Source organism: Pseudomonas sp. GD03903, assembly GCF_029840045.1.
Taxonomy (GTDB): Bacteria; Pseudomonadota; Gammaproteobacteria; order Pseudomonadales; family Pseudomonadaceae; genus Pseudomonas; species Pseudomonas pseudonitroreducens.
On record NZ_JAOCBT010000002.1, the window covers coordinates 221,498 to 275,741 of the forward strand.

Sequence of the window (54,244 nt, forward strand, 5' to 3'; positions counted from 1 at the left end):
GGGCATCGAGCATCATGACCACCCCGCATACACGAGGATTGAAGGCATGGGAGTGCGGCTCCGTATTGTAATGGGCTTGATGGCTGGCCTGATCCTGGCCGGCTGCTCGGCGGACTATGGCACCGATCAGCACGGACGGAAAGTACCCGCTGCGAGTGTGGATGGCCAGTGGCTAGTTATTAACTACTGGGCGGAGTGGTGTGCGCCGTGCCGCAAGGAAATTCCCGAGCTGAATCATCTGGCGCAGCAAGGCGAGGCGAACGGGTATCGGGTGCTGGGGGTGAACTTCGATGGGCTGCGCGACGCGGACCTGGCGAAGGCCTCGCAGGCCCTGGGCGTGCAGTACACCGTGCTGGCCGACGACCCTGCGCCGCGCTACAGCCTGCCCCGCAGCGAAGCGCTGCCTGTAACCTACATCATCGATCCTGAGGGCAAGATGCGCGAGCAACTGCTCGGCGAGCAGACCGCCGCCGGCCTGCAGGCGCGCCTGAGCGCATTGCGCGGGGAGAAGCAGTGATGGCGAGGATATGTCTGCACGGCTATATCAGCGGCAAGGTGCAGGGCGTCTATTTCCGGCAGAGCACCCAGGAGCAGGCTGAGCGTCTGGATATCGACGGTTGGGTGCGCAATCTCGAAGACGGCCGTGTGGAGCTGTTGATCGAGGGCGAGGAAGATGCGCTGCGCGAGCTGGAAAAGTGGCTGGCGCGTGGCCCGGTAAAGGCCAAGGTGGCGGCGGTGGAGCTGCAGCCGATGACGCCCCAGGGCATCACCGGCTTCATCGTTCGCCGCTAGACGTCAGTTGCTGGCGCCGGGGTCCGCAGCCAGGCGACCGGCGTCGGTCATCAGACTGTGGAGGAATTCCTTCTGCAGTTCCGGATCGTTGCGGGTCAGCTCGATCAGGCTCTGTTCCAGTTCGCTGGCTTCCTCTTCCAGACCGAGGTCGGAGAGGCGCTTGACCCGGTGTACCCAATGGTGCACGTCGTCACCTTCCAGGTCGTCATAGATCAGCGCATGGGCTTCCTGCAGCTTGCCGCGCAGCGAGCGGCTGACCAGCAGGCTGGCGTCGGCGCGGGTGTCGTCCGAAGGGTCCTGGACGCTGAACTGCAGGCGGCCAATACGGCTGACTTCGTCGTCGCTGAATGGACCTTCCAGCAGATTCAGGCGCAGCACGCCGTGACGGTCGGTCAGCAGTTCCTGGGAGTTCTTGCCCGCGGTGACGGTAACCGGGCGCTCTGACCAGGGCAGGCTGGAGTACTCGGTACGCTTGTCGCGCTGACGCTCGTCGATCGCAGCCAGGTTCTGCTCGGCGCGGCCGTTGGACTGGACGTTCATGAACGGATTCATGCCGTCGACGCCGTAGCGGATCCAGCCGCGGGTGACGCTCTCGGGCAGGTTGCCCAGGGCGAACACGTTGACCACGTTGGCGCCGATACCGCCGACGAAGGCGACGATGCCCAGCGGCATTTCGTACACCTTGCGCCAGCCCTGGTACGGCGTGTAGCGATCATAGCGGCGGGTGACCTCGAACTCGGTGACTTCGAAGGTCTTCTGCTCCTGCACGCGGATGCGACGCTGCGGCAGTTCCAGGGTGCCCGGCGTGCCTACGTCGATCTGCAGGCTGTGGTCGAGCAGTTTGCGCTCGACACGCTCTTCATGCTCGCTGCGTTGCGGCAGCTGGTTCGCGCAGCCGCTCAGCAGGAGGCTGCCGCACAGGGCGGCAGCCGCGAGGCTGGAGGTACTTCGGGTGGACATCGCTCTGCTCAGTTGCGGATCTTGGCCGTGATGAAGGCTTGCAGGTCGGACAGGGCGACCGGCTGCGACTCGGCGTCACGGCGACCCTTGTACTCCAGGGTGCCTTCGTCCAGGCCGCGTTCGCTGACCACGATGCGGTGCGGGATGCCGATCAGCTCCATGTCGGCGAACTTCACGCCGGGGCTGGTCTTCTTGTCGCGGTCATCCAGCAGCACTTCGAAGCCGGCGGCGGTGAGGTCCGCATAGAGCTTGTCGGTGGCGGCGCGCACGGCTTCGTTCTCGTACTTCATCGGTACGATGGCGATCTGGAACGGCGCCAGGGCGGCCGGCCACAGGATGCCGCGGTCGTCGTAGTTCTGCTCGATGGCGGCGGCCACCACGCGGGATACGCCGATGCCGTAGCAACCCATGATCAGGGTGACCGGCTTGCCGCTCTCGCCCAGCACGGAGAGCTTCATTGCGTCACTGTACTTGGTGCCGAGCTGGAAGATATGGCCGACTTCGATGCCGCGACGGATGATCAGGGTGCCTTTGCCATCGGGGCTCGGGTCGCCTTCGACGACATTGCGCAGGTCGGCGACTTCCGGTACCGGCAGGTCGCGTTCCCAGTTCACGCCGAAGTAGTGCTTGTCGTCGACGTTGGCGCCGGCGGCGAAGTCGCTCATCAGGGCAACGGAGCGGTCGATGATGCACGGCAGCGGCAGGTTCAGCGGGCCGAGGGAGCCGGGGGCGGCGCCAATGGCGGCCTTGATGTCCGCTTCGCTGGCCATCTGCAACGGTGCGGCTACCAGCGGATGGTTGCCGGCCTTGATCTCGTTGAGTTCGTGGTCGCCACGGACGATCAGGGCGACCAGTTTGCCTTCCTCGGCAGCGTGCACCACCAGGGTCTTGATGGTCTTCTCGATCGGCAGGCCGAACTTTTCCACCAGGGCGGCGATGGTCTTGGTCTCGGGTGTGTCGACCAGGCGCAGTTCTTCAGTGGCGGCGCCGCGAACGGTTTCGCGGGGCAGGGCCTCGGCCTTCTCGATGTTGGCGGCGTAGTCGGTGGACTCGCCGAAGACGATGTCGTCCTCACCGGAGCCGGCCAGTACGTGGAACTCGTGGGAGCCGCTGCCGCCGATGGAGCCGTTGTCGGCCTGCACAGCGCGGAAATCCAGGCCCAGGCGGGTGAAGATCTTGCTGTACGCGCCGTACATGACGTCGTAGGTCGCCTGCAGCGAGTCCTGGCTGGTGTGGAAGGAGTAGGCATCCTTCATGATGAACTCGCGGCCACGCATCAGGCCGAAGCGCGGACGGATCTCGTCACGGAACTTGGTCTGGATCTGGTACATGTTGATCGGCAGCTGCTTGTAGCTGTTCAGCTCGTTGCGCGCGAGGTCGGTGATGACCTCCTCGTGGGTCGGGCCGACGCAGAAGTCGCGGTCATGGCGGTCCTTCAGGCGCAGCAGCTCGGGGCCATACTGCTGCCAGCGACCGGACTCCTGCCACAGCTCGGCGGGCTGGATGGCTGGCATCAGCACTTCCAGGGCGCCGGCGGCGTTCATCTCTTCGCGAACGATGGTCTCCACCTTGCGCAGCACCCGCAGACCCATTGGCAGCCAGGTGTACAGACCGGACGCCAGCTTGCGGATCATGCCGGCGCGCAGCATCAGCTGATGGCTGATCACGACCGCATCGGAAGGGGTTTCTTTCAGGGTGGACAGCAGGTACTGACTGGTACGCATCTTTGGCCGTTTTGTCGGTTGCGAAGGGGAATATAGGCTGGGCATTGTACGGTGCAGGTCTGGCTGCGTACAGGGCGCGGCGGACGGAGAGGGAGGAGTGGCGTGAGTCGTTTAACTGCGGCGCAGGTACAGGCGTTCATTCGCGCGGGATTGCCCATGGCGGACGACATGGATCTGCGCATCGATGCACTGGAAGGGCGCAGCGCCTTCGTGCGGGTTCCGTTCCACGGGCGGATGGTTCGTCCGGGGGGCACGGTGTCCGGGCCGACCATCATGTCGCTGGCGGATGCGGCAATGTACGCGGTGATCCTGGCGCAGCTGGATAACGTCGAGATGGCCGTTACTTCGAATCTCAATATCAACTTTCTCAGCAAGCCGAAGCCGGAGGACTTGTTGGCGGAAGCGAAGATATTGAAGCTGGGGCGCCGGCAGGTGGTTTGCGAAGTAGCTGTCTACTCGGTCAGTAACCCCGAGGAGTTGGTCGCTCATGTGACCGGGACTTATGTATTGCCGATGTAACGAATACGTTCGAAGTTGTAGTTAAGTTGCAATAAAAAAGCCCGGCGGATGCCGGGCTTTTTCTCGCTTGAGCGCGCGGGTCGATTACATGATCGACAGCGGGTACTCGGCGATCAGGCGGAACTCGTTCTGGCGGCCGCCAGTGGAATCGTCGCCATAGTGGAACGCCTGGCGTACGCGCAGGGACAGGTCCTTGGCAGGGCCTTCCTGGATGACGTACTTGGCTTCGATGTTGGTTTCGTGCTCGCTGTCGTCTTTGCCGTACTTGCCAGCATAGGCGCCGGTCGCGTCAGCCTTGGTGCCGTCGATGTCGTCACCGTGGATGTAGCGAGTCATGAAGCTCAGGCCGGGTACGCCGTATTCGGCCATGTTCAGGTCGTAGCGAGCTTGCCAGGACTTCTCGCCCGGGCCGTTGAAGTCAGACCACTGCACGGAGTTGGCGAGGAAGATCGAGTCACCACCGTCACCGGCACCGTTGTCACCGAAGCCAGCGTAGTCGAACGGCTCGTCGCCGTGGACTTTCTGGTAGGAGAGGGTGAAGGTGTGGGCGCTGAGGGTGTAGGCAGCGGCCAGCGAGTAGGTGGTGTTGCTGATGTTGCCCGCTTCGGCGCGACCTTCGTCGTTGGTGCGATAGATGTTGAAGTCGAAGCCCAGGGACTGGCTGTCAGCCAGCGGCAGGGTGTAGTTGGCGTTCATGTAGTACTGGCGCCACAGGTCTTCGAACTCGGAACCGTACAGGGAAACGCTGGCGTTATCGGTAATGGCGTATTTGCCGCCGATGAAGCTGGCTGCGTTGGTTTGGCGGTTGGCGTAGGTTGCCCAGATTTCACCGTCGCGGTTGGTGCTGGTCACGCCGCTGGAGCTGGTGAAGCGACCGGCTTCCAGGTCGAGGCCGGCGATCTCGCTGCTCAGCAGGTTGAAGCCAGTGGCTACTTGCGGAACCAGGCGAGTACCACCTGCGGCAAACACCGGAGCGGTGGGCTGCATGTCGCCATACTTCAGCTCGGTCTTGGAGATGCGGACCTTGACGGCGCCACCGGCTTTGCCGAAGTCGTCCTGCATGTCGCCTTTGTTGTCGACCTGGGTGTAACCGCTGCCGATGTGGCCGTTACCGCCGTCCAGTTTCAGCGACAGATAACCAAAGGCATCAACACCGAAGCCTACTGTGCCCTGGGTGAAGCCGGACGAGTAGTTGGTCAGGATGGCCCAGGTGGTGTCGCGCGGATCGCGGGCGTTGTTCGCTTCGGCGTTGTGGCCGTCACCGCCAGTCATGCGGTTGAAGTAGGCCATCTTGTTAGTGATGGTCAGGTGGCTATCTTCGAGGAATCCTTTGGATTCCGCTTGATCGCTGACGAAGGCTTCGGCCATGGCCAGTTGCGATGTTGTTGCAGAAACCGCCAGGGCGATGGCGCTCCACTTCATCACTTTCATTGTGATTGCTCCTTTGGTTTTGAAATTATCTGCCATCACAGTGCAACGGTGACGGCTCATTCTTTTTGTCGGCGCTAACTTATAGCACGCGTGTTCAGTTGGCGATAGTTGCCCAAATAAACGCGCAAAAACTTTACGGGACTGTCGCGAAGCTGCATGACGCATGTCGCATTCAAGCAGTTCTCATGTTGCAAAAAGAGATGGCCCCCTGATTGCTTCATTGATGCTTCAGCCATTGTGGTTCTCTATTCCATTGACCACTTTTTAAGTTCTCCCGCCTCCGCGTCCACTTCTTCGAATAGGGTGGCCGTCGGTGCGATGTCCTTGCCTCTAGCAACAACCGTGCACAAATGCCCGGAGCTGCTTTCACAGTGTTCGTCTTGCGACGCGTTGACGCATTTCACGGCTTCTGTTGGCGATTTGCAACATGGGCGCGCATGGATGTCGTTTTCCGGCATCCCACAGATATGGCTGTTTAAACGATTTTTCGCTGCTGATGGCCGTGGTTGCCGTGCAGATTCCTGCACGCGCCTATTGTAGGTATATGCCAATCCGCGCCATGCCCCACGCTGGGGCGGCGGGCAAAATGGCGTGCGCCGGGACGGGGCGCCGGCTGGGCGTGTTCGTTTGCAGGGCGCTCTAGTATTCTTCGCGGCCTTCGGCTCCTTCGTGGGGCTAGGCTTAAACATGGCTCGTCGAACAGGAGAGGTCTTATGTTCGCCCTGGATTCCCGCCTCCAGCAGGACACCGTCGCGGTGGGTGATTTCCCGCTCAGCAGCCTGCTATTGATGAACGACTCGCAATTTCCGTGGTTCATCCTCGTTCCGCGTCGCGAAGACGTCAGTGAGATCTTCCAGCTGGACTCCGCCGATCAGCAGCAACTCTGGCGTGAGGCTACCCAATTGGCAGAGGTGCTCAAGGACACCTTCGATGCGGACAAGATGAACGTGGCCAATCTCGGCAACGTCGTCAGTCAGTTGCATGTGCATGTGATCGTGCGCAAGCAGGATGATGTCGCCTGGCCGGGCCCGGTCTGGGGCAAGCATCCGGCCGTTCCCTATAAAGATGAAGAATTGGCGCGGGTGCGCGAGAAACTGCGCATGGCGCTGGGCGATGGCTTTCGCTTCAGCCAGGAGTGAATGATGGAACTGGATAACCGGGTGACCGACCTGGAGAGCCGGCTGGCCTTCCAGGATGACACGCTGCAGACCCTGAGCGATGTGGTCTATGAGCAGGAGCGCGTGATCGAGCGTCTGCGCCTGCAGATGCAGGCGTTGCTCAAGCGTCTGGAGGATCTGCAAGGGCAGGTCGGCATCGCCGAAGATGACGCGCCACCGCCGCACTATTGATGCCGGAGTGAGTGATGCGCCCATGAAAAAGCCCGCCAATTGGCGGGCTTTTTCATGGTGCTGGCGATCAGCGGCGGTTGGGCAGGGCGGCGATCACGTCCTCGGCCTGCAGGCCCTTGTCGCGCTGGACCACCGAGAACTCCACGCGCTGTCCTTCGATCAGGATGCGGTGGCCTTCGCCGCGGATGGCGCGGAAGTGGACGAAGATGTCCTCGCCCGAGTCGCGGGAGATGAAGCCGAAACCCTTGGAGGTGTTGAACCACTTCACGGTGCCGGTTTCGCGGTCGACGCCGGCGAAGGTTTCGATGGCAGCGCTGGTGCTTGGTTTGTTGAGGCTGGCTATCCACTGCAGGACGACGGCGCCGGCCAGGCTCAGCAGCGGCAGCACGATGGCCGGTTGATCGCCGATAAAGGGCAGCGGGGCGAGCAGGATCAGAATCTGCAGAACAACGGCCAGTACCACCAGGGCGGTGGCCAGGCCTTGCAGGGCTGAAGGGTGTTTCAGCTGGCTGCTCGGGGCGAGCAGGAGGCTGGTCAGGCCGAGCAGGGCCAGATAGACAGCATCGCTTTGTTGCAGGTAGGGCAGGGCATCATTGCGCAGACTCGGGATAAGGGACAGCACGAGTGCAGCGACGCCCGTCACGAGATGGACGATCTTCAACATGGCTACGGATTCACCTTGAGCGGGTAACGAAAAAAGAAGTAGCCGTCCCTGGGTGCGACGCCGGAAAAGAAAATGAAAGCGTGCCGGACGGCCTATGCGCGAAGCGCACGGCAGTTATTTAACAGCAAACCACTTGCCTTCTCAAATCAACCGCTTAGCTCATTCGTAGGGGGGAGGCCTGCCGGAAGGCGGGCCTCCTATATAAAGGAAGGATTACTCGGCGAGCAGGCTGCGCAGCATCCAGGCGGTCTTCTCGTGGACTTGCATGCGCTGGGTGAGCAAGTCGGCAGTGGGCTCGTCCGCCACCTTGTCGGCCAGCGGGAAGATGCTGCGTGCGGTGCGAACCACGGCTTCTTGCCCCTGAACCAACAGCCTGATCATTTCCTGTGCATCCGGCACGCCTTCCTCTTCCTTGATGGAGGACAGGCGAGCGTAGGCGGCATAGGTGCCCGGCGCCGGGAAGCCCAGGGCGCGGATGCGCTCGGCAATGCTGTCCACGGCCAGCGCCAGTTCGGTGTACTGCCCTTCGAACATCAGGTGCAGGGTATTGAACATCGGCCCGGTGACGTTCCAGTGGAAGTTATGGGTCTTCAGGTACAGGGTGTAGGTGTCGGCCAGCAGGCGGGACAGGCCGTCGGCGATGGCGGCGCGATCTTCTTTGGCGATTCCGATATCGATGTCCATGGCGATCTCCTCATCGTGCATGAATGATTTAAAACGCTGGATTCGAGGCTACCACCGGGGCAGGTGTGAAGCTCTTGGTCTATATCAAGGCAATCGATTGAGTTTTTCTATTGAAGGGCTGTGCGCCCGGCAGGCTTTTCCGCCACTGGAGCCCGGCTGCAACCTGCGGATTTTTCAGGCTATAATCGGCCTCTTTGCCGCGGGACGCGGACCCGTGGCGTTACACAGCCAAGGTGTTCCATGCCGATTTACGAGTACCAGTGCCAGTCCTGCGCGCATCAGCTGGAATCGCTGCAGAAGATCAGCGATGCGCCGTTGGTCGATTGTCCGGCCTGCAAGGCTCCCGAATTGAAGAAGATGTTGTCGGCTCCGGGCTTCCGCCTGGGCGGCAGCGGTTGGTACGAGACCGACTTCAAGACCGGAGCGAAGAAGAACCTGGCCTCCGGCGATGCCCCAGCGGCCTGTCCGGCCACCGGTTGCGGTGCCGGCGCCTGCTCCGCCAGCGAATGAGCGGTTCCCTAGAATTCAAGACTTTCGAGAAGCGAAACACACCATGATGCGCAGCCACTATTGCGGCCAGTTGAACGAGAGCCTGGACGGCCAGGTAGTCACTCTTTGCGGTTGGGTACACCGTCGCCGCGACCACGGCGGGGTGATCTTCCTCGACGTGCGTGATCGTGAGGGTCTGGCCCAGGTGGTGTTCGACCCGGATCGCGTCGAGACCTTCGCCAAGGCCGACCGCGTGCGCAGTGAGTACGTGGTGAAGATCACCGGCAAGGTGCGCCTGCGCCCCGAAGGTGCGCGCAACTCGAACATGGCTTCGGGCGCCATCGAAGTGCTGGGTCACGAACTGGAAGTGCTGAACCAGGCGGAAACCCCGCCGTTCCCGCTGGACGAATACTCCGACGTGGGCGAGGAAACCCGCCTGCGCTACCGCTTCATCGACCTGCGTCGCCCGGAAATGGCTGCCAAGCTGAAGCTGCGCGCGCGCATCACCAGCAGCATCCGCCGCTACCTGGACGACAACGGTTTCCTCGACGTGGAAACCCCGATCCTCGGTCGCCCGACGCCGGAAGGCGCGCGTGACTACCTGGTGCCGAGCCGCACCTACCCGGGCCACTTCTTCGCCCTGCCGCAGTCGCCCCAGCTGTTCAAGCAACTGCTGATGGTGGCCGGCTTCGACCGTTACTACCAGATCGCCAAGTGCTTCCGCGATGAAGACCTGCGTGCCGACCGCCAGCCGGAATTCACCCAGATCGACATCGAGACCAGCTTCCTCGAAGAAAGCGACATCATCGAGATCACCGAGAAGATGGTGCGCCAGCTGTTCAAGGAAGTACTGAACGTCGAGTTCGACGAATTCCCGCACATGCCCTTCGAAGAGGCCATGCGCCGCTACGGTTCGGACAAGCCTGACCTGCGTATCCCGCTGGAACTGGTCGACGTCGCCGATCAGCTGAAGGACGTCGAGTTCAAGGTCTTCTCCGGTCCGGCCAATGATCCGAAGGGCCGCGTTGCCGCCCTGCGTGTTCCGGGCGGTGCGAGCATGCCGCGCAAGCAGATCGACGACTACACCAAGTTCGTCGGCATCTACGGCGCCAAGGGCCTGGCCTACATCAAGGTCAACGAACGCGCCAAGGGCGTGGAAGGTCTGCAGTCGCCGATCGTGAAGAACATCGCCGAGCCGAACCTGAACGAGATCCTCGATCGCGTCGGTGCAGTCGATGGCGACATCGTGTTCTTCGGCGCCGACAAGGCCAAGATCGTCTGCGACGCCCTGGGCGCGCTGCGTATCAAGGTCGGCCATGACCTCAACCTGCTCACCAAGGAGTGGGCGCCGATGTGGGTCGTGGACTTCCCGATGTTCGAAGAGAACGACGACGGCAGCCTGACTTCGCTGCACCACCCGTTCACCGCACCCAAGTGCACCCCGGAAGAGCTGGAGGCCAACCCGGCCGGCAAGCTGTCCCGTGCCTACGACATGGTGCTCAACGGCACCGAGCTGGGCGGCGGTTCCATCCGTATCCACGACAAGGCCATGCAGCAGGCGGTGTTCCGCGTGCTGGGCATCGACGATGCGGAGCAGGAAGAGAAGTTCGGCTTCCTGCTGGATGCCCTGAAGTACGGCGCACCGCCGCACGGTGGCCTGGCCTTCGGCCTGGACCGTCTGGTGATGCTGATGACCGGCGCGGCCTCGATCCGCGAAGTCATCGCCTTCCCGAAAACCCAGAGCGCCGGCGACGTCATGACCCAGGCGCCGGGCACTGTGGATGCCAAGGCTCTGCGCGAGCTGAATATCCGCCTGCGCGAGCAGCAGAAGGCCGCCGAGTAAGTCGATTCGGATTGCAGCGGCGCCCGCAAACCGGGCGCCGCGTGCGAAGCAAACAAGTGATACGGAGTGAGTTATGGCTGGTCATTCCAAATGGGCCAACATCAAGCACCGCAAGGAACGTCAGGACGCCAAGAAGGGCAAGATCTTCACCAAGCTCATTCGTGAGCTGACCGTTGCTGCCAAGCAGGGTGGCGGGATTCCGGCGGACAACCCGCGCCTGCGCCTGGCCGTGGACAAGGCGCTGACCGCCAACATGACTCGCGACACCATCGACCGCGCCATCCAGCGCGGCGTGGGCTCCAGCGAAGCCGACAACATGGCCGAGCTGACCTACGAAGGCTACGCGCCCAGCGGCGTGGCGATCATCGTCGAGGCCATGACCGACAACCGCAACCGCACCGCGGCCGAAGTGCGCCATGCCTTCAGCAAGTGCGGCGGCAACCTCGGGACCGATGGTTCGGTGGCCTACATGTTCGAGCGCAAGGGGCAGATCAGCTATGCGCCGGGCGTGAACGAAGAGGCCCTGATGGATGCCGCGCTGGAAGCCGGCGCCGACGATGTAGTGGTCAATGACGATGGCTCCATCGACGTCTTCACCACCTTCGCCGACTTCATCTCGGTCAACGAAGCACTGACCGAAGCGGGCTTCAAGGGCGAGGACGCGGAGATCACCATGATCCCGTCGACTGTGGCGACCCTGGACCTGGACACCGCGCAGAAGGTCCTCAAGCTGATCGACATGCTGGAAGACCTGGATGACGTACAGAACGTCTACTCCAATGCGGACATCCCGGACGAGGTGATGGCCCAGCTGGGCTGATCCTACCACCGGCGATGTGCTGAAGCCGGAAGCGGGAGTGGTCGTCAGCGGCGCCTCCCGCTTCCGGTTTTTGTTATCTGAAATGCGCGTTGCAGACTAGGTGTGATCGAACGGACATGACCCTGATTCTCGGTATCGACCCAGGCTCACGGATTACCGGCTTCGGCGTGGTGCGCGACACCGGCCGTGGTTGTGAATACGTGGCTTCGGGCTGCATCCGCACCGGCAATGGCGAGCTGTTCGAACGCCTGCAGATCGTCTTTCGTGGTGTGCGTGAGGTCATCCAGACCTACCAGCCGACCATGATGGGCATCGAGCAGGTGTTCATGGCGCGCAACGCCGACTCGGCGCTGAAGCTGGGGCAGGCGCGTGGCGCGGCCATAGTCGCGGCGGCGGAAGAGGGGCTGCAGATCGCCGAGTACACCGCCAGCCAGGTCAAGCAGGCGATTGCCGGCACCGGCGGCGCGGACAAGCAGCAGGTGCAGATGATGGTCATGCATCTGCTCAAGCTGACGCAGAAGCCGCAGATCGATGCCTCCGATGCCCTGGCCATCGCCCTGTGCCACGCGCATACCCGGCAGAGCCTGGTGCCACATGGCCTGATGGGCGCCCGCCGTCGCGGCGGTCGCCTGCGCCTGTGATATCCAGACAAACTTTCTTCAAGGACTTTGACTCGTGATTGGACGCTTGCGTGGCACCCTGGCGGAAAAGCAGCCGCCGCACCTCATCGTCGATGTGAATGGCGTGGGCTACGAGCTGGAAGTGCCGATGACCACCCTGTATCGCCTGCCGAGCCTGGGCGAGCCGGTGACCCTGCACACCCATTTGGTGGTGCGCGAGGATGCCCACCTGCTCTATGGCTTTGCCGAGAAGCGTGAGCGTGAGCTGTTTCGCGAGCTGATCCGCCTCAATGGCGTGGGGCCGAAGCTGGCGCTGGCGTTGATGTCCGGGCTGGAAGTCGATGAGTTGGTGCGTTGCGTGCAGGCCCAGGATACTTCCACCCTGGTGAAGATTCCCGGTGTCGGCAAGAAAACCGCCGAGCGCCTGCTGGTAGAGCTCAAGGATCGCTTCAAGGCGTGGGAGAATATTCCTTCCATCGCACCATTGGTGGTGGAACCCCTGCGGGTAGCCGCAGTCTCAAGCGCCGAGTCCGATGCGGTCAGCGCGCTGATCGCCCTGGGCTTCAAACCCCAGGAGGCGAGCCGCGCCGTGGCCGCCGTGCAGGAGGAAGGCTTGTCCAGCGAAGAACTCATCCGCCGTTCCCTCAAGGGCATGGTCTAGGTAGACACTGATGATCGAAGCCGATCGCCTGATTTCCTCCGTTTCCAATCGCGACCGCGAAGAGCAGTTCGACCGCGCCATCCGCCCGCTCAAGCTGGCGGACTACGTCGGTCAGCCGGTGGTGCGCGAGCAGATGGAGTTGTTCATCCAGGCGGCCCGTGGGCGTCAGGAAGCGCTGGATCACACGCTGATCTTCGGCCCGCCCGGATTGGGCAAGACCACCCTGGCGAACATCATCGCCCAGGAGATGGGCGTTTCGATCAAGAGCACCTCCGGCCCGGTGCTGGAGCGCCCCGGCGACCTGGCGGCAATCCTGACCAACCTCGAGCCCAACGACGTGCTGTTCGTGGATGAGATCCATCGCCTGTCGCCCATCGTCGAGGAAGTGTTGTACCCGGCCATGGAAGACTTCCAGCTGGATATCATGATTGGCGAAGGCCCGGCTGCACGCTCGATCAAGCTCGACTTGCCACCCTTCACCCTGGTTGGCGCGACGACTCGTGCCGGCATGCTGACCAATCCGCTGCGTGACCGCTTCGGTATCGTCCAGCGTCTCGAGTTCTATGGTGTGGACGATCTTTCCAGTATCGTCGCGCGCTCGGCGAGCATCCTCGGGCTGGAAATCGAGCCTGCGGGCGCCTACGAAATCGCCCGGCGTGCACGTGGCACGCCGCGGATCGCCAACCGGCTGTTGCGCCGTGTGCGGGATTTCGCCGAGGTGCGCGGCACCGGACATATCAGCAGTGACATCGCCGACAAGGCGCTGAACCTGCTGGACGTGGACGAAAGGGGCTTCGATCACCAGGATCGCCGCCTGCTGCTGACCATGATCGACAAGTTCGATGGCGGCCCGGTGGGGATCGACAACCTGGCGGCGGCCATCAGCGAAGAAAGACACACGATTGAAGATGTGCTGGAGCCCTATCTGATCCAGCAAGGCTATATCATGCGCACACCGCGCGGCCGTGTCGTGACCCGGCACGCGTACCTGCATTTCGGCCTGAACGTGCCGAAGCGGATGGGGGAGGGGGCGACGCCGGATCTGTTCGCCCCTGAAGATGGTAATTAATTGCATTTGTAGACGATTGCCGATTGGCAAAGTCTCTACTTGGTTCTAGAGTATGCGCGCGCAACACGGGGGTCAGCCGTTCCAGCAGCGGTATCGGGTCTATTACGAGGACACCGATGCCGGCGGCATCGTCTACTACGTCAATTACCTCAAGTTCATGGAGCGGGCTCGTACCGAGCGGCTGCGTGATCTGGGCTTCGCCCAGTCACAGCTGGCGGGGGAGAACCTGCTTTTCGTCGTTCATTCGGCCGAGGCGCGTTATCACGCACCGGCCCGCCTGGACGATGAGCTGCTCGTCAGCGCCGAAGTCGAGGAATTGAACCGCGCGAGCCTGAAGTTTCGTCAACAGGTTCGGCGGGCGTCGGATTCGACCTTGCTCTGCGAGGGGCGATTCCTGGTGGCGTGCGTGCGGGCGGACAACCTGAAACCCCGCGCTATCCCAGATGTGTTGCGTGCGGCATTTGCCGGCAGTCCGGACACCCTTTCAGCAGGAGATTAACGTGGAACCGAACGTCGTCGACCATACTTCCATGTGGAGCTTGATCAGTAACGCCAGCGTCGTGGTACAGCTGGTGATGCTGACCCTGGTGGCCGCATCGGTCACTTCCTGGATCATGATTTTCCAGCGCAGCAACATGATGCGCTCGGCGAAGAAGGCCCTGGAAACTTTCGAAGAGCGCTTCTGGTCGGGTATCGACCTGTCCAAGCTCTATCGTCAGGCGGGCAGCAACCCCGATCCGGATTCGGGGGTCGAGCAGATCTTCCGTGCCGGCTTCAAGGAATTCTCGCGTCTGCGCCAGCAGGCCGGCGTCGATCCGGATGCAGTGATGGAAGGCGTTTCCCGCGCCATGCGCGTTGCCATTTCCCGTGAGGAAGAGAAGCTGGAAACCAGCCTGCCGTTCCTCGCCACCGTCGGTTCCACCAGCCCGTACATCGGTCTGTTCGGCACCGTGTGGGGCATCATGAACTCCTTCCGTGGCCTGGCCACCGTGCAGCAGGCCACCCTCGCCACCGTGGCGCCGGGTATCGCCGAAGCGCTGATCGCCACTGCAATCGGCCTGTTCGCGGCCATCCCCGCGGTCATCGCCTACAACCGTTTCGCCGCTCGCTCGGAAATGCTCATCGGCCGCTACTACACCTTCGCCGACGAGTTCCAGGCCATCCTGCACCGCAAAGTGCACACCAGCGACGATTGAAGACGACCAAGAGGTAAGCCGTCATGGCAAGAGTTCGTCACAAGCGCAAGCCGGTCGCGGAAATGAACGTGGTGCCCTACATCGACGTGATGTTGGTACTGCTGGTCATTTTCATGGTGACCGCGCCCATGCTCAACCAGGGGGTCAAGGTCGACCTGCCCAAGGTTTCCAGCGAAGCGCTGCCGCAGGATAACGATTCCCGCGTGCTCACCATCTCCATCAAGGCCGACAAGACCTACTACTGGAACATGGGCTCGGAAGTGGACCCGGATCAGGGCAAGGGCAGCCAGACTGCCGTGGACCTCGATCAACTGGTCAACGCTGCCACTGGGATCATGGCCGAGAACAGCCGCCAGGGTAAGAAAGTCCAGGTCTTCGTCCGTGGGGACAAGGCAGTCGACTATGGCTCGGTCATGGCCGTCATGGGCGGTCTGCAGAAAGCCGGAGTCGGCAACGTCGGTCTGATTACCGAGGCACCAGGTAGTTGATGCACCAGCTCGAGCGCTCTCAATCGGAAGGCTACTTCTGGCCAACGGTCCTGGCCGTGGCCCTGCATGTGTTGATTTTCGCCATGCTGTTCGTCAGCTGGGCCAGTACGCCTGAACTGCCGCCTTCGCGGCCGATCGTCCAGGCTACCCTGTACCAGCTGAAGTCCAAGAGCCAGGCAACCCAGCAGACCAACCAGAAGATAGCCGGCGAGGCGAAGAAGACTTCGGCCAAGCAATACGAGCAGGAGCAGCTCGAGCAGAAGAAGGCTGAGCAGCAGGCATTGGCTGCTGCGAAAGCCGAGGAACAAAAGAAGGCTGATGCGGCTCAAAAGGCTGCAGATGCCGCTGAGAAAGCGGCTGAAGCGAAGAAGGCAGATGACGCCAAGAAGGCCGCCGATGCCGCCGCAGCCGCCAAGAAGGCGGCCGAGGCCAAGGCTGCCGAGCAGAAACAGCAGGCTGACATAGCCAAGAAGAAAGCCGAGGAAGAGGCCAAGAAAGAGGCCGCTGACGAGGCGAAGAAGAAAGCTGCCGAGGAGGCCAAGAAGAAGGCCGCCGAGGACGCGAAGAAAAAAGCCGCCGCGGATGAAGCCAAGAAGAAGGCTGCCGCGGTCGAGGCTGCGAAGAAGAAGGCTGCCGCGGCAGCCGCTGCCGCAGCGCGCAAGGCGACGGAAGACAAGAAGGCCCAGGCCCTGGCCGATCTGCTGTCCAACGACACGCAACGGCAGCAGGCCCTGGCTGACGAGCAAGGTGACGAGGTGGCGGGTAACTTTGACGATCTGATCGTCAGCCTGGTAAGCCAGCAGTGGAGCCGTCCTCCTTCAGCTCGTAACGGAATGAGCGTAGAAGTGCTGATTCAGATGCTGCCGAGCGGCGCCATCACCAATGTGAGTGTGACCCGCTCCAGCGGTGACAAGCCGTTCGACGATTCGGCGGTGGCTGCGGTCCGAAATGTGGGCCGTATTCCCGAACTGCAAAAACTGGATCGCGCCACGTTCGATAGCCTGTATCGTCAGCGCCGAATGGTCTTCAAACCGGAGGATTTAGATCTGTGAGTACCCTGATTCGCTTCGCGCTCTTCGCCCTGGCCCTGGTGGCCGGCGCAGCGCAGGCCGCCGACCCGCTGGTGATCTCCAGTGGTCGTGACTCGGCCGTCCCGATTGCCGTGGTTCCGTTCGGCTGGCAGGGCGGTAACGTCCTGCCGGAAGACATGTCGAACATCATCGGCAATGACCTGCGCAACTCCGGTTACTTCGAACCGATTCCGCGCCAGAACATGATCAGCCAGCCGGCCCAGGCCAGTGAGGTGATCTACCGCGACTGGCAGGCCCTCGGAGCGCAGTACGTGCTGGTCGGCAGCATCGTGCCCAATGGTGGCCGCCTGCAGATCCAGTACGCCCTGCTCAACGTGGCGACCCAGGAGCAAGTCCTGACCGGGAGCGTGGGTGGCACCACCGACCAGCTTCGCGACATGTCGCACTACATCGCCGACCAGTCGTTCGAGAAGCTCACTGGCATCAAGGGGGCGTTCTCCACCAAGCTGCTCTACGTGACCGCGGAGCGCTTCTCGGTAGACAACACCCGCTACACCCTGCAGCGCTCCGACTATGACGGTGCCCGCCCGGTGACCCTGCTGCAGTCGCGCGAGCCGATCCTCTCGCCGCGCTTCTCGCCTGATGGCCGTCGCATTGCCTATGTGTCCTTCGAGCAGAAGCGTCCGCGCATCTTCATGCAGTACGTCGACACTGGCCGCCGCGAGCAGATCTCCAACTTCGAAGGCCTCAATGGCGCCCCGGCCTTCTCGCCGGATGGCAACCGCCTGGCTTTCGTGCTGTCGCGCGATGGCAACCCGGAGATCTACGTGATGGACCTGGGCAGCCGCCAACTGCGTCGCCTGACCAACAACTCGGCGATCGACACCGAACCCTTCTGGGGTGCGGATGGCTCGACCCTGTACTTCACCTCGGATCGTGGCGGCAAGCCGCAGATCTACAAGATGAATGTGAACTCGGGCGCTACCGACCGCGTTACCTTCATCGGCAACTACAACGCGAATCCGAAACTGTCGGCGGATGAGAAGACCCTGGTCATGGTTCACCGCCAGGACGGTTTCACCAACTTCCAGATCGCAGCGCAGGACCTTCAGCGCGGTAATCTCCGGGTACTTTCCAATACCAACCTGGATGACTCGCCCACTGTTGCGCCAAATGGCACGATGCTAATATACGCCACCCGCCAGCAGGACCGGGGCGTGTTGATGCTCGTGAGCATCAACGGACGTGTTCGGTTACCGCTACCCACCGCTCAAGGCGACGTGCGAGAGCCTTCCTGGTCCCCTTACCTGAACTGACGGTTGCCAACTGTTTCAAACTTATACACTGGGGTTCATTAGGAGTTACATGATGGAAATGCTGAAATTCGGCAAATTTGCCGTTATCGCCCTCGCCATGGCTGTTGCCGTAGGCTGCTCGTCCAAGAAAGGCGATGCTACTGGTGAAGGCGCCAATGGCGGCGTTGATCCGAACGCTGGCTACGGCGCCAACAGCGGTGCCGTTGACGGCTCCCTGAGCGACGAAGCCGCTCTGCGCGCTATCACCACCTTCTACTTCGAGTACGACAGCTCCGACCTGAAGCCGGAAGCCATGCGTGCCCTGGACGTACACGCCAAGGACCTGAAAGGTTCCGGCCAGCGCGTAGTCCTGGAAGGTCACACTGACGAGCGCGGCACCCGCGAGTACAACATGGCTCTGGGCGAGCGTCGTGCCAAGGCCGTTCAGCGCTACCTGGTGCTGCAGGGCGTGTCCCCGGCTCAGCTGGAACTGGTTTCCTACGGCAAAGAGCGTCCGGTTGCCACTGGCCATGACGAGCAGTCCTGGGCCCAGAACCGTCGCGTTGAGCTGAAGAAGTAAGACGTGATGCCGATGCGCCTGCGTTTTCTGACCTTGATCGCATGCGGACTGCCGCTCATGGCGGCAGCCGCTGTTCCGGTACAGGACGGTAATGGTGGCTATGCCAGCACACCGCCCTCAGGTTATGGCACCGCAGGCGCGGATGGCGCCTACGCCGGAGGCGGGGTCGTTACCCCCGTCTCCGGTCAGGCTCAGCTGTTCATGCAGCTGCAGCAGATGCAGGACGAGCTGTCCCGTCTGCGCGGCATGCTCGAAGAGCAGCAGAACCAGATCCAGCAAATGAAGCAGGAAAACCAGGAACGCTTCCAGGACATCGACAGCCGCCTTTCCAGCGGTGCAGGTGCAGGAGCGGCCGGTGCTGCTGTTCAACCCAATTCCCCCGCTGCCGGCGCCAGTGCCGGAGCTGCCGCAGGAGCAGGCGTTGCCGCCGCCCAGCAACAGCAGCCCGCCGCCAGCAACGAGCCGGGTGACCCGGCAAAAGAGAAGCTGTACTACGACGCGTCCTTCGACCTAGTCAAGGCCAAGGACTTCGACAAGGCCAGCCAGGCCTTCGGTGCCTTCCTGCGCAAGTACCCGAACAGCCAGTACGCAGGCAATGCACAGTATTGGCTGGGTGAAGTGAACCTCGCCAAGGGTGACCTGCAGGGCGCCGGGCAGGCTTTCGCCCGCGTCAGCCAGGCTTATCCGAGCAGTACCAAGGTTCCGGACTCGCTGTACAAGCTCGCTGATGTCGAGCGCCGCCTTGGTAATACCGACAAGGCCCGTGGCATCCTGCAACAGGTCGTGGCCCAGTATCCGGGCTCTTCCGCTGCCCAGCTGTCCCAGCGTGACCTGAAGAATCTGAAGTAAGCTTCCTGTCCCGCAGTCTGAAACCCGCGCTCGTCGCGGGTTTTTTCGTTAGAATTGCCGCCCCCGGAAACCGCCAGTGGTTTCAGCTCGGCTGATGTCTGCAGCGTTCCGGGCTTGCCGGGCACCCGAGTGTGCCCACGACTTCAACGCAACGGAGGCGGATGGCCTGTATAGCCGTCACGCCCGTGGCTGATATGCAACAGACCCTGCGCATTACCGAGATTTTCTACTCGTTGCAGGGGGAGACGCGCACCGCCGGCTTGCCGACCGTGTTCGTACGCCTGACCGGCTGTCCCCTGCGCTGCAATTACTGCGATACCGCCTATGCATTCAGTGGTGGCGAGATTCATAGCCTCGACGCCATCCTCGACCAGGTAGCCCGCTATCGCCCGCGTCATGTCTGCGTAACCGGTGGCGAGCCGCTGGCTCAGCCCAACTGCATTCCGCTGCTCGAGCGACTGTGCGATGCCGGCTATGACGTGTCGCTGGAAACCAGTGGCGCGCTCGACATCTCTACCAGCGACCGCCGCGTCAGTCGGGTGCTTGATCTGAAGACTCCGGGCTCCGGGGAAGTGGCGCGCAATCGTTACGAGAACATCGGCGAGCTGACGGCCAACGATCAGGTGAAGTTCGTCATCTGCTCCCGCGAGGACTATGACTGGGCGGTCTCCAAGCTGATCGAGTATCGCCTCGAGCAGCGCGCCGGCGAAGTGCTGTTCTCGCCCAGTCACCGCCAGGTGGATGCGCGTGCGCTGGCCGACTGGATCGTCAGCGACAACCTGCCGGTGCGTCTGCAGCTGCAATTGCACAAGATTCTCTGGAACGATGAGCCGGGCCACTGAGCGCGGAGGAGACCCTGTTTATGTCCGATAAGACAGTCGTGAATGACAAGAAAGCCGTGATCCTGCTCTCTGGTGGCCTGGATTCTGCCACCGTGGTCGCCCTGGCCAAGGCCGAAGGCTATGCCTGCTACACCATGAGCTTCGACTATGGCCAGCGCCATCGCGCCGAGCTGCAGGCAGCTGCGCGCGTCGCTCGCCAGCAGGGCGTGATCGAGCACAAGGTGATCGGCCTGAACCTGAACGGTATCGGCGGCTCGGCCCTGACCGACAGCAGCATCGCTGTACCCGAGGGGCCCAGCGAGGGTATCCCGGTCACCTATGTGCCCGCGCGTAACACCGTGTTCCTGTCACTTGCCTTGGGTTGGGCGGAAGTGCTGGGCGCACGGGACATCTTCATTGGTGTGAACGCTGTGGATTACTCTGGCTACCCGGACTGTCGCCCGGAGTTCGTCGAGGCCTTCGAGCGTATGGCCAACCTGGCGACCAAGGCTGGTGTTGAGGGCGACGGCTTCCGTATCCAGGCGCCACTGCAGTTCCTTTCCAAGGCGCAGATCATCGAAGCGGGTATCGCGCAGGGGGTGGACTATAGCCTGACCGTTTCCTGCTATCAGGCCGATGATGACGGGCGTGCCTGCGGTAAATGTGACAGCTGTCGACTGCGTTCCGAGGGCTTTTCTGCCGCCGGAATTTCCGACCCGACGCGATATTTCTGAAAAAAGTTTTCGCGGGGTGTTGTTTTTGCGTTAGAAATCAGTATTATACGCACCACGTCGGGTCGTTAGCTCAGTCGGTAGAGCAGTTGGCTTTTAACCAATTGGTCGTAGGTTCGAATCCTACACGACCCACCATCAAATCCTGTGAAAGCCCCGTGATCGAAAGATCACGGGGCTTTTGCCATGTGCCGGAAAAAGTCTGCGTACTGCCCTCTTCGGCGCATCGCGTCCTCCGGCGGTGGTGATAAAATCGCCGGCATAATCAGACCGTGCCTGTTGAGGTTTTCACACGATGTCCCAGATTTCCGAACGCCTGCTGGTCCAGGCCCATCTGGCGGCGAAACAGCCGCGGGTGCTGAGCGCGCAGGAAGAGGCCGACTACCGGGCGGCCATCGCCGCTGAGTTGAAGGCGCAGAATGCAGTACTGGTCGCGCATTACTACTGCGATCCGGTGATTCAGGCGCTTGCCGAAGAGACTGGCGGCTGTGTTTCCGATTCGTTGGAAATGGCCCGCTTCGGCAACCAGCATCCGGCGCAGACCGTAGTGGTTGCCGGTGTTCGTTTCATGGGCGAGACCGCGAAGATCCTCAATCCGGAAAAACGCGTGCTGATGCCGACCCTGGAGGCGACCTGCTCGCTGGACCTGGGTTGCCCGGTGGATGAGTTCTCTGCCTTCTGTGATCAGCATCCGGAGCGCACCGTGGTCGTCTATGCGAACACGTCGGCGGCGGTGAAGGCGCGGGCAGACTGGGTGGTGACTTCCAGCTGCGCCGTGGAAATCGTCGAGCACCTGATGGACAACGGTGAGCCCATCCTCTGGGCACCGGACCAGCATCTGGGCCGTTATATCCAGCGCGAGACCGGCGCGGACATGTTGCTCTGGGACGGTGCCTGCATCGTTCACGAGGAGTTCAGGGCCAAGCAGCTGGAAGATCTCAAGGCGGTCTATCCGGACGCCGCGATCCTGGTTCACCCGGAGTCGCCGGAAGCGGTGGTGGAGCTGGCCGACGCCGTGGGCTCCACCAGCCAGTTGATCAAGGCAGCACAGACGCTGCCGAACAAGCGCTTTATCGTCGCCACCGATCGCGGCATCTTCTACAAGATGCAGCAGCTGTGCCCGGACAAGGAGTTCATCGAGGCGCCCACCGCCGGTAATGGTGCGGCTTGCCGCAGCTGTGCGCACTGCCCGTGGATGGCCATGAACACCCTGGAGCGTACCCTGGCGTGCCTGAAGGAAGGCTCGGGCGAAATCTTCGTCGATCCGGCGCTGATTCCCAAGGCGATCAAGCCGCTCAAGCGCATGCTCGACTTTACCCAGGCGGCGAAGCTGAAGCTGGCGGGCAATGCCTGACGCACTCGGCACCATGAAAAAGCCCGGCCAATGCCGGGCTTTTTCTTCAAGGCTTTTGTAGGAGCGAGCTCGCTCGCGAACCCACCACGGGAATCAGTGGCATCAAGCTGTTCGCGAGCAAGCTCGCTCCTGCAGGAAAGGGCTGCGTGATTACTCAGCGGCCCATCATTTCCTTGAGAATGCGCTCCTGGTCGCGGAACTCCTGTTGGCGGGCATCCAGGCGTGCGGCCAGGGTGAAGTTGCCGCCGGCGCGACGTTTGGCGAAGTCCAGCTGCTCGATCGCCTGTTTGTAGTCGCCGGTGAGCGCGTAATACTCGGCCCGCGCCTGGTACACGCCGATGGCGTTGCCGCTCAGGGTGCAGGCGTCGGCCAGGCGGTTCCACACGTCCGGGTCCAGCGGGCGGCGCTGAGACAGTTTGAACAGCGTCTTCTCGGCGTCGGCGGCGCGATTGGTCTTCATCATCAGGTCGGCCTGGGCCTGGATCAGCGGGTAGCTTTCCGGGTACTGGCCGAGCATCTTCTGTACCCGCGCCTGGGCGTCGGGCAACTTGTTGGCGGTGATGTCCAGATCGGACATGGCCAGGTTGTAGCTGATGTCGTTGGGGGCCTTGGCCAGCAATTGCTGGAGGTTGCTGCGAGCGTCGTTGAGCTGGCCGATCTTGGTCTGCGACAGCGCCAGACCATAGCGCGCGGCGTCGTTCTTCGGGTCCTCATCGAGCTGTGCGCGGAACTGTTTGCTGGCCATGCCCGGAGTATCCTCGAACATCTGCTGGACGCGGGCGCGCATCAGTTCGTAGCGCAGCGAGTCCTCCTTGCCGCCCTTGGGATATTGCTCGGCGCGGTTGCGGGTGTCGGCGATACGCGATTCGGTCACCGGGTGAGTCAGCAGGAATTCTGGCGGCTTGCCCTCGTAGCGGTACTGCCGGGCGAGGCGCTCGAACATGTTGGGCATGGAGCGCGGGTCGTATCCGGCGCGGACCATGGTAGCGACGCCGACGCGGTCAGCCTCCTGCTCGTTCTGCCGGGAGAAGCGCAGCTGGTTCTGGATCGCCGCGGCCTGGGTGCCGGCGATGGCGGCGATACCGGCGTCACCGGCCCCCGCTGCGGCGGCAATGATGCCGGCCAGCATGGCGGCCATCACCGGTACCTGCATGCGCTGTTGCGCCTCGATGCCGCGGGCGAAGTGGCGTTGGCTCAGGTGGCCGAGTTCGTGCGCCAGTACTGCGATGTATTCGCCTTCGGTCTGGGCATAGATGAACAGGCCTCCGTTGACGCCGACCACGCCACCAGGGGCGGCGAAGGCGTTGATCTGCTTGTCGCGGATCAGGATGAACGCCAAGCGGTGGTCCTGCAGTTCGCTGGACTCCGCCAGGCGGTAGACGCTGGATTCGACGTAGTCCTTGAGTTGCGGATCGTTGAGCGTGTCGACCTGGTTGCGCAGCATGCTCAGCCAGGCACGGCCGAGCTGGAATTCCTGCTCCGGGGAGACGATGGACGAGCTGGCATCGCCCAGAGACGGCAAGTCGTCCGCCAGGGCCGGCGTGGCGAGGGCGACAGCGAGCGACAGCAGGGCAGGGCGGAGTACTTTCATGTACACGAGGCTCGTTCCGAGAAAGGCTCTACTTTAGCCGCACGCTAACGCCTATGCCTAGTTTGCAGGGCGGAAGTACGGCGCAATTCGAAATGGGTATTTTCGCTTCGTCTTCCTTTTAGGCCCTGATGCTGACGGCTTGATTAATGAACACTGTCCTGCCTGGGCCTGGTTACTTTTCCAAGGCTTTCGGTATTCTTGGGCGCCCTGACCGGAGTTCGTTTCGATGCCCGATTCCACGCCGTCCGTCCCCGCCTGTGACGCGGAGCTGGACGCCAGCGGTCTCAATTGTCCGTTGCCGCTGCTCAAGGCCAAGCTCGAGCTGAACAAGTTGCCCAGCGGGGCGGTGCTCAAGGTGATTGCCACCGACGCAGGCTCCCAGCGCGACTTCCGTGTTTTCGCCGATCTTGCCGGGCACTCATTGCTGCATGAAGAGGTCGAAGCCGGCGTCTATCGCTACTGGCTGCGCAAGAAGTAGCCCCCGATCGCGGGTAACCGCGACGTTACCCCTTTCGTTTCGCAGGTTCCGTTGATGCTCAAGGTTTTGCAGGACTGGATGCAGCGCTATTTCTCCGATGAGGAGGCGATAGTGCTGGCGGTCATTCTCGCGCTGGGGTTCACCGTCATCCTGGCCTTTGGCGGGATGCTCGCGCCGGTGCTGGCGGCGGTGGTCATTGCTTTCCTGATCCAGGGCATGGTGGGCGTGCTGGAGCGCCTGCGGGTGCCGCACCTGTTCGCGGTGTGGCTGGTGTATTCGCTGTTCCTCGGTTTGCTCGCGGTGTTCCTGCTGGTGTTGGTGCCGCTGCTGTGGAAGCAGCTGTTCACGCTGTTCAACGAGCTGCCCGGCATGCTTGGCGAGTGGCAGGCGACGCTGCTGATGCTGCCTGAGCGCTATCCGGACATGGTCACCGAAGAGCAGGTGCTGCGCACCGTCGAGGCGGCACGCAACGAACTGGGCCAGCTTGGCCAGTGGGCCCTGACGTTCTCCCTGTCGGGCCTGCCGGTAGTGGTCAACATCATGATCTACCTGGTGCTGGTGCCGATCCTGGTGTTCTTCTTCCTCAAGGATCGCCGCCGCTTCTACCACTGGTTCCGTCGTTACCTGCCGCGCGAGCGCGGATTGATGAAGCAGGTGTGGAACGAGATGAACCAGCAGATCGCCAACTACATCCGTGGCAAGGTCATCGAGATCTTCATCACCGGCGTGGCGACCTACATCGCCTTTGCCGTGCTGGGGTTGAACTACGCGGCGTTGCTCGCGCTGCTGGTCGGCCTGTCGGTGGTCGTGCCGTATATCGGTGCTGTGGTGGTCACCGTGCCGGTGGCGATGATTGCGCTGTTCCAGTGGGGCTGGAGTGATCAGTTCATCTACCTGATGGCGGCCCATGCAATCATCCAGGCGCTGGATGGCAACGTGCTGGTGCCACTGCTGTTCTCCGAGGCGGTGAATCTGCATCCGGTGGCAATCATCTGCGCGGTGCTGCTGTTTGGCGGGCTGTGGGGCTTCTGGGGGGTGTTCTTCGCCATTCCGCTGGCGACCCTGGTGAAGGCTGTCCTGGATGCCTGGCCACGCCAGCCGGCGGTAGAGCCGCAGGTCAGCCCGATGATGTAAAAGAAAAAGGCCGCTGATCAGCGGCCTTTTTCATCTGTGCAGCGCAACTGGCCCTGGTTCAGCAGCTCACTTGTTCAGCGCCTGGGCGGCGGCAAGTACGGCATCCACGTGGCCGGGCACTTTCACGCCGCGCCATTCCTGGCGCAGCACGCCCTTGGCGTCGATCAGGAAGGTACTGCGGTCCACGCCCATGTACTCCTTGCCGTAGAGCTTCTTCAGCTTGATCACGTCGAACAGCTGGCAGACGGCTTCGTCCTTGTCGCTGATCAGCTCGAAGGGGAAGCACTGCTTGGCCTTGAAGTTCTCGTGGGACTTGATGCCGTCGCGGGAGACGCCGAACACCAGGGTGTTGGCCTTGGCGAAGTCCTCGATCCTGTCGCGGAAGCCCTGGCCCTCGGTGGTGCAGCCAGGCGTGCTGTCCTTGGGATAGAAATACAGGACGACCTGCTTGCCCTTGAGTTCGGACAAGCGGAATTCGACGCCGCTGGTGGCCGGGGCCTGGAAATCGGCGATGGGCTTGTTCAGTTCGACTGCCATGCGGTTTTCTCCTTGAAATCTGCCTTACGGATGTTGCGGGCGCCAGGGCTCGATCAACGCGTCCAGGTTCAGTGCGTCGGCGAAGTCGAGGAACTGATCGCGCAGCCAGCTGATCTGGGTGCCGGCCGGCAGGGTCACGGTAAGGGTGGCATTGAGCATGCTGGTGTTGGTGTGCGGCGCCTGGTAGGTGTCGCAGGTGAGGTTCTCCAGCTCGATGTTGTGATCGATGAAGAACTGGCACAGCTCGTTGAGGATGTCCGGACGATAGACGGCGCTGACATAGGCCACGTAGGGCAGGGCCTGGGCGCGAGTGACGTGGACGTTGCTGCGGGTGACGCTGAGGGTGAAGCCATGGCGCTTGGCCAGGGGCGATAGGCCGCCTTCCAGGCGGGCCAGGGCATCCCAGCTGCCGGAGACCTGCAGGACCAGTGCGCTGAACTCGCCGTGACGGGTCAGGCGACTGCTGACCACCGAGCAACGGTTGTCGATGCAGGTGCGGCACAGCACGCTGGTCAACTCCATCGGGTTCGGACCCAGAGCACTGATCAGAAGAAATTGTTCACGGGGGTGGGAGGCGGACATTCAGCTTTCCTGGGAGTGGCGGCCAGGCGGGCCGCATCGACAAAGGAGAAAGGGTAGCGAAAAGCGCCGATGAGGGGAATGACTGACCGCTCGCACGTCGCTGCGCTCACCTTGTGCGGGGCCGGTGGCGACAGTACCATTACGGCTTTCTTTTTCCGGCAGGAGCGGTTGCATGATTGCGGGCAGTATGGTGGCGCTGGTCACCCCCTTCGATGCTCAGGGTCGACTGGATTGGGACAGCCTCGCTAAGCTGGTGGACTTCCACCTGCAGGAAGGCACCAACGCCATCGTAGCGGTCGGCACCACGGGTGAGTCGGCCACTCTGGACGTGAACGAACACCTGGAAGTGATCCGTCGCGTAGTCGACCAGGTCAACGGCCGCATCCCGGTCATCGCCGGTACCGGCGCCAACTCCACCCGCGAAGCCGTCGAGCTGACCGAGGCTGCCAAGTCCGGCGGCGCCGATGCCTGCCTGCTGGTGACGCCGTACTACAACAAGCCGACCCAGGAAGGCCTGTACCAGCACTTCCGCCATATCGCCGAAGCCGTGGCCATCCCGCAGATCCTCTACAACGTGCCGGGCCGCACTGCCTGCGACATGCTGCCCGAGACCGTCGAGCGCCTGTCCAAGGTGCCGAACATCATCGGTATTAAGGAAGCCACTGGCGACCTGCAGCGCGCCAGGGAAGTACTGGACCGCGTCGGCAAGGAATTCCTCGTCTACTCCGGTGACGACGCCACGGCTGTCGAGCTGATGCTGATGGGCGGCAAGGGCAACATCTCGGTGACCGCCAACGTCGCCCCGCGCGCCATGAGCGACCTGTGTGCCGCCGCCATGCGCGGCGATGCCGCCGCTGCCCGCGCCATTAACGATCGCCTGATGCCGCTGCACAAGTCGCTGTTCATCGAATCCAACCCCATCCCGGTCAAGTTTGCCCTGCACGAAATGGGGCTGATTCCAGAGGGCATCCGCCTGCCTCTGACCTGGCTCAGCCCGCGCTGCCACGAACCGCTGCGTCAGGCCATGCGCCAGACCGGCGTCCTGGCTTAAGGAGCTCCCTCGCATGAAGCGACTGGCAGGACTGACTGCGCTCGCCCTGGTTATCGGCAACACCTCCGGCTGCGGCTGGCTGTGGGGCCCGGAAGGCTACTTCCGTGACCGTGGTGACGATTACCTTAACGCCCGCGAAACCGCACCGATGAAGGTGCCCGAGGGCATGCAGAGCAAACAGCTCGACCCGCTGCTGCCGATCCCGATGAACGTTGCCACCAGCACCGAGAAGGAAGGCGAGTTCGAAGTGCCGCGTCCGCAACCGCTGTCCGGCGCTGGCGAAGCCAGCGACTTCAGCCTGCAGAAGAGCGGCGATTCGCGCTGGCTGGTCGCCCAGCGTCCGCCGGCTGAAGTCTGGCCGGTCGCCCACCAGTTCTTCCAGGACAACGGCTTCTCCATCGCCAACGAGCGTCCGCAGACTGGTGAGTTCAGCACCAACTGGCAGCCGCTGTCGCAGCTCTCCGCGCCCCTGGCGCGCCGCCTGAGCAGCCGTGTGTCGGGTGTCGAGCCTGACAGCGAAGCGCGCGTTCGCGTACGCATCGAGCCGGGTGTGCAAACCAATACCAGTGAAGTCTACGTGCTGAGCGAAACCCGCCCGGCCGGCAGCACCGCCAGCGCTGACTGGCCGACCAAACCGGTCGTGCCGAGCCTGGACGCCGCGCTGCTCGACGAAATGATCGCCAGCATGGCCACCAGTGCCGAGAAGGGCGGCTCCGTCTCCCTGCTCGCTGCGCACTCGGACTACGACACCCCCGGTGCCGTGCAACTGAACAAGGACGGCAGCGGCAACCCGGTGCTGACCGTGGATTCCGACTTCGACCGCGCCTGGGTCAGCGTCGGCCGTGCACTGGATCGTGCCGACATCCGCGTAGACGACCTCAATCGCAGCCTGGGCGTGTACTACGTCAACATCGCCGAAGGCGCGAAGAAGAAGGACGAAGACAAGCCCGGCTTCTTCAGCCGTCTGTTCGGCGGTGGCGAGAAGACCAAGGAAGAAGAGGACGCCAAGGCCCAGCGCTACCAGGTTCGCCTGACCAGCGTGAGCAATACCGTCCAGATCACCGTCGACAAAGACATCAACACCTCCGCACCGGCTGACGTGGCGCAGGGCGTGTTGGAAAAACTCCAGGAGAGTATGCGGAATGCACTTCGCGGTCCTGGGGAGCGGAAGCCGGGGCAATTCGGCCTTGGTGAGCAGTTCTGACACCCGGATACTGATCGATTGCGGCTTCCCGCTGCGTGAAACCATCCGCCGTCTGGCGCGCCTGGGCGTAGAGCTCGGGCAGCTCGACGCGGTGCTGGTCACGCATGAGCACTCCGATCACATCAACGGCGTCGAACTGCTGGCCCGGCACCATCGAATACCCGTGTACCTCAGCGCCGGCACCCTGCAGGGAATGCGCAAGCCGGTGACACCAGCGGGGCTGCTCAAATGCGGCGACCGCCTGGTACTGAAAGACCTGGAAGTCACTGCAGTGAGCGTCTCCCACGATGCGCGGGAGCCCCTGCAGTACGTGTTTTCCGATGGCCGGAAGCGCTTTGGCCAGCTCACCGATCTGGGAGCCGCCACGGCGCAGGTGCTGGAATGCTATCGTGGCCTCGATGCGTTGATCATCGAGGCGAATCACGATACCGACATGCTGGCCCGCGGTCCGTATCCCTACCCACTGAAGGTCCGTGTAGGCGGCCAGTGGGGACATTTGAACAACCGGCAGGCCGCCGAACTGGTGGCCCAGCTGGGCTGGGAAAGCTTGCAGCACCTGGTGCTGGCGCATCTCAGCGAAAAGAACAACTCGCCGCAGCTGGCCCGGCAAAGCTTCGTCGACACCCTCGGGTGCGACCCGGACTGGCTGCAGGTAGCCGATCAGCATTCGGGGCTCGACTGGCGCACCATCGCCTGAGCCCACCCCCTAAGCAAGCGGAGCCCATCATGGAAAAACGCGAAGAACTCTATCGCGGCAAGGCCAAGTCGGTTTACACCACCGATGACGCCGACCGCCTCGTCCTGCTGTTCCGCAACGACACCTCGGCGTTCGACGGCAAGCGCATCGAACAGCTTGATCGCAAAGGCATGGTGAACAACAAGTTCAACGCCTTCATCATGCAGAAGCTCGAAGCAGCCGGTATCCCGACCCAGTTCGACGCCCTGCTGTCGGACAACGAAGTTCTGGTCAAGAAGCTCGCCATGATCCCGGTCGAGTGCGTGGTGCGTAACTACGCCGCCGGCAGCCTGGTGCGCCGCCTGGGCGTGGAGGAGGGCCTGCAGCTCACTCCGCCGACTTTCGAGCTGTTCCTGAAGAACGACGCCCTGGGTGATCCGTTCATCAACGAATCCCACGTCCAGGCCTTCGGCTGGGCGACCCTGGAGCAACTGGCCGAAATGAAGGCCTACTCCTTCAAGGTCAACGAAGTGCTGAATAAGCTGTTCGACGACGCCGGCCTGCTTCTGGTGGACTTCAAGCTCGAGTTCGGCCTGTTCCACGGCAAGATCGTCCTGGGCGACGAATTCAGCCCGGACGGCTGCCGCCTGTGGGACAAGGAAACCCGCAAGAAGATGGACAAGGACCGCTTCCGTCAAGGGCTGGGCGACGTGATCGAAGCCTACGAAGAAGTGGCCCACCGCCTCGGTGTGCCGCTCTGATCCGACGAGCGCACGCAAGCGTCTGATACCACGCAAAAAAATCCGAAAACAAAGCTTCGCGTTCGGACTTCAAGCTGGTATCATGCGCGCCGCACGGAGAGATGCCGGAGTGGTCGAACGGGACGGATTCGAAATCCGTTGAACCAGCAATGGTTCCTAGGGTTCAAATCCCTATCTCTCCGCCATTATTGCAATGGCTGAAGCCCCTGAAATTCATAGAGTTTCAGGGGCTTCGTCTTTTCTGCGTCCGCTGTTTCCCGCCTATCGCTTCAATCACCCGCAATACCCATCCATCTTCTCCCTGTTCGCCTGCGTCGGGTTTGCCTGGTACTGCTGTAACCAGAATTGGCACTGGGCGCTGTTGAAGCGTTTGTCCTGTTCCGATTTCTCGATCTGGCGATTCTGTTGCTCCTGCACGGCCTGCTGGCGTTGCAGGTAGTGCTGGAACATTTCTTCATTGCTGCGAGGCGGCGGTGCAGTGGTCGGTGTCGTCATGGCGGGTGGATTGAGGCGGGTGGCGACGGCGGACGGCAGGTCCGGCCAGGCCAGCCAGGCAGTAGCTGCCACGGCCAGGCAGCCAAGCCAGATGCCGGCGGCGATGGCGAAGGTGAGTTTCCAGAAACTGACAGTGGCGATGGGCTGTGGCATGGATGTGCGCTTTGGCTGGACAGGTCCCACAGATAACCCATCGGACCTCGTGAGGGGAAGAGGCAGGCCCGCGGCGCCGGAGTGCCGCGGGCGAGGGCTCATTTCGCTGTTGCGGCGGACTCGTAGGCTTCGAGGGCGCGCAGGGAGTAAATGTAGGCGGCACCGGCGTTGAGGGAGATGGCGGTGGCCAGGGTCTGGGCGATTTCGGCTTCGCTGGCACCCGCCTTGCGGGCAGCTTCGGCGTGGACGCCGATGCAGCCATCGCAGCGGGTGGTGATGGCCACGGCAATGGCGATCAGCTCGCGGGTCTTGGCATCCAGGGCATCACCGTCGGCCGCGGCGGCTTCCAGGGCCTGGTAGGCGGCGATCATCTTCGGGTGTTTCTTGCCCAGGGCGCCGAAGGCTTTTTTCACGGCGGGTACGTATTCAGACCAGTTGAACAGCATGATGCTTCTCCTGCAGGCCGGTTGGGTTGGTGGCCTTGAAGCTTAGTCTGCGTCAGCCGGCGCGCCGGGTATTGTCTGTTCCGCTCAGATTTTTCATTGATGCGCTCGACTGGCGTTGGTCGGTCGTGGCTCGTCCGATCAATAGGCGTCGAGGATTTCGTAGCGCTGGCGCGCACTACCGGAGCCGACTTCGACTTCGTCGCCGGGCTGGCGGTGGAGCAGGGCGCCGCCCAGCGGAGCGCGCGTGGTGATGACGAGGATCTCGCAGCCTTCGCACTGCACCTTGAGGCCGGCGCCGTCCGGGCCGAGGAAGATCCAGCGTGGCTGGCGCTGCTCGCTGACCAGTTGCACCAGGGCACTGGTCTGAATGCCCTGTTCCTCGTCGAAGTCGCGCAGTTGCAGGTTCTCGAACAGCGACAGCGCCTGGCGAATTTCCTCCACGCGGCGCGACTGGCCGGCGGCGAGGTAGGCGGCTTCCAGGCCAAGGGTGTCGTACTTGTTCTCGGCGATATTTTCCTCGTGTGTTGCGGTCTCGTGTGCCGTCTGGGCGGCGCGCACGGCGACGCTCAAGTCTTCGGCGAGGCGGGCGAGGATCAGTTGGTAGACGCGGTTCTTGTCCATGGCAGCGGGCTGGAAATAAAGGCGCCTATCCTAGGGCCTTTGCCTGATGCCTGCGACTCTTTCCCGCGCGAAGCGGCACTGGCCTGGTGTGGCCCACGCCAGTGCCGACGCTGCGATCAGTAGCCGCTGAGAATGTTGACGATCACGCCGCTGGCGATGGCGACCAGGATGTAGTCGCCGTTGACGTACAGCCAGCGATGGTCGCGCGGCGGTGCGTACAGATGGCGGGCATGCCAGTCGGTGACCCAGTAACGGTCGCCGCGATAGACCGGCTCCACGACGACGCCGCGGCGCCAGTCGCGATGGGGCACCGGCATCCCGGCCTGCGGGCGGTAGCTCGGGTTGCGGTAGGCGTGGGCCTCGTACTGTCCGGGGTGGTTCTGCTGCTTGTGGCCACCCTGGGGCGGGCGTTGCGGCTGTTGGTAGTGCTGTTGTTGCGGCCCCCGGTTGTCCTGCCGGTTCGGGCCGTTGTCCGGACCGGGGCCGGGCTGGGCGAAGCTGGCCAGTGGGCTGCCGAGCATCAGGGCGGCACAGATCAGGGCGACGGACTTGTTCATGGTGTTCTCCTGGCGCAACCGGCAGAGCGGTGCATTTTTCCACTTACAGTTCCCGGACGATCCGGGTACTTCATGAGACCGCAGCTCTGCGTCAGCGATTGCCAAGGCCAGGTAAATGTCTGGTAAAGAGTTTTATCGCTTTGTCAGTTGCCGGATACAGGTGGGGGCCGGGCTGAAGGGGCGGAGAGGGGGCTCCAGTCTTTGTGTGAGAACAGCATTTAGTGGTATGTTTGTCGCAAATGCACTTGATGGAGTTCCGCCATGAGCGCTCTGTTGAAGGAAAACCCGGCCGCCGATGCCGTCCTTGCCAAGGCGGTGCTGACTGCCCGCGAGCATCTGGCAATGACCCAGCAGGAGCTGGCCGCGATCGTCGGGGTGGACCGCAGCGCGGTGAGTCGCTGGAAGCAGAACGGCTTGCGCGTGGACAGCAAGACCGGCGAGCTGGCGCTGCTGCTGGTGCGTATCTACCGCGCGCTGTTTGCGCTGTTCGGTGGCAACCATGAAGACATGCGGCACTTCCTGCGTACCGAGAATCGTCACCTGGGTGGCGTGCCGCTGCAGTTGATGGAGCAGGTGCAGGGGCTGGTGGCAGTGGTCGAGTACCTGGACGCTATCCGGGGCAAGGTCTGAATGTCTTTCCAAGCTGGTGCCCGCCTTTGGGCGAAACATGAGGACTCGGTCGTCGCGCCCATTCGTGGGCGCCTGGTGCGCTTGGTGGAGAGCCAGGGCCAGGTGGCGACGCTGCAACTGGTGGACACCCTGGAAGAGCAGGCGCTGCTCGAGGAGTTGCTGGAAACCAGCAAGCCGCACATGCCTCCGCCCGCCGAGCCGCTGCACTATCTATTGAAGACACCGTTCCGTTATCCGCCGCTGCGCTGGGGGTCGCGCTTCGGCCGGCGCCATGAGCCGAGCCTGTTCTATGGCGCGCTCAAGCTGGAAACGGCCATGGCGGAGTCGGCTTTCTATCGCTTCGTGCTGTGGGAGGGGATGGCCACGCCGCCTCCCAGCGGACGGATTCTTTCCGAGCACGCGTCGTTCGAGGCGCGGTTCCAGGTACAGAAAGGTGTACGCCTGCATCTGCCGCCGTTCCGTGAACACGATGCACTTCTCGATCCGCAGGACTACAGCGTCACCCAGGGCTTGGGTAGTGCGATGCGCGAGGCGGGGGTGGAGGCATTCGAGTACCGCTCGGCCCGCTGTCCGCAGGGTGGTGTCAACGTGGCGTTGTTTGCTCCGTCTGCTTTCACCGAGAAGCGCCCGCGCAATTTGATGCCGTGGCTGTGCGAGACGACTGCCGAGTATGTCGCCTTCAAGCATGGTCAGGTGCCTGATAGCCCGCGTGTCTACCGTCGCGAGCACTATCTGGTGGACGGCAGGTTGCCGCATCCGGCCTGACCGTTCATCGTTTTGACACTAACGCGTCACGGTGAGCGGTGTATGTTCGGGAATGGCCAAGCAGGGAGCGCCAGACCATGGATATACGGATAGCGATCCATCCCAGCGACGATCGTCGCTGGCGCGTGTACCTCAATCAGTTCTTCTACGACTGCAGCAGCCGCCGCGTGGCGGAGCGTATTTATACGCGGGTGTGTGCGGCAGAGCAGTTGGCGATTCAGCTTCCCGAACCCCCTCGGATCATCCGGCCGCAGCGTGTGCCGCGCCGCCAGGCTCAGATCGCATGAAACTTTCCGGGCATTGCTGTCGGGTGACGGCGCTGGCAGCGCGCGCCTCGCCTGGTTGAATGCATTGCCTTCCTGAGAACACTTCTTATCCACTGCCCTGAAACGGGGCGGTCGGCTGCTGCGTGGCGCGCACTTGTGCACAATGCTGACGCACTCTGTCAAGTCCCCGAAACATTGCACTTGGCCACCCTCCGAATTTCCTTGCGTTTTTTAACTTGTTGAAAAATAAAGAGAATTTTGATTGGTGAAAAAATCACCAATCTGTCATACGGCCCCAGTTCACTGGGGGTATGGACTGTTTTCAGCAAGTTCTCCACTGAGTTATCCACAGCTTCTGTGGATTGTCCCGAGCGCTTGCTCAGGAGCCTTGTCCCAGGGCCCTTGCAGCAGACGGAACCGCTTCCGGCAGGTGACTGTTAGACTGGCGCGATCCATTGCCACACCTCGGAGCCCTGCATGCCCCTCGATTTGTCCGCCCTGTTGTTAGGTGCGCTCGCCGGACTGTTGCCCATGGCGGCGCTCGCCTGGCGCCTGCAGGCGCGCAGGGTCGAGGTGGAACAGGAGGCAACCCTGCTGCGCGAGCGCCTGGCGACTGCGCAACTGGCGCAGGACGGGCTGTCCGCGCGGGCTGAGGCGGATCGCGAGGCTTTCCAGCGCCTCAGCGGCCGGCATGCTGAAGTGTCTGCCGAAGCGGCGGCGCTGCGCCGTGAAGTCGAGCTGGGCCAGCAGGAACGTGCACGCCTGGGCAACGCCGAACAGGACTGGCAGGCCGAGCGCGCCGACAAGGAAACCGAGCTGCGTCGCCTGTCCGCCGAGCATGCCGCGCTGTCCGCCGAACTGCGCGAGCAGCAGGACAATCACCAGCAACGACTGGGTGACCTGCAATCGGCGCGGGACGATCTGCGCGCACAGTTCGCCGAGCTGGCCGGGAAGATCTTCGATGAACGCGAGCAGCGTTTTGCCGAGTCGAGCCAGCAGCGCCTGGGGCAGTTGCTCGACCCGCTCAAGGAACGCATCCAGTCCTTCGAGAAGCGCGTGGAAGAGAGCTATCAGGCCGAGGCCCGTGAGCGTTTCTCTCTGACCAGGGAACTGGAGCGCCTGCAGCAGTTGAACCTGCGCCTGGGCGAGGAAGCCACCAACCTGACCCGCGCCCTGAAAGGCCAGAAGACCCAGGGCAACTGGGGCGAGCTGGTGCTCGAGCGCGTGCTCGAGCATGCCGGCCTGGAGAAGGGCCGCGAGTATGAAACCCAGGTCAGCTTGCGAGCGCCGGATGGCGAGCGCTTCCAGCCTGACGTGCTGATCCGCCTGCCCGGCGACAAGCAGGTGGTGGTGGACGCCAAGGTCAGCCTGACGGCTTACCAGCAGTTCATTGCCGCCGACGACGAGGTGATCCGCCAGCAGGCACTCAAGGCCCACGTGCTGTCACTGCGCAACCATGTGAAGGGGCTTTCCGGCAAGGATTACCGGCGCCTGGAGGGGCTGCACAGCCTCGACTTCGTGCTGCTGTTCATGCCTATCGAAGCCGCTTTTTCTGCGGCGTTGCAGGCCGAGCCGAACCTGTTCCAGGAGGCCTTCGAGCGCAACATCGTGATCGTCAGCCCGACCACGCTGCTGGCAACGTTGCGGGTGATCGACAGCCTGTGGCGGCAGGAGCGGCAGAACCAGAACGCCCGCGAGATCGCCGAGCGCGCGGGCGCGCTGTACGACAAGTTCGTGCTTTTCGTGCAGGACCTGGACGAGATGGGCACTCGCCTGCAGCAGCTGGACAAGACCTACGCCGCCGCGCGCAACAAGCTCTGCGAAGGACGCGGCAACCTGATCAGCCGCGCCGAGCAGGTAAAGCTGCTGGGTGCGCGGGCGAGCAAGAATCTGCCGACGGAGTGGCTGGAGCGGGCATTGAGCGACGATGCGCCACTGGTGGAAGAGGGCGAGTAGGCCCGGCTCGCAAACGGACCTGTAGGAGCGAGCTTGCTCGCGAACCCCTATCTCTCGTACACATCCATGTGGCCGACGGGTCCTGTTCGCGAGCAGGCTCGCTCCTACGAAGAGCCCGGCGTTGTTTCCGCGGTGGGGCGTATGCGCTCCGTCAGAATAGCGAGTAGGGCTTGCCCGCCGTGCCATCGGCGAAGCGCTGCAGCCTGAAGGCGTGCAGGTCCATTCCGGGGTCGCCCCTGTGTATCCACTGACTCATCAGTTGGCCGACGATCGGCCCCATGGCGAAGCCGTGGCCGCAGAAGCCCGTGGCGATCAGCAGTCCGGGTACTTGCGCGGGTGCATCGAGCACCGGAATGCCGTCGGGCAGCACGTCGATCAGTCCCGCCCAGCTTTCCACGACTTTCACATCGCGTAGTGCCGGGAAGGCTTTCGCCAGGTTCTGCTGTGCCGTGAAGACACGCGCGGTGTTTGCCTTTACCTGCGGATCGCGCTCGCCGAGTATCGGGCCGTTCACGCTCCTTTCCGAACCGGGCAGGCGCTGGCGCAAGTCGTGGAACAACGCGCCGTTGAGCTTGAAGGAGAAGCCCGCGCGGTGCTCCGGCAGGTGCGGCAGGTAGTGTCTGGCGCCGCGCAGGTAGTCGAGGTTCAGGTCGATGTCGGCCTGGGTTTCGTCAGCCAGGTTGATGCTGCCATCGGCACGCTGGCGGAAGCCGATGCCGTGGCCGATGAAGCTTTGAGCGCCCACGTCCGGGCCGGGGCTGGTGCGCGAAACGGTGCAACGTACGGCCTGTTGCGGCAGCTCCAGGCCGAGGCTCTGCACCAGGCGCCAACTGCTGGCGCCCGCGCAGATCAGCAGGTGTCGGGTCTTCACATAGCCGCGCTCGGTCTGTATGCCGCAGACGGCGCCGGCGGCGCGGTCGATGCCGGTGACGCCGCAGCCTTCGACGAACACGGCGCCGCGCTCAATGGCACGCAGCGCGTAGCCGGGCGCCACGCGCCGCGGTTCGGCCTGGCCGTCATTGGCGGTGTACAGGGCGCCCAGTGCCGGGTCGCTCAACGCCGGCATCAACTGCGCGACTTCCGCGCGGCTCAGCAGCCGGGTGCCGAGGCCGAAGTTGGCGGCGACCTTCAGCCAGTCTTCGTACTTGCGCTGCTGCTCCGGTGTTTCGGCCAGGTACAGGCAGCCGCCCTGGCGCCATTCCAGCGGCAGTTGCAGCTCCTCTTCCAGGCGCTCCCACAGCGGAATCGCCGCCATCATCAACGGCACTTCCGCCGGGTCGCGCGCCTGCTGGCGGACGAAGCCCCAGGCACGGGTGGATTGCTGGCTGGCGATCCCGGCCTTGTCCAGCACCAGTACGCTCAGGCCCTGGCCGGCGAGCTGCCAGGCGCTGGCGCAGCCCATGATGCCGCTGCCGGCGATGACCACGTCCACCTGCTCGGGCAGGCGCTCCACACGGGAGGAAAGGGCGGGGTGAAGCGGATAGGTTCCCATCGGCATACGGCGGCATCCCTGAATCGAATAACGGATGCCGCAGTATGCGATTGACCTGCGCCGCGCATCCACTGCGCGGGCGCGCCGACAGGCCCTATGACGCGCGCGCGGCCCGGCTGGCGGCCGGCGAACGGGCCAGGTAGTCCAGCGCTTCCTGGGTATTGGCCTCATGGTCGGGGTGGTACCAGGGCTTGAAATAGCGCAGGAAGCTGGTCGCCAGTGAGCTGATCTTCGGCAGTACGCCGGACTTCGAGCCATCGCGCCAGATCGCGGCGAAGGAGCGCGGCCTGGCGATGCTCGGGTCCTGCCGCGACAGGGTGCGGGTGCCGAAGGCGAACAGGTAGATGATCAGCGGCCAGACCACGAACATCCACAATTGCCGGCTGACGAAGGTACCGCCCAGGTGCACGTGCAGGTCATGGGCGACATTGCGGTGTTCCACTTCCTCGGCGCCGTGCCAGCGGAACAGATCGAGCAGCACCGGGTCGGCCTTGGCGCGGTCCAGCGCGTCGGCTTCGAGAATCCATTTGCCGAGGATGCAGGTGAAGTGCTCCACCGCGGCGACGATGGCGCAGCGCTGGCCGATCCACCAGCGCTTGAGCCAGGGCGTGCGGTTGAACAGTTCGATACCCAGCGGCGTATCGCTGAGCAGTTGCTCGAACAGGTAGTCCATGACCTTCAGGTAGCGCGTGGAGTCGATGCCGTGGTGGCTCAGGTAGCGCTCCAAGGCACCCGAGTGGGCGCGGGCGTGCATGGCTTCCTGGCGGATGAAACCCTGCACGTCTTCGCGCAGCCGGCCTTCCTTCACGAAGGGCAGTGCCTTGTTGTAGAGGCGGCAGAACCACAGCTCGCCCGCCGGCAGCATCATGTGGATGACGTTGATCGCGTGGGACGCCTCGGGTTCGCCGGGAATCCAGTGCAGCGGCGAATCGGTGTAGTCGAACTGCACCTTGCGTTGCACGAGCTTGTGATGATGATCGTTCATGGCAGTTCTCAGGCAGTGAGATTGAGGCGGGCGAACAGGCGCGACAGCCAAGGCATGAAGCGCCATTGCAGGGCGCCCAGGTGCACTTCGCTGCCGACTTTCACCACCGGCTGGTTGCGTTCCACTGCGCGGGTGAGGCGTTCGCCGACGGTGTCCGGGCTGAGCCGGCGCCGACGGTAGAAGCGCTGCACCTTGGCGCGGTGTTTCGCCTGTTGTTCCTCATCCAGGCCGGCGAAGCGCGTGGCCTGGACGATGCCGGTATCGACGAAGCCCGGGCAGGCCGCGCTGACGCCGATGCCATGGCCCGCCAGTTCGGCACGCAGGCATTCGCTGAGCATCAGCACCGCGGCCTTGCTGGTGGCGTAGGCCGGGTAGTTGCGCGACGGCGCGAAAGCCACGCCGGAGGCGACGTTGACCAAGTGCCCCGGCTTGCCGACCTCGACCATCTGCTGGCCGAACAACCGGCAACCGTCGATCACGCTCCACAGGTTGATGCGCAGCAGGCGCTCCCATTCCTGCGGGGTGGTCTTGAGCATCGGCCCGGCCATGCCGATGCCGGCGTTGCTGACCACCACGTCGGGCACGCCGAGGCTGCTCTTCACCCACTGGGCGAAGCGCTCCATGGCGGCGCTGTCGCCCACGTCCACGCAGTAGCTGTGAGCCGTCGCGCCGACCGCCCGGGCCAGTTCCGCGCTACGTTCGGCAGCGGCCGGGTCGATGTCCGCCGCCAGTACGCTGGCGCCGCGCTCGGCGAAGCTCAGCAGGGTCGAGCGCCCGATGCCGCCGCCCGCGCCAGTGACCACCACCAGCTTGCCGGCAAAGGGGCCGGCGCCGGGTTTCAGTGCCGCGCGCTGCAGCTCCGGGGTGGCTTCGCCGCCCTCGATGTGGCTGACGAATTCGTCGATCCATTTGCCCAGCCGGGTCGGTTCGGCGAGCAGTTGCCAGTGTCCCGCAGTGACATCGCGGCGCCACAGGCGCGGGGCCCATAACGAGAGCTGCTGGAAGAGTTGCTGGCCGACGTAGCGGTCACGGGTCGGCACGATCAGTTGTACCGGCACCTCGGTGTGGCGCTTGCGCGGCTTGAAGATCGAGGTGATGAAGTTGGCCCGATAGAGCTTCACGCCGTGCTCGCCATCACTGGCCTGGTGCGGGTTGCGCACCGGGTTGCGGATGCCTTCGACCTTGCGCAGATATTGCGGCCAGGCCTTCGCCGCGCCGAAGCGCCACGACAGTGACGGCAGCAGCGGCAGGTGGAAGTAGTAGATGTACCAGGAGTGCAGCAGCTGGCTGGCCATCTGCAGCAGGGCGCGTGGGGTCTTGCGGCGCAGACGGTCGCGCATCCAGAAACCGACGTGGTCCAGGCAGGGGCCGGAGACGCTGGTGTAGGAAGCGATGCGGGCGCGCAGTTGCGGATCAGTGACGCTTTCCCAGGTCTGGATCGAGCCCCAGTCATGGGCCACCAGATGCACCGCGCGCTGCGGGCTGACGGCGTCGAGCACGGCCTTGAGGTCCTGGCTGAGCAGCTCAAGGCGATAGTCGCGGGTCTTGCGCGGCTTGTCCGATTCACCAGCGCCGCGCACGTCGTAGGCCACCAGCTGGAAGCGCCCCGAGAGGTGGCGGATCAGCGGCAGCCAGGTTTCATGGTTGTCCGGGTAGCCGTGGACGAACAGCACCATCGGCAGGTGCGCCTCGCCCCAGCGCCACACGGCCAGGCGTACGTTGCCGGACTGCACGTCCAGCCGCTCCGGCGCCGGCAGGGTCTTCTCCAGCATGGCGTTCATGCCACCTCCCGTCGCGCCGGGGCGCTGATCAGGCCGCGCTCGGTCCAGCGGCGCACGTGGGGCAGGTCATCGTCGAGCCAGTAGGCGTCGTCCTCGGTGACCACCAGCAGCTCCTCGAACTTGGCGCCCACTCCGCGCAGGCCCAGGTGCGGTTCGACAGCCCAGAGGCCCGGGGTCGGGGCGTGCTGCGAACGGTCATTACTCGACCACAGCGGCGACCAGCCCTCGCGGCGGCCGGTGATCAGGGCGTTTTTCATCAGGGTGGCGATGTTGCGCACGCCAAAGCGCGCGAGCGACGGGCCGGTGTTGCGCGCGCCGAGTTTTTCCACGCGGTGCGCCAGCACTTCGAAGGGATAGGCCTTGTGCCGGGGCAGGGTGCCCTGGCGGTGGCAGAGGCGGTCCACCGACTGGCTGACCTCGGCCAGTGGCAGACGCTGGCGCACCTGTTCGACGATCAGGTTGCGGTGTGCCAGCAGGTCATCCATCAGCCGTTCCACCAGCAGGTTGTGGCCCAGCGCGCCGGAGTAGCCGACGTCGGCGGTGTAGGCGCCCAGGGTCGGCGCGCAGTCGAGGATGAACGGCATGCCTTCCTCCAGCCGCTGCTTGCCGGGGTAGAAGGCCAGGTTGAAGCCGCCCAGATGGCGCAGGCCGTCGAAGCCCTTGAACGAAGTGCGGCTGCCGAACCAGGCGAAGGGCTGGTGGAACCAGTCGCGCACGCCATGATCGAGCAGCCAGGTCTTCATCAGCGCGGCGGTCTCGCGCTCGCTGATGCCCGGGCGCAGTTCGCCGGCAATGGTTTCGCAGCAGCGGTAGGCCAGTTGCTGAATCTCGCGGAAGTGCCGCAGGTCTTCGGGGGTGGGCACCCAGGCGCCTTGGGACATGACTTTCTCCAGGCTGGTTGTTGTTATCGTTACATCGGGCGATGTCACGATCGATGCTGACCCATCGGTTGCCGTTGCGCCATGCGTGCGCGCCGTGCCTGGAGTGTTACCGAAGCGAAGAGCCGCTGGCGGCGCGGGTTGCGGCCGGCAGGGCGGAATCGGGCGGGCGCACTTCCCGTCTTTGGTTGGGGCGCGCGGCTGTGTGGTGGATCACTTTGCAGCGAATGCCCTGGATTGTTCGGTGCATGCCTGGCTGGCTATCATCCGCCCCATGAGCACACCCCTGAATCTCCTGCAGCGCCTGCTGCAACGCCCGGACGACGCACCCTCCGTGATGGAGGACGAGCGCGAGTACTCGGTGGATGAACTGGCCCGCGAAGGCGGCACCACGGTGCGCAACCTGCGCGCCTACCAGGATCGCGGCCTGCTGCCACCGCCGGAGCGCCGGGGCCGCGCCGGGGTGTATTTTGCCGGCCATCTGCGCCGCCTGCGGTTGATCAACCGCCTGCTGGAGCGCGGCTACAACATCGCCAACATCAAGGAGTTGCTGGAGAGCTGGGAGCGCGGCCATGACCTGGACCACGTGCTCGGCCTCGACGAAGCCATCGTCGGCCCGTGGAACCTGGAGTCGCCCGGCAATATCGAGTTCAGCGACCTACAGGCGCTGTTCGGTGACGAATTGAATGACGCGGTGATCGACCAGGCGCTGGCACAGGGCCTGCTGGCCTTCGATGGCGAGCGCATCAGCATCCCCAGCCCGCGTTTGTTCAACGCTGGCGTCGAGCTGTTCCGTGCCGGTATTCCGCTCGCCGCGCTGCTCGACCACCTGGCCGTGTTGCGTACGGATACCGAGCACCTGGCCGCCGGCATCGTGCGGCTGGTGGTCACCCACCTGGTGGACAAGCCCGGCGCCGACCTGCTGCCCGGCGCGGCCGATCTGGAGCGCCTTGCCGAAGTCTTCCAGCGCTTGCGCCCGGTGGCGGAACAGGTGGTGCTGGTGGAGCTTGCGCGCGGCCTGAAACGTTCAGCCAACGAGATGCTCGGCGAGCGCGTCGGGGAAATCCTCCGGCGCATGGAAACGCCGGACTAGAGCTTCAGCTTCTGCCGCCTGCCTGGGCCAGCTTGCCGCGCAGCCAGCGCCGCGCTGGGTCGTCCTCGCTGCTCTCCGACCAGATCTGCACGAAATCGAAACGGGCCAGTTGCAGTGGCGGTTCGAAGCTGGCCAGACCGTGGGCTGCAAGGTTTTCGGGGAGCATTCGCGCGGCGATGGTCAGGACCAGGTCGGTGCCCGCCAGCAGACTCGGCGCCACGCTGAAGTGCGGCACCGTGGCCGCCACCTGGCGACGCCGTCCGAGCTTTTCCAGATGGCTGTCGATCTCCTCCGCCGGGCTCTGCTGCAGGGCGACCCGCAGGTGCGGGGCGGCGAGGTAGTCGTCCAGGTCCAGGCGCTTTCGACCGGCCAGTGTGTCGACGGCGCAGAGACAGACGAAACGTTCCTCGAACAGGCTCTGCACGCGCAGTCCTTCCGGCAGCATCGGGAAGACCCCGAGGGCTCCATCCAGCTCGCCGCCTGCCACCTGCTCGGCCATGCCCCCGCGCGAAGCCTGGCGGACGTCCAGGTGAATGCCCGGCGCCTCGCGGCGCAGGACCGGCAGCAGCGTCGGCAACACCACCCAGGCGCCGTAGTCGGACATGCCCAGGCGCAGCTCCAGCTCGGCGCTGGCCGGGTCGAAATCATCGCCCAGCACCAGCCGACGTACGCCACCGAGGATTTCCCGCAGCGGGCCGGCCAGCTCGAAGGCGCGGCGGGTCAGCTGCATCTGGTTGCCGGCACGTACCAGCAGCGGGTCATCCAGCAGGTCGCGCAGGCGATTCAGCGCGTGGCTCACCGCCGGCTGGGTCATCGCCAGCCGCTCGGCGGCGCGGGAGACATGGCGCTCTTCCAGCAAGGCGTCGAGGATCACCAGCAGGTTGAGATCGATGCGGCGCAAGTCATGAATCGAGTGCATTCAGGCTGTACAAATCATTCATTTCCATGCGCTGGATGGATAGCAGAAGCTGGGTCCCATCGACAAGCCTTGGAGAATCTTCGATGTCGAAACTGCTTCTGCTCTTGCTCGCCATCGGTGTGGGCGCGCTGGTTGCCCTGCAGGCGGGCAGCAACTCGCTGCTGGGGCGCCAATTGGGTCATCCGCTGAGTGCCAGCCTGACCTCGCTGGGGGTCAGCCTGGCGGCGGTGATCATTGCGCTGCTGGCGTTCCGCGTACCGCTCCCGGCGGCTGCCGGAATTGCCACCACACCCTGGTGGGGCTGGCTCGGCGGGCTGTTCGGGGCGGCGTATCTGACGGTGGCGGTGATGCTGGCGCCGCAGCTGGGCGCGGCAACCTTTCTCGCCTGTGTGGTGGCAGGGCAGATGCTGATGTCGGCGTTGTGCGACCAGTACGGTTGGGCAGGGTTTGCGGTGCGGCGCTTGTCGCCCGAAGGTTATCTGGCCATCGGGCTGATCATTGCCGGGGTGGTGTTGTTGCAGTGGCGCGGGAGGGTGGTGTGAGTGGTATGGAGGTGAAAGTGTTGGGCGGGTTCGCGAGCAAGCTCGCTCCTACAGTCAATGCCGGCTTTGGAGCGTTTTTTGTAGGAGCGAGCTTGCTCGCGAACCGCCGCCGCTGCGAACGAACGGCGGGCAGACTTATCTCAAGCTCAGATGCCGACTCAACAACGCCCGCAACGCCGCCGGCTTCACCGGCTTGGGCAGGAAGTCCAGCCCCGCCGCGTGGATCTGCGCCACCAGTTCGGGGCGGGCGTCCGCGCTGATCACCACGCCCGGCACGGGCTCGCCCAGGCGGGTACGCAGCCAGGCCATGAGGTCGGTGCCCAGTTCGCCGTCGTCCAGGTGATAGTCGATCAGCGCCAGTTGCGGGCGCGCATCGCCGTCCAGCAACGCCTGGCATTCTTCCCGGCTACGCGCGGTGAGCACGCGGCAGCCCCAGCGGGTCAGCAGGCTGTTCATTCCGGTGAGAATGCTGTCTTCATTGTCGACGCAGAGCACCTGCGCGCCGTTGAGCTGTTCCGGGGTTTCCACCTTGTGCCCGTTGAGCGGCACCGGTGCCGGCTGGCGGGCCAGCGGCACGCTGACGCTGAATACGCTGCCCTTGCCCGGCCACGAGCGGACCTGCAGACGGTGGCCAAGCACCTTGCACAGCCGGTCGGCGATGGCCAGGCCCAGGCCCAGGCCCTTCTCGGCGCGGGTCTGGTGGCTGTCCAGGCGTTTGAATTCCTCGAAGATCACCTGCAGCTTGTCCGGCGGGATGCCTGGGCCGTGGTCCCAGACCTCCAGGCGCAGGTGACCGGCCTCGCGACGCACGCCGAGCAGCACATGGCCCTTGGCGTAGCGGAAGGCATTGGTGAGGAAGTTCTGCAGTACGCGGCGCAGCAACTTGATATCGCTCTCCACGCGCAGCTTGCTGCCGCGCACGTGGAAGTCGATGCCGTGCTCCTGGGCCAGTACACGGAATTCCACGCCGAGGGTGTCGTACAGGTTGCTCAGCGGGAAGGCCGCGACGTCGGCGCTGACGCGGCCGCCTTCAAGCCGCGAGATGTCCAGCAGGTCGGTGATCAGGTCTTCCGCCGAGCGCAGCGAGGAGTCCAGGTGGCGCACCAGCTCGGTGGCTTCCTCGGGCAGTTTCTCCTGGTGGGCGAGGGCGGCGGAGAACAGCCGCGCGGCGTTCAGCGGTTGCATCAGGTCGTGGCTGACGGCGGCGAGGAAGCGCGATTTCGACTGGTTCGCTGCCTCGGCCGTGCCCTTGGCCTCGGTGAGCGCCTGGTTCAGTTGCGATAGCTCGAAGGTCCGCTCTTGCACCCGTTGCTCCAGGCCTTCGTTGGCATCCTTCAGGCCCTGCTCGGCATCGCGGTAGTTGGTGATGTCGGTGAAGCTCATGACGAAACCGCCGCCGGGCATCGGGTTGCCGATCAGCTCGATTACCCGGCCGTTGGGGAACAGTCGCTCGGAGGTGTGCGGCGTGCCCTGGCGCATCCAGTACAGGCGCTTGGCCACGTGCAGGTCCGGATCGCCGGGCCCGCACAGGCCGCGCTCGGCGTTGTAGCGGATGATGTCGGCGATCGGGCGGCCAACGTAGATCAGCCCGTCCGGGTACTCGAACAGCTCGATGTAGCGGTGGTTCCAGGCCACCAGGCGCAGCGACTGGTCGACCACGCTGATGCCCTGGGTGATGTTCTCGATCGCGCCCTGCAGCAGCGCGCGGTTGAACTGCAGCACTTCGGAGGCTTCGTCGGCGATCTTCACCACGTCCTCCACCTGCATCTCGCGGCCTTCGATGGCGGCCTTCACCACGGCGCGCGCGGACGAGGCGCCGAGTACGCCGGCGAGCAGGCGTTCGGTGTGGGCGATCCATTCGTCGTTGGCGTTCTGGCTGGGGGTGAAGCCCTTGCCCTGGCGGTAGGCGAAGCGGATGAAACTCTGCCGTGCGCGCTCCTCGCCGACGAAGCGGGCGGCGAGCATCAGCAGGTCTTCCAGCTGCACGGCGAGCATCGAGCGCGAGCTGAGCTTCTGCGAGATTTCCTGGCCGATGAAGCGGCTGGCCTGCCAGTGCTCGGAAACACGGGTGCGGGAGAACACCGAGACCAGCCCGAACAGGGCGAAGTTGCCGATCAGCGAAAGCAGCACGCCCAGGGTCAGCGGCTCGATGGACAGGCCGAACGGGCGGCCGGCGAGCCAGGCCAGGCCGGGGAAGGTTTCCAATGGCCAGCCCAGACCCTTGGCGACCACCGGCAGCACCAGGGTGTAGGCCCAGAGGAACGAGCCGGCGGCCAGACCGGCGAATACGCCGCGGCGGTTGGCCTGCTTCCAGTACAGCGCACCGATCATCGCCGGGCCGAGCTGAGCGATGGCGGCAAAGGCGATCTGGCCGATGGTGGCCAGGCTCGCGGTGGACCCCAGCAGGCGGTAGCTGACATAGGCCAGCAGGAGGATCAGCGCGATGCTCACCCGGCGCACGGTCAGCAGCCAGTGGCGGAACACCTCGAAGGGCTGCTCGGCTTCACCTTTGCGGCGCAGCAGCCACGGCAGCAGCATGTCGTTGGAGACCATGGTAGACAGCGCCACGCTGGCGACGATGACCATGCCGGTGGCCGCCGAAGCGCCACCAATGAAGGCCAGCAGGGCCAGCGCCGGATGCGCCTCGGCCAGCGGCAGACTGATCACGAAGGAATCGGGCATCACGCCGGCTGGCAGGTGCATCTGCCCGGCCAGGGCGATCGGCACCACGAACAGCGCGGCCAGCACCAGGTAGATCGGGAACACCCAGCGCGCCAGGTTCAGATCGCGCGGTTCGATGTTCTCCACCACCAGCACGTGGAACTGCCGCGGCAGGCACATGATCGCGGTCATCGCTACGCCGGTCTGCAGCAGCATTGCCGGCCAGTGCACGGTTTCTTTCCAGTATTCGTTGAGCTGCGGGGCGACGCGGGCCTTGTCCACCAGATCGCCGAAGCCGTCGTAGAGGCCGTAGGTGACGAAGATGCCGACGGCGAGGAAGGCGGTGAGCTTGACCAGCGATTCGAAGGCGATCGCCAGCACCATGCCGCGGTGGTGCTCGGTGACGTCCAGGTTGCGGGTACCGAAGACGATGGTGAACAGCGCGAGGATCAGCGAGACAATCAGCGCCGTGTCCTGGGCGCGGATGCCGGTGGAGTCGGGGCCGGCGCCGATCAGCAGGTTCACCCCGAGGACGATACCCTTGAGCTGCAGGGCAATGTAGGGCAGCACGCAGACCACGCAGATCAGCGCCACCACCACCGCCAGCGCCTGCGACTTGCCGTAGCGCGCGGCGATGAAGTCGGCGATGGAGGTGATGTTCTCCTGCTTGCTGATCATGATCATCTTCTGTAGCACCCAGGGTGCGAAGAGCATCAGCAGCACGGGGCCGACATAGATCGGCAGGAATGACCAGAGCTGGTCGGCGGCCTGGCCGACGGCGCCGAAGAACGTCCAGCTGGTGCAGTACACCGCCAGCGACAGGCTGTAGACCCAGGCGCGGACACGCGGCGAAAGTGGGGCGCGACGGCGATCGCCATAGAACGCGATGGCGAACAGGACCGCCATGTAGAGCAGGGCGACCGTTGCGATCAACCCACTGGACAACGACATGCTGACTCCGGAAATGAACTGGCTCCCCCGCAGGAGCGCTGGCAGCAGTTTCGCACCAAAGTCCGGAACTGTCAGACGCCTGCTACCAATGTCTCAGTGGCGCTGTGTCGCGTCTCACACTTGAGAGCCGGGCGCGGGGCTGGTAGCTTGCCGGCCTTTTCGCGGTCCGTCCGTCGCACCCGCCCGGGTACGCGGCACTTCGACGGGCCGCTACGCTCTGATGTGAGCGATGATGTCGCGTCGTGTTTCGAGGAGGGCGCCATGTTCAGACCGTTACCCATCACCTTGCAGCGCGGGGCCCTGCGCCTGGAGCCGATGGTGGAGGCCGACGTGCCGGACCTGGTGACGCTGGCGGAGCAGAACCGCGACGTCCTGCAGTTCATGAGCGCTCCAGGGCGCCCGGACTGGTACCGCCAGGGCCTGGCCGACCAGCGCGAGGGCCGCGCCCTGCCGCTGGTGGTGCGCCTGGGCAACCAGATCGTCGGCACCACGCGGTTCATGGATTTCCTCCCGGCGCTGCCGGCCTGCGAGATCGGCGCCACCTGGCTGGACCAGGGCCAGCACGGCAGCGGCCTCAATGCCACCATGAAGTACCTGATGCTGCGCCACGCCTTCGATAGCTGGAAGATGGTCCGTGTGCAGTTCAAGACCGCCGCCAGCAATGAGCGCTCCCAGCGTGCCATCGAGAAGCTCGGGGCGGTGCGTGAGGGGGTGTTGCGCAACCATCGGCGCCTGGCTGGCGGCCGGCTCGACGACACCATCCTCTACAGCATCACCGACCAGGAATGGCCGCAGGTGAAGGCTGCGCTGGAAGCTGGGTTCGCCGGCTGAGTGATACTCTGCACCGCTTGCCCCCTCACCCTAACCCTCTCCCCAAGGGAGAGGGGACTGTTCGGCGCAGGAGGAAACTATCGTGTCAGCCGGCACAGACGGCTCCCTCTCCCTCTGGGAGAGGGCGGGGGTGAGGGAAAGCCCGGACGCCATTTTCCAGTAATGGCTGATATGCCTGCAGGGCACGGCATACGAAGAGTCCCTTGACGGGAGTGGTAGATGGCAGAAGACCACGCAAGCGGCGAACGCACCCGCTTCTGGCGCGCCCAGGAGCTGGGCGGCGTAGAGCTGCTGCACGCGCGCTACATCGAGCAGGTGTTCTCGCCCCACGTCCATGAAGGCTTCGCCTTCGTCATGATCGAGCAGGGTGCGCAGCGCTTCCACCATCGCGGCGCCGAGCACTTCGCCCCGGCCGGCAGCGTGGTGCTGATCAACCCCGACGAGGTCCATACCGGTTCCAAGGCCGACGAGGCCGGCTGGCGCTACCGCGGTTTCTACCCGGAGCTGGCGCAGGTTTCCGGCGTGCTGGAGGAGCTTGAACTGGGCAAGGGTGGCACACCGTCTTTCGATGCCAGCGTGGTGAATGATCCGGAGCTGGTGCAGGCGCTGTTCGCCGCCCACCGGCTGGTGGATTCCGACGCCACTGTGCTGCAGCGCCAGACCTGCTGGCGCGAGGCGCTTCTGCTGCTGTTCCAGCGCCATGCGCGAATCCCCGAAGCGCCGCCGGCGGGCAATGAACCGCTGGCGGTGGCGCGCGCCCGCGAGCTGCTCGGTACAAGACTGATGGAGCCGCCGTCGCTGGAGGAACTGGCCGCCGCCGTCGGACTGTCGCCCTTCCACTTCGCTCGGGTGTTCCGCAAGGCCACCGGGCTGCCTCCTCACGCCTGGCTCAAGCAGCGCCGGCTGGAGCAGGCGCGGGCTCTGCTCAAGCAGGGTTGCATGCCGGTGAACGTGGCGATGCAGCTGGGCTTCGCCGACCAGAGCCATCTCAGCCGGCAGTTCAAACAGGCCTATGGCGTCGGCCCCGGCGAGTACCGCCAGGCCTGCGCGCGATCGTTCCGGTCGGCCTGATTCTCCCTGCGCCATTTTCAGCCAGGTCCCGCCCACTGAGGGGCTGATGGTCTATCGCCGCGCCGGATGAACAGTCGTTCGGCATGCCGAAAAGAGAATTTGAGTCAACCGGAATATTTTTGCATTTGCGATACATTTGCATTTACAAAATTTACATTCGGTTTTAATTTGCCGCCCCTTCACGAAGTACCCGGGGAGGGGGAAGCATGTCGCACGTTCGTTCGTGGTCGCGCCTGGCGATCGCCGTTGCCCTGGCCACGCCGCTGCTGCCGGCGCAGGCCGAAGAAGACACCAAGGAACTGGAGACCGTCACCGTCGTCGGTGACTGGCTCGGCGAGGCCGACCAGCAGGTGGTGCAGAACCACCCCGGCGCGCGCACCGTGGTACGCCGCGAGCAGATGATCGAAGAGGGCGCGCAGAACGTGCGCGACTTGCTGCGCGGCATTCCCGGCGTGCAGGTGCAGGACAACAACGGTACCGGCGGCAGCGATGTTTCCCTCAACGTTGGCGTGCGCGGCCTGACCTCGCGCCTGTCGCCGCGCTCCACCGTGCTCATCGATGGCGTCCCGGCGGCCGTGGCGCCCTATGGCCAGCCGCAGCTGTCGATGTTCCCGCTTTCGGTGGGCAACCTCGACAGCGTCGACGTCGTGCGCGGCGCAGGCTCCGTGCGTTACGGCCCGCAGAACGTCGGTGGGGTGATCAACTTCGTCACCCGGGCGATTCCCAAGGAGTTCTCCGGCGACGTCGGCAGCACCGTGGAAACCGCTTCCCACGGCGGCTGGAAGAAACTCTACAACGCCTTCCTCGGCGGCACCGCCGACAACGGCATGGGCGCCGCGCTGCTGTACTCGGGCGTGAAGGGCGCGGGCTACCGCGACAGCAACGACGCCACCGACATCGACGACGTGATGTTCAAGACCCACTGGGCGCCCACCGATGCCGACGAGTTCTCCGCCAATTTCCATTACTACGATGGCAGCGCCGACATGCCCGGCGGCCTGACCCAGGCGCAGTTCGACAAGGACCCGTACCAGTCGGTGCGCGATTACGACAACTTCACTGGCCGGCGCAAGGATGTCTCGCTCAAGTACAAGCGGCAGATCGACGACCTCACCCAGGTCGAAGTGCTGACCTACTACAGCGATAGTTTCCGTGGCAGCACCATCGCCAACCGCGACCTCAAGACCCTGGCGTCCTACCCACGCGACTACCACACCTTCGGCATCGAGCCGCGCGTGTCGAAGATATTCATGGTCGGCCCGACCACCCAGGAAGCCAGCATCGGCTACCGCTACCTGAAGGAAGCGATGCACGAGCGCGCCAGCCAGGTCGGCCTGGTGAACAACATTCCCACCGTGCAGCCGGGCGCCGATGGCCACATCTATCAGGACCGCACCGGCGGCACCGAGGCGAACTCCATCTACCTCGACGACAAGATCGACGTGGGCAACTGGACCGTCACCCCAGGTATCCGCTTCGAGCGCATCTCTACCGACTGGCATGAGCGCCCGGTGCTCGACAACAAGGGCAAGCCGGTCCAGGAGAAGAACCGCAGCAAGGACTACAACGAGCCGTTGCCAGCGCTGGCGGTGATGTATCACCTGTCGGACGAGTGGAAGCTGTTCGCCAACTACGAGACCTCCTTCGGCAGCCTGCAGTACTTCCAGCTCGGCCAGGGCGGTAGCGGCAATGACACCGCCAGCGGCCTGCAGCCGGAAAAGGCGAAGACCTACGAAGTGGGCACGCGCTATGACAACGGCACCTGGGGTGGCGAAGTCACGCTGTTCTACATCGACTTCGACGACGAGCTGCAGTACATCAGCAACGACGTGGGCTGGACCAACCTGGGCGCCACCAAGCACCAGGGCATCGAGACGTCGGCGCACTACGACATGGCTGCCCTCGACCCGCTGCTTGCCGGCCTGACCGCCTACGGCACCCTGACCTATACCCGCGCGACCTACGAAGGCGACATTCCCGGCTTCAAGGGCCGTGACCTGCCGCTGTACTCGCGCCAGGTGGCCACCGTCGGCCTGCGCTACGAGCATGATCGCTGGACCTACAACGTCGATGGTTTCGCCCAGTCGAAGCAGCGCGCGCCCGGCCCGACCACCAACTCCAACGGCAGCTTCACCGGCAACTACATCACCGAGCCGAGCGCCGATGGCCAGTACGGCAATATTCCCGGCTACGTGCTGTGGAACGCCCGCGTGGGCTACGACTTCGGCCCGCAGGCGTCGAACCTGAAGGTCGCCGCCGGGGTGAAGAACATCTTCGACCAGATGAACTACACCCGCTCCAGCGATAACAACGCGGGGATTTACCTCGGCGAGCCACGCACCTTCTACGTGCAGGGCAGCGTCGGCTTCTGACGTCGTCCCGCCCCTGGGAAAAGCCCGTCCTTTGCGACGGGCTTTTTCTTGCGCGGATTGCACTGTCCGAATGGATTTGTGCGGAAAATGTGGCTTTTCTTCACGCTGTTGCCGTCATATCCGTGCTGTCATTCCGGCTCAAGGCCGCTACGCAGGTATACAAGGACGATGTCTCAACACTCGCAATTCGCCCTGCTGGGCACCAAGCGATTCCTGCCCTTCTTCATCACCCAGCTGCTGGGTGCCTTCAACGACAACATCTTCAAGCAGTCGCTGATTCTGGCGATCCTCTACCACCTCACCGTCGGCGGTGATCGCAACCTGCTGGTCAACCTCTGCGCGCTGTTGTTCATCCTGCCGTTCTTCCTGTTCTCCGCCCTCGGCGGCCAGTTCGGCGAGAAGTTCAACAAGGACGCGCTGATGCGCGCGCTGAAGCTGGCCGAGATCGTGATCATGGCGGTGGGCGCCGCGGGCTTCGTGTTCGGCAGCCTGCCGCTGCTGTTCCTCGCGCTGTTCGCCATGGGCACGCATTCGGCGCTGTTCGGCCCGGTGAAGTACTCGATCCTGCCGCAGCACCTGCGCGAGGACGAACTGGTCGGTGGCAACGCCCTGGTGGAAATGGGCACCTTCCTCGCCATCCTCTGCGGCACCATCGGCGCCGGTGTGCTGATGTCGCGGCAGGACTACGCCGCGGGCGTCGGCATCGCCGTGGTGCTGGTGGCCGTCTGCGGTTTCCTCGCCAGCCGCAACATTCCCCGTGCGGCCGCCGCGCTGCCGGACCTGAAGGTCGACTGGAACATCTTCCGCCAGTCCTGGAGCATCCTCCTGCTCGGCCTGCGTCAGCGCCCGGCGGTGTCGCGCTCGCTGGTGGGCAACTCGTGGTTCTGGTTCCTCGGCGCGGTCTACCTGACGCAGATCCCGACCTACGCCAAGGAGCTGCTGCACGGCGACGAGAGCGTGGTGACGCTGATCCTCACCGTATTCTCGGTGGGCATCGCGCTGGGCTCGATGCTCTGCGAAAAGCTCTCCGGCAAGAAGGTCGAGATCGGCCTGGTGCCCTTCGGCTCCATCGGCCTGAGCCTGTTCGGCATCCTCCTGTGGTGGCATTCGGGCGGCTTCCCGCAGGGCGAGCAGCCCTACAACTGGCTGGCGGTGCTGGAGCACTCGCAGTCCTGGGCGGTGCTGGCCGACATCCTCGGCATCGGCATCTTCGGCGGCTTCTACATCGTGCCGCTGTATGCGCTGATCCAGGCGCGTACCGAGGAGGACAAGCGCGCGCGGGTGATCGCCGCCAACAACATCCTCAATGCGCTGTTCATGGTGGTGGCGGCGATCGTCTCGATCCTGCTGCTGTCGGTGGCGAAGCTGTCGATCCCCGAGCTGTTCCTCGTGCTCTCGCTGATGAACGTCGCGGTGAACGTGTACATCTTCAAGATCGTGCCCGAGTTCACCATGCGCTTCCTGGTCTGGCTGCTGACCCACTCGATGTACCGGGTGGATCATCGCAATCTCGAAGCCATCCCCGATGAGGGCCCGGCGGTGCTGGTGTGCAACCACGTATCCTTCGTCGATGCGCTGCTGATTGCGGGTTCGGTGCGGCGTCCGGTGCGCTTCGTCATGTACTACAAGATCTTCCGCATCCCGGTGCTCAATTTCGTCTTCCGTACGGCTGGCGCCGTGCCGATCGCCGGGCGCAACGAAGACGCGCAGACCTACGAAAAGGCTTTCGCCAAAGTCGCCGAGTACCTGCGCGAAGGAGAGTTGGTGTGCATATTCCCCGAGGGCATGCTGACCCTGGACGGCGAGATGAACGAATTCCGCGGTGGCGTCGAGCGCATTATCGAGGAGACCCCGGTGCCGGTGATCCCGATGGCGCTGCAGGGGCTGTGGGGCAGCTTCTTCAGTCGCGATCCGCAGAAGGGCTTCTTCCGCCGCTTGTGGTCGCGGGTCTGCCTGGTGGCCGGTCAGCCGGTGGCACCGGAAGAGGCCAAGCGCCTGGCGCTGCAGGAGCAGGTTGCGGCGCTGCGTGGTGCGGCTCGCTGAGTTTCACGCGGCAAAGAAAAAGCCCCGGCAATGCCGGGGCTTTTTCATGGGCGTGTCGCGGTTCAGATAACCTGAACTTCGTCAGCCTGCAGGCCCTTCTGGCCTTCAACCACAACGAAGGAGACCTTCTGGCCTTCCTGCAGCGATTTGAAGCCGGTGCCCTGGATGGAGCGGAAGTGCACGAAGACATCGTTGCCGCTTTCCGGAGTGATGAAGCCGAAGCCCTTGGCGTCATTGAACCACTTGACGGTGCCGGTCTGACGATTCGACATGGAAATACACCTTGAACAATTGAATATTGTTTTGCGGAAAAGTCCGCGCTCGTCCTGAGTTGCAAGGTGCAGTCGAAGCCGGGTGGTGGGGAATGGCCCCACCAGGTCACGAGCCACAGTGACCCAAGCAAACACAGTGGCCCGCAGCATACCGACAAATTTTCGGGAAAGCGACAGCCCGCCGGTATCGAGAACCGATACAGCGTCAGTGGCTCATTTTCAGTCCGACCAGTCCGCACAGAATCAGCGCGACACTGAGCAGGCGCACCGGCGCCATGGACTCGCCGAACAGCACGATACCGACGATGACGGTGCCGACCGCGCCGACACCGGTCCAGATGGCGTAGGCGGTGCCCAGCGGCAGATTTCTCATTGCCAGGCCCAGCAACCCCATGCTGGTGATGATCGCCAGTATGGTGAGGATGGTCGGTATCGGACGGGTGAAGCCTTCGGTGTATTTCAGGCCGACAGCCCAGCCCA

Annotated in this window: 58 protein-coding genes, 2 tRNA genes and 1 pseudogene (2 of these 61 cut by a window edge); 39 read left to right on the forward strand and 22 right to left on the reverse strand. The window is 63.8% G+C overall.

Annotated features, from left to right (window positions below; all coding sequences use genetic code 11):
- Positions 1 to 16, reverse strand: partial view of a PilZ domain-containing protein gene (locus tag N5C91_RS03605; protein ID WP_279828017.1) — the 5' end (the start) only. The gene continues 1,394 nt to the left of window position 1, outside the view; 16 of the gene's 1,410 nt are visible here — the first part of the coding sequence; its start codon is at positions 14 to 16; its stop codon lies off the left edge, out of view.
- 30 nt (positions 17 to 46) lie between these two features.
- Here N5C91_RS03605 and N5C91_RS03610 point away from each other — a divergent pair, with 30 nt between their 5' ends.
- Entirely contained in the window at positions 47 to 517 is a 471-nt protein-coding gene (locus tag N5C91_RS03610) for a TlpA disulfide reductase family protein (protein WP_236171618.1), read from the forward strand.
- Entirely contained in the window at positions 517 to 792 is a 276-nt protein-coding gene (locus N5C91_RS03615) for an acylphosphatase (RefSeq protein ID WP_279828018.1), read from the forward strand. The genes N5C91_RS03610 and N5C91_RS03615 overlap by 1 nt, the downstream gene beginning before the upstream one ends.
- 3 nt (positions 793 to 795) lie before the next feature.
- Here the strand turns inward: N5C91_RS03615 and N5C91_RS03620 are convergent, their stop codons facing one another.
- Both N5C91_RS03620 and N5C91_RS03625 read right to left on the reverse strand, forming a co-directional pair.
- Positions 796 to 1,752: a hypothetical protein gene (locus tag N5C91_RS03620; protein WP_236171615.1), complete on the reverse strand. Its 957-nt coding sequence runs from the start codon at positions 1,750 to 1,752 to the stop codon at positions 796 to 798.
- A gap of 8 nt (positions 1,753 to 1,760) precedes the next feature.
- The gene (locus N5C91_RS03625) at positions 1,761 to 3,476 is read right to left on the reverse strand and encodes a proline--tRNA ligase (RefSeq protein ID WP_236171614.1); all 1,716 of its coding nucleotides are present in this window, start codon (positions 3,474 to 3,476) and stop codon (positions 1,761 to 1,763) included.
- Positions 3,477 to 3,632: 156 nt separating this feature from the next.
- Between N5C91_RS03625 and N5C91_RS03630 the strand changes: the two genes are divergently transcribed.
- Entirely contained in the window at positions 3,633 to 3,995 is a 363-nt protein-coding gene (locus tag N5C91_RS03630; RefSeq protein WP_089285724.1) for a PaaI family thioesterase, read from the forward strand.
- Between the two features lie 84 nt (positions 3,996 to 4,079).
- Here the strand turns inward: N5C91_RS03630 and N5C91_RS03635 are convergent, their stop codons facing one another.
- A complete protein-coding gene (locus tag N5C91_RS03635; protein WP_236171613.1) occupies positions 4,080 to 5,426 on the reverse strand; it encodes an OprD family porin in 1,347 nt (448 codons plus the stop codon).
- A gap of 713 nt (positions 5,427 to 6,139) precedes the next feature.
- On the opposite strand from N5C91_RS03635, the gene N5C91_RS03640 reads away from it, so the two are divergent.
- Positions 6,140 to 6,565: an HIT domain-containing protein gene (locus N5C91_RS03640; protein ID WP_279828023.1), complete on the forward strand. Its 426-nt coding sequence runs from the start codon at positions 6,140 to 6,142 to the stop codon at positions 6,563 to 6,565.
- Between the two features lie 3 nt (positions 6,566 to 6,568).
- Positions 6,569 to 6,775 carry a SlyX family protein gene (locus N5C91_RS03645; protein ID WP_236171610.1) on the forward strand — a complete coding sequence of 69 codons (207 nt, stop codon included), beginning with the start codon at positions 6,569 to 6,571 and terminating at the stop codon, positions 6,773 to 6,775.
- A gap of 67 nt (positions 6,776 to 6,842) precedes the next feature.
- Here the strand turns inward: N5C91_RS03645 and N5C91_RS03650 are convergent, their stop codons facing one another.
- The 3 genes and pseudogenes from N5C91_RS03650 to N5C91_RS03660 all read right to left on the reverse strand — a co-directional run bounded on the left by N5C91_RS03650 (position 6,843) and on the right by N5C91_RS03660 (position 8,123).
- Positions 6,843 to 7,082, reverse strand: a complete 240-nt coding sequence (locus N5C91_RS03650; RefSeq protein WP_192430913.1) for a cold-shock protein — start codon at positions 7,080 to 7,082, stop codon at positions 6,843 to 6,845.
- A gap of 45 nt (positions 7,083 to 7,127) precedes the next feature.
- Positions 7,128 to 7,439: pseudogene (locus N5C91_RS03655) on the reverse strand (cold shock domain-containing protein membrane protein); the annotation flags it as partial.
- A 213-nt stretch (positions 7,440 to 7,652) separates the two neighbouring features.
- The gene (locus tag N5C91_RS03660; RefSeq protein ID WP_236201518.1) at positions 7,653 to 8,123 is read right to left on the reverse strand and encodes a Dps family protein; all 471 of its coding nucleotides are present in this window, start codon (positions 8,121 to 8,123) and stop codon (positions 7,653 to 7,655) included.
- A gap of 240 nt (positions 8,124 to 8,363) precedes the next feature.
- On the opposite strand from N5C91_RS03660, the gene N5C91_RS03665 reads away from it, so the two are divergent.
- The 17 genes from N5C91_RS03665 (at position 8,364) to nadA (ending at position 21,970) form a co-directional block, all read left to right on the forward strand.
- Positions 8,364 to 8,633, forward strand: coding sequence for an FmdB family zinc ribbon protein (locus tag N5C91_RS03665; RefSeq protein ID WP_017522110.1), 270 nt, complete (start codon positions 8,364 to 8,366; stop codon positions 8,631 to 8,633).
- A gap of 43 nt (positions 8,634 to 8,676) precedes the next feature.
- On the forward strand, positions 8,677 to 10,455 hold the full coding sequence (aspS, locus tag N5C91_RS03670; protein WP_139092983.1) for an aspartate--tRNA ligase: 1,779 nt from the start codon (positions 8,677 to 8,679) through the stop codon (positions 10,453 to 10,455).
- A 73-nt stretch (positions 10,456 to 10,528) separates the two neighbouring features.
- Complete coding sequence (locus N5C91_RS03675; protein WP_045210354.1) at positions 10,529 to 11,275, forward strand: YebC/PmpR family DNA-binding transcriptional regulator; 747 nt, start codon at positions 10,529 to 10,531, stop codon at positions 11,273 to 11,275.
- Between the two features lie 116 nt (positions 11,276 to 11,391).
- Complete coding sequence (gene ruvC / locus N5C91_RS03680; RefSeq protein WP_236201519.1) at positions 11,392 to 11,916, forward strand: crossover junction endodeoxyribonuclease RuvC; 525 nt, start codon at positions 11,392 to 11,394, stop codon at positions 11,914 to 11,916.
- Positions 11,917 to 11,950: 34 nt separating this feature from the next.
- Positions 11,951 to 12,556 (forward strand): Holliday junction branch migration protein RuvA, encoded by a 606-nt coding sequence (gene ruvA / locus N5C91_RS03685; RefSeq protein WP_236171604.1) that lies wholly within the window; start codon positions 11,951 to 11,953, stop codon positions 12,554 to 12,556.
- 10 nt (positions 12,557 to 12,566) lie between these two features.
- Complete coding sequence (gene ruvB / locus N5C91_RS03690; protein ID WP_279828027.1) at positions 12,567 to 13,625, forward strand: Holliday junction branch migration DNA helicase RuvB; 1,059 nt, start codon at positions 12,567 to 12,569, stop codon at positions 13,623 to 13,625.
- A 52-nt stretch (positions 13,626 to 13,677) separates the two neighbouring features.
- Positions 13,678 to 14,124 carry a tol-pal system-associated acyl-CoA thioesterase gene (gene ybgC / locus N5C91_RS03695; protein ID WP_192430549.1) on the forward strand — a complete coding sequence of 149 codons (447 nt, stop codon included), beginning with the start codon at positions 13,678 to 13,680 and terminating at the stop codon, positions 14,122 to 14,124.
- Position 14,125: 1 nt separating this feature from the next.
- Positions 14,126 to 14,821 (forward strand): protein TolQ, encoded by a 696-nt coding sequence (tolQ, locus tag N5C91_RS03700; protein WP_045210353.1) that lies wholly within the window; start codon positions 14,126 to 14,128, stop codon positions 14,819 to 14,821.
- A 23-nt stretch (positions 14,822 to 14,844) separates the two neighbouring features.
- Positions 14,845 to 15,309 carry a protein TolR gene (tolR, locus tag N5C91_RS03705; RefSeq protein WP_024763368.1) on the forward strand — a complete coding sequence of 155 codons (465 nt, stop codon included), beginning with the start codon at positions 14,845 to 14,847 and terminating at the stop codon, positions 15,307 to 15,309.
- Positions 15,306 to 16,361 (forward strand): cell envelope integrity protein TolA, encoded by a 1,056-nt coding sequence (gene tolA / locus N5C91_RS03710; RefSeq protein ID WP_236171600.1) that lies wholly within the window; start codon positions 15,306 to 15,308, stop codon positions 16,359 to 16,361. Before tolR ends, tolA begins: the two co-directional genes overlap by 4 nt.
- Positions 16,358 to 17,656, forward strand: a complete 1,299-nt coding sequence (gene tolB / locus N5C91_RS03715; RefSeq protein WP_236171599.1) for a Tol-Pal system beta propeller repeat protein TolB — start codon at positions 16,358 to 16,360, stop codon at positions 17,654 to 17,656. Before tolA ends, tolB begins: the two co-directional genes overlap by 4 nt.
- A 52-nt stretch (positions 17,657 to 17,708) precedes the next feature.
- A complete protein-coding gene (gene pal, locus N5C91_RS03720) occupies positions 17,709 to 18,215 on the forward strand; it encodes a peptidoglycan-associated lipoprotein Pal (RefSeq protein WP_017522099.1) in 507 nt (168 codons plus the stop codon).
- Positions 18,216 to 18,221: 6 nt separating this feature from the next.
- Positions 18,222 to 19,064 (forward strand): tol-pal system protein YbgF, encoded by an 843-nt coding sequence (gene ybgF, locus N5C91_RS03725; RefSeq protein ID WP_236171597.1) that lies wholly within the window; start codon positions 18,222 to 18,224, stop codon positions 19,062 to 19,064.
- Positions 19,065 to 19,258: 194 nt separating this feature from the next.
- Positions 19,259 to 19,906, forward strand: coding sequence for a 7-carboxy-7-deazaguanine synthase QueE (gene queE, locus N5C91_RS03730; protein ID WP_236171595.1), 648 nt, complete (start codon positions 19,259 to 19,261; stop codon positions 19,904 to 19,906).
- Between the two features lie 38 nt (positions 19,907 to 19,944).
- Positions 19,945 to 20,619 carry a 7-cyano-7-deazaguanine synthase QueC gene (gene queC, locus N5C91_RS03735; RefSeq protein WP_279828226.1) on the forward strand — a complete coding sequence of 225 codons (675 nt, stop codon included), beginning with the start codon at positions 19,945 to 19,947 and terminating at the stop codon, positions 20,617 to 20,619.
- Positions 20,620 to 20,678: 59 nt separating this feature from the next.
- Positions 20,679 to 20,754, forward strand: a tRNA-Lys gene (locus N5C91_RS03740).
- Positions 20,755 to 20,911: 157 nt separating this feature from the next.
- Positions 20,912 to 21,970, forward strand: a complete 1,059-nt coding sequence (nadA, locus tag N5C91_RS03745) for a quinolinate synthase NadA (protein ID WP_279828028.1) — start codon at positions 20,912 to 20,914, stop codon at positions 21,968 to 21,970.
- A 154-nt stretch (positions 21,971 to 22,124) separates the two neighbouring features.
- Here nadA and N5C91_RS03750 read toward each other — a convergent pair whose 3' ends face one another.
- Positions 22,125 to 23,561 carry a M48 family metalloprotease gene (locus N5C91_RS03750; RefSeq protein ID WP_236171583.1) on the reverse strand — a complete coding sequence of 479 codons (1,437 nt, stop codon included), beginning with the start codon at positions 23,559 to 23,561 and terminating at the stop codon, positions 22,125 to 22,127.
- A 226-nt stretch (positions 23,562 to 23,787) separates the two neighbouring features.
- On the opposite strand from N5C91_RS03750, the gene N5C91_RS03755 reads away from it, so the two are divergent.
- Both N5C91_RS03755 and N5C91_RS03760 read left to right on the forward strand, forming a co-directional pair.
- Complete coding sequence (locus N5C91_RS03755) at positions 23,788 to 24,039, forward strand: sulfurtransferase TusA family protein (protein ID WP_279828029.1); 252 nt, start codon at positions 23,788 to 23,790, stop codon at positions 24,037 to 24,039.
- Positions 24,040 to 24,093: 54 nt separating this feature from the next.
- Entirely contained in the window at positions 24,094 to 25,173 is a 1,080-nt protein-coding gene (locus N5C91_RS03760) for an AI-2E family transporter (protein WP_279828030.1), read from the forward strand.
- A 66-nt stretch (positions 25,174 to 25,239) separates the two neighbouring features.
- Here the strand turns inward: N5C91_RS03760 and N5C91_RS03765 are convergent, their stop codons facing one another.
- Complete coding sequence (locus tag N5C91_RS03765; RefSeq protein WP_279828031.1) at positions 25,240 to 25,710, reverse strand: peroxiredoxin; 471 nt, start codon at positions 25,708 to 25,710, stop codon at positions 25,240 to 25,242.
- A gap of 24 nt (positions 25,711 to 25,734) precedes the next feature.
- Positions 25,735 to 26,292 (reverse strand): glycine cleavage system protein R, encoded by a 558-nt coding sequence (locus N5C91_RS03770; RefSeq protein ID WP_236171576.1) that lies wholly within the window; start codon positions 26,290 to 26,292, stop codon positions 25,735 to 25,737.
- Positions 26,293 to 26,464: 172 nt separating this feature from the next.
- Between N5C91_RS03770 and dapA the strand changes: the two genes are divergently transcribed.
- The 5 genes from dapA to N5C91_RS03795 all read left to right on the forward strand — a co-directional run bounded on the left by dapA (position 26,465) and on the right by N5C91_RS03795 (position 30,169).
- Complete coding sequence (gene dapA / locus N5C91_RS03775) at positions 26,465 to 27,343, forward strand: 4-hydroxy-tetrahydrodipicolinate synthase (RefSeq protein ID WP_236171574.1); 879 nt, start codon at positions 26,465 to 26,467, stop codon at positions 27,341 to 27,343.
- Positions 27,344 to 27,356: 13 nt separating this feature from the next.
- Entirely contained in the window at positions 27,357 to 28,547 is a 1,191-nt protein-coding gene (bamC, locus tag N5C91_RS03780; protein WP_279828032.1) for an outer membrane protein assembly factor BamC, read from the forward strand.
- Entirely contained in the window at positions 28,486 to 29,244 is a 759-nt protein-coding gene (locus tag N5C91_RS03785) for an MBL fold metallo-hydrolase (protein WP_279828033.1), read from the forward strand. The genes bamC and N5C91_RS03785 overlap by 62 nt, the downstream gene beginning before the upstream one ends.
- Before the next feature lie 29 nt (positions 29,245 to 29,273).
- Positions 29,274 to 29,984, forward strand: coding sequence for a phosphoribosylaminoimidazolesuccinocarboxamide synthase (purC, locus tag N5C91_RS03790; RefSeq protein ID WP_045210340.1), 711 nt, complete (start codon positions 29,274 to 29,276; stop codon positions 29,982 to 29,984).
- Between the two features lie 95 nt (positions 29,985 to 30,079).
- Positions 30,080 to 30,169 (forward strand) — tRNA-Ser (locus N5C91_RS03795).
- 88 nt (positions 30,170 to 30,257) lie between these two features.
- Here the strand turns inward: N5C91_RS03795 and N5C91_RS03800 are convergent.
- From N5C91_RS03800 to N5C91_RS03815, 4 genes are all read right to left on the reverse strand, one after another.
- Entirely contained in the window at positions 30,258 to 30,632 is a 375-nt protein-coding gene (locus N5C91_RS03800; RefSeq protein ID WP_279828034.1) for a hypothetical protein, read from the reverse strand.
- Between the two features lie 98 nt (positions 30,633 to 30,730).
- Positions 30,731 to 31,078: a carboxymuconolactone decarboxylase family protein gene (locus N5C91_RS03805; protein ID WP_236171568.1), complete on the reverse strand. Its 348-nt coding sequence runs from the start codon at positions 31,076 to 31,078 to the stop codon at positions 30,731 to 30,733.
- A 138-nt stretch (positions 31,079 to 31,216) separates the two neighbouring features.
- Positions 31,217 to 31,699, reverse strand: coding sequence for a GreA/GreB family elongation factor (locus N5C91_RS03810; RefSeq protein ID WP_236201675.1), 483 nt, complete (start codon positions 31,697 to 31,699; stop codon positions 31,217 to 31,219).
- A gap of 116 nt (positions 31,700 to 31,815) precedes the next feature.
- A complete protein-coding gene (locus N5C91_RS03815) occupies positions 31,816 to 32,256 on the reverse strand; it encodes an RcnB family protein (RefSeq protein WP_236171563.1) in 441 nt (146 codons plus the stop codon).
- 261 nt (positions 32,257 to 32,517) lie between these two features.
- On the opposite strand from N5C91_RS03815, the gene N5C91_RS03820 reads away from it, so the two are divergent.
- From N5C91_RS03820 to rmuC, 4 genes are all read left to right on the forward strand, one after another.
- The gene (locus N5C91_RS03820; RefSeq protein ID WP_192430469.1) at positions 32,518 to 32,886 is read left to right on the forward strand and encodes an antitoxin Xre/MbcA/ParS toxin-binding domain-containing protein; all 369 of its coding nucleotides are present in this window, start codon (positions 32,518 to 32,520) and stop codon (positions 32,884 to 32,886) included.
- Positions 32,887 to 33,651 carry an RES family NAD+ phosphorylase gene (locus tag N5C91_RS03825; protein WP_236201676.1) on the forward strand — a complete coding sequence of 255 codons (765 nt, stop codon included), beginning with the start codon at positions 32,887 to 32,889 and terminating at the stop codon, positions 33,649 to 33,651.
- Between the two features lie 77 nt (positions 33,652 to 33,728).
- Complete coding sequence (locus N5C91_RS03830; protein WP_236171560.1) at positions 33,729 to 33,938, forward strand: hypothetical protein; 210 nt, start codon at positions 33,729 to 33,731, stop codon at positions 33,936 to 33,938.
- Positions 33,939 to 34,508: 570 nt separating this feature from the next.
- Positions 34,509 to 35,873: a DNA recombination protein RmuC gene (gene rmuC / locus N5C91_RS03835; RefSeq protein ID WP_236171982.1), complete on the forward strand. Its 1,365-nt coding sequence runs from the start codon at positions 34,509 to 34,511 to the stop codon at positions 35,871 to 35,873.
- A gap of 151 nt (positions 35,874 to 36,024) precedes the next feature.
- On the opposite strand, the gene N5C91_RS03840 is transcribed toward rmuC, so the two are convergent.
- The 4 genes from N5C91_RS03840 to N5C91_RS03855 form a co-directional block, all read right to left on the reverse strand.
- Entirely contained in the window at positions 36,025 to 37,371 is a 1,347-nt protein-coding gene (locus tag N5C91_RS03840; protein WP_279828035.1) for an FAD-binding oxidoreductase, read from the reverse strand.
- Between the two features lie 88 nt (positions 37,372 to 37,459).
- Positions 37,460 to 38,350: a metal-dependent hydrolase gene (locus N5C91_RS03845; protein WP_279828036.1), complete on the reverse strand. Its 891-nt coding sequence runs from the start codon at positions 38,348 to 38,350 to the stop codon at positions 37,460 to 37,462.
- 8 nt (positions 38,351 to 38,358) lie between these two features.
- Entirely contained in the window at positions 38,359 to 40,131 is a 1,773-nt protein-coding gene (locus N5C91_RS03850; protein WP_279828037.1) for an SDR family oxidoreductase, read from the reverse strand.
- Positions 40,128 to 41,012 (reverse strand): M24 family metallopeptidase, encoded by an 885-nt coding sequence (locus N5C91_RS03855; RefSeq protein ID WP_279828038.1) that lies wholly within the window; start codon positions 41,010 to 41,012, stop codon positions 40,128 to 40,130. The genes N5C91_RS03850 and N5C91_RS03855 overlap by 4 nt, the downstream gene beginning before the upstream one ends.
- A gap of 391 nt (positions 41,013 to 41,403) precedes the next feature.
- Here N5C91_RS03855 and N5C91_RS03860 point away from each other — a divergent pair, with 391 nt between their 5' ends.
- A complete protein-coding gene (locus tag N5C91_RS03860) occupies positions 41,404 to 42,102 on the forward strand; it encodes a MerR family transcriptional regulator (protein ID WP_279828227.1) in 699 nt (232 codons plus the stop codon).
- A 4-nt stretch (positions 42,103 to 42,106) separates the two neighbouring features.
- Here N5C91_RS03860 and N5C91_RS03865 read toward each other — a convergent pair whose 3' ends face one another.
- Positions 42,107 to 43,021: a LysR family transcriptional regulator gene (locus N5C91_RS03865; RefSeq protein ID WP_279828039.1), complete on the reverse strand. Its 915-nt coding sequence runs from the start codon at positions 43,019 to 43,021 to the stop codon at positions 42,107 to 42,109.
- 83 nt (positions 43,022 to 43,104) lie between these two features.
- Between N5C91_RS03865 and N5C91_RS03870 the strand changes: the two genes are divergently transcribed.
- Positions 43,105 to 43,563 carry a DMT family transporter gene (locus N5C91_RS03870; protein WP_279828040.1) on the forward strand — a complete coding sequence of 153 codons (459 nt, stop codon included), beginning with the start codon at positions 43,105 to 43,107 and terminating at the stop codon, positions 43,561 to 43,563.
- Between the two features lie 135 nt (positions 43,564 to 43,698).
- Here N5C91_RS03870 and N5C91_RS03875 read toward each other — a convergent pair whose 3' ends face one another.
- Positions 43,699 to 47,175 (reverse strand): PAS domain-containing hybrid sensor histidine kinase/response regulator, encoded by a 3,477-nt coding sequence (locus N5C91_RS03875; protein WP_279828041.1) that lies wholly within the window; start codon positions 47,173 to 47,175, stop codon positions 43,699 to 43,701.
- A 261-nt stretch (positions 47,176 to 47,436) separates the two neighbouring features.
- Here N5C91_RS03875 and N5C91_RS03880 point away from each other — a divergent pair, with 261 nt between their 5' ends.
- The 4 genes from N5C91_RS03880 to N5C91_RS03895 all read left to right on the forward strand — a co-directional run bounded on the left by N5C91_RS03880 (position 47,437) and on the right by N5C91_RS03895 (position 53,492).
- The gene (locus tag N5C91_RS03880; RefSeq protein WP_169937421.1) at positions 47,437 to 48,006 is read left to right on the forward strand and encodes a GNAT family protein; all 570 of its coding nucleotides are present in this window, start codon (positions 47,437 to 47,439) and stop codon (positions 48,004 to 48,006) included.
- A 219-nt stretch (positions 48,007 to 48,225) separates the two neighbouring features.
- Positions 48,226 to 49,077 (forward strand): AraC family transcriptional regulator, encoded by an 852-nt coding sequence (locus N5C91_RS03885; protein ID WP_279828042.1) that lies wholly within the window; start codon positions 48,226 to 48,228, stop codon positions 49,075 to 49,077.
- A 206-nt stretch (positions 49,078 to 49,283) separates the two neighbouring features.
- Entirely contained in the window at positions 49,284 to 51,449 is a 2,166-nt protein-coding gene (locus tag N5C91_RS03890) for a TonB-dependent receptor family protein (RefSeq protein ID WP_279828043.1), read from the forward strand.
- A gap of 168 nt (positions 51,450 to 51,617) precedes the next feature.
- Positions 51,618 to 53,492: an MFS transporter gene (locus tag N5C91_RS03895; RefSeq protein WP_279828044.1), complete on the forward strand. Its 1,875-nt coding sequence runs from the start codon at positions 51,618 to 51,620 to the stop codon at positions 53,490 to 53,492.
- Between the two features lie 62 nt (positions 53,493 to 53,554).
- Here the strand turns inward: N5C91_RS03895 and N5C91_RS03900 are convergent, their stop codons facing one another.
- Together N5C91_RS03900 and sugE are read right to left on the reverse strand one after the other, a co-directional pair.
- Positions 53,555 to 53,764 (reverse strand): cold-shock protein, encoded by a 210-nt coding sequence (locus N5C91_RS03900; RefSeq protein WP_045210321.1) that lies wholly within the window; start codon positions 53,762 to 53,764, stop codon positions 53,555 to 53,557.
- 205 nt (positions 53,765 to 53,969) lie between these two features.
- Positions 53,970 to 54,244, reverse strand: partial view of a quaternary ammonium compound efflux SMR transporter SugE gene (sugE, locus tag N5C91_RS03905; protein WP_236171542.1) — the 3' portion only. The gene runs 40 nt beyond the window's last position; 275 of the gene's 315 nt are visible here — the last part of the coding sequence; the start codon falls outside the window, past its right edge — the gene reads right to left on this strand; it ends in the stop codon at positions 53,970 to 53,972.

Bases quoted from the DNA above. Each gene is read 5' to 3' on its own strand.
- N5C91_RS03610 (WP_236171618.1), top strand. From the start codon at position 47: ATGGGAGTGCGGCTCCGTATTGTAATGGGCTTGATGGCTGGCCTGATC.
- N5C91_RS03615 (WP_279828018.1), top strand. From the start codon at position 517: ATGGCGAGGATATGTCTGCACGGCTATATCAGCGGCAAGGTGCAGGGC.
- N5C91_RS03620 (WP_236171615.1), bottom strand. From the start codon at position 1,752: ATGTCCACCCGAAGTACCTCCAGCCTCGCGGCTGCCGCCCTGTGCGGC.
- N5C91_RS03625 (WP_236171614.1), bottom strand. From the start codon at position 3,476: ATGCGTACCAGTCAGTACCTGCTGTCCACCCTGAAAGAAACCCCTTCC.
- N5C91_RS03630 (WP_089285724.1), top strand. From the start codon at position 3,633: ATGGCGGACGACATGGATCTGCGCATCGATGCACTGGAAGGGCGCAGC.
- N5C91_RS03635 (WP_236171613.1), bottom strand. From the start codon at position 5,426: ATGAAAGTGATGAAGTGGAGCGCCATCGCCCTGGCGGTTTCTGCAACA.
- N5C91_RS03640 (WP_279828023.1), top strand. From the start codon at position 6,140: ATGTTCGCCCTGGATTCCCGCCTCCAGCAGGACACCGTCGCGGTGGGT.
- N5C91_RS03645 (WP_236171610.1), top strand. From the start codon at position 6,569: ATGGAACTGGATAACCGGGTGACCGACCTGGAGAGCCGGCTGGCCTTC.
- N5C91_RS03660 (WP_236201518.1), bottom strand. From the start codon at position 8,123: ATGGACATCGATATCGGAATCGCCAAAGAAGATCGCGCCGCCATCGCC.
- N5C91_RS03665 (WP_017522110.1), top strand. From the start codon at position 8,364: ATGCCGATTTACGAGTACCAGTGCCAGTCCTGCGCGCATCAGCTGGAA.
- aspS (WP_139092983.1), top strand. From the start codon at position 8,677: ATGATGCGCAGCCACTATTGCGGCCAGTTGAACGAGAGCCTGGACGGC.
- N5C91_RS03675 (WP_045210354.1), top strand. From the start codon at position 10,529: ATGGCTGGTCATTCCAAATGGGCCAACATCAAGCACCGCAAGGAACGT.
- ruvC (WP_236201519.1), top strand. From the start codon at position 11,392: ATGACCCTGATTCTCGGTATCGACCCAGGCTCACGGATTACCGGCTTC.
- ruvB (WP_279828027.1), top strand. From the start codon at position 12,567: ATGATCGAAGCCGATCGCCTGATTTCCTCCGTTTCCAATCGCGACCGC.
- ybgC (WP_192430549.1), top strand. From the start codon at position 13,678: ATGCGCGCGCAACACGGGGGTCAGCCGTTCCAGCAGCGGTATCGGGTC.
- tolR (WP_024763368.1), top strand. From the start codon at position 14,845: ATGGCAAGAGTTCGTCACAAGCGCAAGCCGGTCGCGGAAATGAACGTG.
- pal (WP_017522099.1), top strand. From the start codon at position 17,709: ATGGAAATGCTGAAATTCGGCAAATTTGCCGTTATCGCCCTCGCCATG.
- ybgF (WP_236171597.1), top strand. From the start codon at position 18,222: ATGCCGATGCGCCTGCGTTTTCTGACCTTGATCGCATGCGGACTGCCG.
- queE (WP_236171595.1), top strand. From the start codon at position 19,259: ATGCAACAGACCCTGCGCATTACCGAGATTTTCTACTCGTTGCAGGGG.
- nadA (WP_279828028.1), top strand. From the start codon at position 20,912: ATGTCCCAGATTTCCGAACGCCTGCTGGTCCAGGCCCATCTGGCGGCG.
- N5C91_RS03750 (WP_236171583.1), bottom strand. From the start codon at position 23,561: ATGAAAGTACTCCGCCCTGCCCTGCTGTCGCTCGCTGTCGCCCTCGCC.
- N5C91_RS03755 (WP_279828029.1), top strand. From the start codon at position 23,788: ATGCCCGATTCCACGCCGTCCGTCCCCGCCTGTGACGCGGAGCTGGAC.
- N5C91_RS03760 (WP_279828030.1), top strand. From the start codon at position 24,094: ATGCTCAAGGTTTTGCAGGACTGGATGCAGCGCTATTTCTCCGATGAG.
- N5C91_RS03765 (WP_279828031.1), bottom strand. From the start codon at position 25,710: ATGGCAGTCGAACTGAACAAGCCCATCGCCGATTTCCAGGCCCCGGCC.
- N5C91_RS03770 (WP_236171576.1), bottom strand. From the start codon at position 26,292: ATGTCCGCCTCCCACCCCCGTGAACAATTTCTTCTGATCAGTGCTCTG.
- dapA (WP_236171574.1), top strand. From the start codon at position 26,465: ATGATTGCGGGCAGTATGGTGGCGCTGGTCACCCCCTTCGATGCTCAG.
- bamC (WP_279828032.1), top strand. From the start codon at position 27,357: ATGAAGCGACTGGCAGGACTGACTGCGCTCGCCCTGGTTATCGGCAAC.
- N5C91_RS03785 (WP_279828033.1), top strand. From the start codon at position 28,486: ATGCACTTCGCGGTCCTGGGGAGCGGAAGCCGGGGCAATTCGGCCTTG.
- purC (WP_045210340.1), top strand. From the start codon at position 29,274: ATGGAAAAACGCGAAGAACTCTATCGCGGCAAGGCCAAGTCGGTTTAC.
- N5C91_RS03800 (WP_279828034.1), bottom strand. From the start codon at position 30,632: ATGCCACAGCCCATCGCCACTGTCAGTTTCTGGAAACTCACCTTCGCC.
- N5C91_RS03805 (WP_236171568.1), bottom strand. From the start codon at position 31,078: ATGCTGTTCAACTGGTCTGAATACGTACCCGCCGTGAAAAAAGCCTTC.
- N5C91_RS03810 (WP_236201675.1), bottom strand. From the start codon at position 31,699: ATGGACAAGAACCGCGTCTACCAACTGATCCTCGCCCGCCTCGCCGAA.
- N5C91_RS03815 (WP_236171563.1), bottom strand. From the start codon at position 32,256: ATGAACAAGTCCGTCGCCCTGATCTGTGCCGCCCTGATGCTCGGCAGC.
- N5C91_RS03820 (WP_192430469.1), top strand. From the start codon at position 32,518: ATGAGCGCTCTGTTGAAGGAAAACCCGGCCGCCGATGCCGTCCTTGCC.
- N5C91_RS03825 (WP_236201676.1), top strand. From the start codon at position 32,887: ATGTCTTTCCAAGCTGGTGCCCGCCTTTGGGCGAAACATGAGGACTCG.
- N5C91_RS03830 (WP_236171560.1), top strand. From the start codon at position 33,729: ATGGATATACGGATAGCGATCCATCCCAGCGACGATCGTCGCTGGCGC.
- N5C91_RS03840 (WP_279828035.1), bottom strand. From the start codon at position 37,371: ATGCCGATGGGAACCTATCCGCTTCACCCCGCCCTTTCCTCCCGTGTG.
- N5C91_RS03845 (WP_279828036.1), bottom strand. From the start codon at position 38,350: ATGAACGATCATCATCACAAGCTCGTGCAACGCAAGGTGCAGTTCGAC.
- N5C91_RS03850 (WP_279828037.1), bottom strand. From the start codon at position 40,131: ATGAACGCCATGCTGGAGAAGACCCTGCCGGCGCCGGAGCGGCTGGAC.
- N5C91_RS03855 (WP_279828038.1), bottom strand. From the start codon at position 41,012: ATGTCCCAAGGCGCCTGGGTGCCCACCCCCGAAGACCTGCGGCACTTC.
- N5C91_RS03865 (WP_279828039.1), bottom strand. From the start codon at position 43,021: ATGCACTCGATTCATGACTTGCGCCGCATCGATCTCAACCTGCTGGTG.
- N5C91_RS03870 (WP_279828040.1), top strand. From the start codon at position 43,105: ATGTCGAAACTGCTTCTGCTCTTGCTCGCCATCGGTGTGGGCGCGCTG.
- N5C91_RS03875 (WP_279828041.1), bottom strand. From the start codon at position 47,175: ATGTCGTTGTCCAGTGGGTTGATCGCAACGGTCGCCCTGCTCTACATG.
- N5C91_RS03880 (WP_169937421.1), top strand. From the start codon at position 47,437: ATGTTCAGACCGTTACCCATCACCTTGCAGCGCGGGGCCCTGCGCCTG.
- N5C91_RS03885 (WP_279828042.1), top strand. From the start codon at position 48,226: ATGGCAGAAGACCACGCAAGCGGCGAACGCACCCGCTTCTGGCGCGCC.
- N5C91_RS03890 (WP_279828043.1), top strand. From the start codon at position 49,284: ATGTCGCACGTTCGTTCGTGGTCGCGCCTGGCGATCGCCGTTGCCCTG.
- N5C91_RS03895 (WP_279828044.1), top strand. From the start codon at position 51,618: ATGTCTCAACACTCGCAATTCGCCCTGCTGGGCACCAAGCGATTCCTG.
- N5C91_RS03900 (WP_045210321.1), bottom strand. From the start codon at position 53,764: ATGTCGAATCGTCAGACCGGCACCGTCAAGTGGTTCAATGACGCCAAG.